We start from the raw sequence: 56764 nt of genomic DNA, 5'->3' as shown, positions 1-56764 counted from the left end.
CCCCACCCTTGCTTCATCGCCACTGCGGTACCAGCCTGAGCCGAACACGACCCCAAAGTCGCTCCGCACCTCAACCCTGTACTCCCGCTCATACCTAGCCTCTATGCTGAGGGGTGAGTTGACGGCCTTGGTTATGAGCCCGGAAGTCTCTCCGGTGGACCACCCGAGGAACCTGAGCCTCTCGTAGTCGCTGACCTGTATTGTCTCGTTCGCCCTTAACGTGGCCACAGAGCCCTCGCGGTACCAGCCCGACCCCGAAACACCCCTTGAAGCCTCAGGCGGGCTCGCTACAACGCTCACGTAGTGCTCTGTCACCCTCGTATAGGACGCGGTGATGCTCAAGGGGGTCTGGATCGTAATGTACCTGCTACGCTCGCTGGACCCGTCGCTCCACCCCGTGAAAGCGTAGTAAGTTCTGGTGGTTGACAAGGAGCTCTCAAGTGCCCTCTCCGGCACGGTTACGCTCAGCGTGTCTCCCTCCCTGACCCAAGTAGAGCAGGGCGTTCTGCACGACGCCCCTCCGACGGTGATTTCCACGCCTGAGGGGGAGGTATCGGTGCGCACGAGGAACTCCCTGTAGTAGCGGAACACAGCCTCTCCCCCCGCGCTGGCGGAGATAGTGTCCCGGTCGACGCGGTACCTTGTTTTCTCATCGACGTCTACGACGGGCTGCACGCCGACGCTAACATTCGCGCCGCTGACCCTGAACACCTGGCTGTTCCCCCCGCGGACGTAACCCACCGGCTTGCCGTCGATACTCAGCTGGACGCTGTACGACGAGGGCAGGCCCTCTACCCTCACCGTCACCTTGGGGACGGGCCAGAGGTACACGATGTACCAGGACGGCGCGGCGCTGTAGCTCGGGTTGAGCCAGTGGGCCTCCTGGCTCGTGTAGCGGGTTGGAGTGGGCTCCCACCCGTAGACCGGCTTGTCGGAGTAGACGTGCACCTCGTCGAAGTAGCCGCCGCCTGGCTTGAACACGTCCCTGAACTTCAGGACGCCGTCATCCTCGCTGTAGTAGCTCGACCAGGAGAAGTAGAAGCCCACCGCGACGTAGACCTGCCTCGAGGAGTCGCTGGCCCCGTAGCCGAGAAGCTGAGCCTGGCTGAGGGCGAACATGCCTGTGACCCTGTTTAGGAGGCCGCTGTACCAGTATGAGGGGTCTGGGTCGAAGCACTGGGCGCGAAAAGTAGCCCAGTCCAGGTCGACGGGGGTGAACCACGCTGTAACCTCCGCGTACCTGCTGTCGACGTGGAGTCTGATCTCGTTGCCCCGATAACGGGTAAAGGAGGGGCAGCTTGCCGGCTGGCCCATAGCTGTAACTAGGAGAAAGTGCATAACGAAGAGGAATATGACGAGGATGAGGCGCAAATTTTTTCGCCATGCCTCTGTTAAGGGTCGCAAAAATTGCTATTTAATCTTTCTGGGGCAGGCTGTCTTCGGAATTTGTTTGTGCGCCAGTTGCTTGGACGTGTAATTCCTTTAGGCTTGAGGTCAATACCGGCAGAACGGAGTTGATCTTTCTTACGCCTATCAGTTTCACACCTGCCGACCTTCACAGACTCTCTATCTTTTTTGAAGTAGATTTTAGGATTTAATGAATGAGCTTATATTTGGTAAATTGCCTCTGCTCTGGGGGAGTTCCGGTTTTTGAACTTACTATTTTTGGGGGCGGGGTAATGCTTAAATTTTTATATTGAACTGTAATAAACATGGCGAGGGAGAGCTTAGTTCTCCCTAATTCCCTGCTAGCTTACGAGGACGACGTCGTTGAACGCGCAACCTCTATAATCTCAAACAAGTTCAGAGCTGTTTTAATGGAGTACCGGGAGCTTAAGAGCAGGCTCAGGGACCTGGAGAGGAGGGGGAGAGAGGCGAAGAAGAGGATAAGAGAGATCGACGAGCTGTCTAATCGCTACGTGCAGGAGCTCGCCACGGCGGAGACTTACAGGCTTTTCTCAGGTTTGGTTGGGGCTTTGTTTTTACTGCTGACACTGCTATTCATGGCGAGCAGGGCCGCTGATGTTGGCGTTTTCATGTTCTTGGTTTCATTAATAGCCTTGGTGTATGCATTCTCTCAGCATTCTAGGGTGCTGAGCATCCAAAAAGAGTTAGTGAGGCTGAAGAATGAAAAGGACGCGTTAAGTAAGACTCTGGATAATATTTTCAGAGAGATCGGGGAGCTGGGGAAGAGGATAAGGAGTTTCAGCGTACCGGAGGTTAGGGTTGAGGCTTTCAAGGTTTATGTTCCGGTTGGCGTCTACAGGCTGGAAGACGCGGCTGGGTGTGTTATGGTCGCGCCGTGGTCTGAGGGTGAAAGGGTCAGGCTTTCGTACGTTGCTGATAGAAGCGCGCTGTCAGAGGGTTTTGAAAGGCTTCAGGCGGGTGAGGAAATATACGTAGAGGGGATCTTGCGGGAGAAGGACGCGGGCTACAAGGTGTATAGGGCCCTCTCGGAGATGAAGCTCTGGGAGAAGGTTCTCTCCACAAGGAGCCCCGAGGAGCTTCTCAGGGAGGCCGTGGAGGAGGCTACTACGAGGATGCTTTCGTCGATCGAGGAGGAGGAGGTCTTGCTGGGGCTGGAGGGAGCTGGGGAGGATGTGGCGAAGCTTGTGGATAAGGCTCTGGGGGGTGAGGTTAAGCTTCAACCGGGGCTTCCTGAGGGGAGATTTACTAGAGACGACTTGGATAGAGTTGTCGGGCAATTCGCCGAACTCGAGAGCATTGAAGCTACCGTGAAGACTTTAAGGGACATTTCGCGCTTTATCGAGGAGGCTAGGCAGCTCGAGGAGAGGAGCGACATTTACGCGAGCCTTGTGGAGGAGGCTGTCAAGGAGCTTATCGAGGTCACCGTGCCTATGAGCCCGACGCTGCTCATGTTCTGGCACAACGTGATCTTCTGCCCGAGGTGCGCTGAGACGTACATAGACAGGTACATGGCCGAGCTGGATTTCAGGAGGTGGGTTTTTGCTCGGGTTCTGGGTGGCGTTAACGAGGACCCTGACATTGTTAGCCCGTATCCGGTTGCCGCAGAGGAGGTGGGGAAGAGGTGGTCAGAGCTCGTCGAGAAGAGCTACAGGCTTCTCCCCCTACCTGGCGTCTCCAAGAAAGCCGAGCTCAAGGAAATGGAGGAGGGGTACCGGCAGGGTTTGAGGTACTTTTCGCTGGTGGCGACGGGAGCCGACGAGATGATCGAAGTCCGCAAGGAGTCTCTGTTCGAGGAGCCGACTATCAGGTGCGGTCGGTGCGGCTCGGTTATCCCGCCGGGGGAGGGTATCTACATGAAGAGGCTGCTCCTACCCGTGGTGAAGGGCTACATGGGTCTCCTTAACGAGTACGCAGATAAGATAGAGGACAGGGCCCTGGAGCTCGGCACGAAAGTGGTTGACTCCAGAAGGACGAAGGATGAGAGGAAGACGACTGCGGGTATTTACCAGCAGATGGTTCAGATGTACATTCAGAGGAAGCTCGACGCGGAGGCGGAGGTTAAGAGGCTTGAGAAGTACATTGAAGGTCTCAGAAACACCCTCGTGCCGCTGCTCGGAGCCGAGACTGTCGCAACCCTCACAGGTTTCGACACGAGCGCTATCACGAGGATCCTATCCTCAATAGAGGGGGAGAGGTGAGAAGCCCGTGTCCGAGTCCGAAAGGATAATGCAGGCTATCAACACCATGAGGGCGGAGATAAGGGAGCTGAGGGGCGAGGTCCTCACCTTGGAGAGAGCGCTCACCAGCTACCTTGAGAGGCTCGTAAGCATATCCTCTGCGATGAGCGCCACTTTGGGAAACATACACAGCAGGTTGGAGGAAAACAGGCGTGACGTGGCTATCAGGCTCATCTACTTGAAGGCTATGCTACTTTCGATGGAGTACTTGGAGTCTAGCACCAAGCTGAAGAGCATGGAGGAGTATCTCAAGTACGTGGAGGAGAGGCTTAAGGAGGCTGAGAGCGGCTTCAAAGAGCACTACCTGGAGATTATGAGGGCCTACCTTCAAACCGTGGACAACGTTTTCGACCAGTTCGTCAGTATTTCGCAGGATGAGTTCCGCCTCATGGATATGACTCTGAGCTTGATGGAGGACATCAGGAGCATGTACCAACTGCTAGAGCCAGAGTACGTGGACAAGGATATTGTGAGGCTTGCAGTCGAGACCGATATCTCGAGGAGGATTGAGTCGTTAGAAAAGATCAAAGCGGCGCTGTCGAAGGCAAAGGAAAAACTCTCCGAGGCGAGCACGACGTACGAGAGGGTTAGCGGCCAGCTTCTGAGATTCGCCTTTAAGCCGGTCTCCGTCAAGGAGAGGGAGACTGTGCTGTTTCTCCCCGTTACAAGGGTAAGGGTAACGTTCAAGGGTGAGCGGGAAGAGCCTGTTGTCGAAACCTTCGGGCCTAGGCTTGACGAGAACAAGCCGCTGAGCATCGAGGATAGGCTGGTGAGCTACGTTAGCGGCCGGCTCGAGGGCTTTCCGCTGAAGGTGGATACGGATAAAATCAAGTCGAAGCTGAGCGCGCTGATGTCGGAAGCTAAGGAGCCGGACGAGAAAGGCGTTATCGCTAAAATGGTGGAGGGGGTGAGGTAGATGCCTGGTTTGCTGAAGAGGAGGTTCCCAGAGGAAGAGAAGCTGAAGTACGACTCAACGAGGGATATTGTTCACATCCTTGGGGGATACAGGGGCGCTGAACCCATAGTTGCCGTCAGGAAGATCGTGGCCGACTCAGACATCGTTCAACTCAACGATATGATGGCCTTCGACTCGGTAGAAATAAAGGAGGACAGCATAGTCTCGGGGAACATTCTTTCGGGTGGCTACGTGAGCTTCTCGCTGGCCGACGGGAACACCTTCGTGAACGGCGACGTCGGTGCCATGGCCCGTAGCGAGCAGCCGGAGGGCGCTGGGGTGGTGAGGATAAGGGGTAGCGGCACGTGCGTCGTCTACGGCAACATCCTCGCCCGTGAAGTTCACATCGAGGCACCTTCGCTGATCCTCGGGAACGTAGTAGGTCTCACAAACGTAAGCGTGAACGCGCGCTCGATCATACTCGGTAAGCTCGTAGCGGGCTCCCGGGAGGTGAAGGGAGAGGCCGTGATCAAGGACTCTTCTGTCTTCCAGATCTACGTTCACGGCAACTTAACGCTTGAAGGGAACGTTACGGTCTTCATGCCCCTGATCGCCGCTCGCAACGGGGACATATCGGTCAAGTCGGAAGACGTCCGGGTCATGAGCCTGCCTTGCTACTTCTGCAACGATGCTGAAAACCCCTTTTTGTGCGAGCACTACCTGTCCGGTGCTTGCCCCAGAAGGCAGGCTAACTTAGGCTACGACTACTTGAGCAAAGAGTTCGACTTGCAGCGGGCAAGCGCCGACGGATCCTACTACAGCTATATGAGTTGGTACTGGAGAAGCTCCCCTCTAATGATCGTGCAGAACGTTCTATCCAGCAAGTTACTCTACAAGTCTGCTCACATGAAGTTCGACATTGACATGGCGAAAAAGACCGTGAATGGGCATCCTCTCAGCGAACTCCCCAGGAGGGTGATCGAGGAGCTTGTCTCAGCCGCCAAGGGTGGCGCCGCGGAGTCCATTGAGCAGACCCGCAGCATACTCTTCAGCACGATCGAGGAGTTCTTCCAAAAGAGAGGGATAGAGTACAGGAAGTGCCCCCACTGCGGGGCTCCAAACCCCAAGGCGGAAAAGCTCTGCCTGTACTGCGGTAAACGCTTAGAGTGAGACGATGGAGCCACTAAGGCTGACCGAGTACTCCGTAGCGGAGGCGTACAAGCTTCCCGGGAGGGTAGTCAAGCTCAGGGCGTTGAGCGACACCATCTTTGCGACTGTGCAGAGCGGCGGCAGGCTAATGGTTTTCTCGGCCAACGGGGCTTCCCCTAAGTTGCTCTACGAGGCTGAGGCAGGCTACAAGGCGTCTGGAACCTGTAAAGGAAGCTTTGCTCTCGTCTGCACGTCACGGGAAGGCGACAGGGTTGTGTTCCTGAACCAGGACGGCGTAGTTGCGGAGAGGAGGTTCAGCCAGAAAATAGGTCCCGTCGCGTTTAGCGGAGACCACCTCTTCGTTCTCGCGAGGGCTGGTCTCCTGAAGTCCAGCCTTCTCGCGTTGAACTGCCTCGGGGAGGTTGTGGCTGAAAAGCAGCTCAATGTAGTACCGCAGGAACTAGCTTCAAGCGGAAAACTCGTTTCTCTATCAACGGTTTCCGGGCACATAACTTTCCAGCTAGCGGGGTCCCAGCTGGAGGAGGTGTACCGTGACAGTGAGCCTATAGTAAACGAGCTCCGCCTTTTCCTGTTCGGCGCAGATCTCTTGTCGGTTAGGAGGAGAGAGGTCGCGTCGCTCAGTAGAGGGTGGAGGAGAGAGCTACCGTTCAGCGAGCCGCGAGTTGCCCAGCTGGGCGATGCGATTCTAGTTTGGGAGCCCAAGAGCCCTGATTTGCTGAGCTTAAGCGTGCGCGACGGCGCAGTGGTTTGGACCAGTTCTCTAGTGGACCCCGTAGTGAACGTGCTTACAGGTAATGGGCTCGTTTTTGCCTTCCTGCGGAGGCGGTTCGTCGTGCTTGACGGGCTTGGCCGCCCCCGGGACTTCGCTTACCTCCCAGTCCCCGAAGTCGAGGAGGCAGACTTTCTAGGAGAGAGCCTTGTTTTCTCGCTGGTAGACTGGGTGGGGGTAGCCAGGAAAACCGCCATTAATCCTGAGGTGAAGCTGATGCGCCTGCAGAGAATCGGGGGGAGGCCTTTCCTCGAAGCCAAGATCGTTGTGAATACGCCTTCAGGCAGGGAGAGCTTGGAAAGAGTCACTGTTCTCGCCTCGCGTGAGCGTGAAAGCGTAAGCGCGAGGACGGAGGAGAAGGGATTCCACACGCTTCTTATTCCGATCTCCCCGGGTGAAAACACCCTCCGCGTAACCGTGAAGCAGACGGTTGAATTGATGGGGCAAGAGTTCGCTCTCGAATCCTCTCAGGATCTCAGCGTGAGTGTTCCGGAGAGCTTGGGCGAGATTCCCGAACTCGTAGGAAGAATACTGAACCGTCGATTCGCTATTCACGAGCAACTAGGGCAGGGAGGCTTCGCGGCGACGTATAAAGCTCGCGACATACTATCTGACAGGCTTGTCGCCGTGAAGGTTTTTGATCCCATGTACGGCGACCCAGCCACCTTGGTCACAGAGGCGTACCACGCCGCGAAGACAGCTGAGAAGGTGAACAAAGGCGAGAAGGTCGTCGTGGAGGCGCTCGAGGCCGGGAAGTTCACAGTCTCGAGCGCTGTAACTGGGGAGAGCGAGCGTGAGGTCTTTGCGCTGGTTCAGGAGTACGTTGACGGCGGGAGCCTGAGAGGCTTCATCGAGGGCGGCTATCCCTTAAAGCGCCGCCTGGAGGTCGCTACAAGGGTCGCCCACAAGGTAGCTGTTCTGCACGAGCACGGGGTAGTGCACGGGGACCTGAAGCCAGAAAACGTACTCCTGTACTCGAGCATGGAGCCGGTCCTCGCCGACCTCTATACCGCTGTTATCCTCGATAGGTTTGAAACAGCGAGGAGGCTGCTGAAGTTCGCCTACACGCCCGTTTACGCTCCTCCAGAGCTTATGACACAGGGAGTTTACAGCCGAGAAGGCGACGTTTACTCCTTGGCGGTGACTGCCGTAGAGACCATTACCTCCTCACCTCCGAGCCCTCCCAATATCCCCGTGCCTCTGCTCCGCCAGAATCTCCCCGAGGAAACGGTTATTGCTCTCAAAGAGGCCTTAAACAAGGAGCCGAAAAAGAGGCCGAAAGCCTCGGAATTAGAGGAGGCGTTAGCTAAGGCGTTGAAGCATCATAGTAGCTAGCAAGAGCATCGCTAAGGGTCAAGATGAATTCAAAGAACCGCAGAGACTTAAATGAGTTTAAGTCTTCAATGACAGTAAAGAGGGGTGTGTGAATTAAAAAACGTTTTTACTTAACCCTTATCGTATTTTAACTAGGCATTGGACTGTGAAATACCTGTCGAAGGAGAGCCGTGGCTTGGTTTCTGGTCGATGGAGGCTATCTTCGCACTTAAACGAGGCGCATCAGCTCTGAGCTGTTCGAAAGCCACGTATGCAACCCTCACCTCACCCACACAAACCCCCAATAGCTGGGAACTGAGCCTAAGGTTTTTCGGCTATTTGCCTCTCGACATATACCAAGGCAACCCTTGGATACCACACCTCAGAACAAGCGAGGGGGAACTAGCGCTTCGCTGAGCCGCTACCCGCTAGCCTGCTAGCCCCGGCTCGAGTCCTTTAAAGCTCTAACTCCCAAGTAAGCTTTTTATCCAGAGCTCCTCGAGCGCGGCACAGACGTCAACGCAAGGGGCAAGTTTGGATTTACGCCGCTGCACTTCGCCGCCGCTCATGGCCATGTGGATGTGGCTAGGCTCCTCATCAAGAGTGGCGCAGACGTGAACGCTAGGGACAATGAGGGCAAAACTCCCTTGGACCTCGCTAGGGAGGGGGGTCATAGGGAGGTTGCTGGGCTCCTCGAGTCGGCGGCGAGGCAGGTGCAGCCGGCTGGGCAGCAAGCCGCGGTGCAGCAGGGCCTCATTGCGTCGGTCGAGGCCCCTCCGGCTGGCTGCTGGTGAGTGGGGCTCCCTGAAGGTGTCGCTCAGCGGCAGGGCGAGGCTTCTGCTGGAGGGCGAGGTGGAGTGGCTGGACCCGGGCGAGGCCGAGTGCGTAGCCGAGGTACCCGTTAAGCCGATGAGGGCTGGTAGGGTGCCCGTCGCCCTAGTGGCCAAGTGGGAGGGTGGGGAGGAGAGGAGAGTCATGTGGCTCGAGGTAGCCGAGCGGGCGTAGCGGGAGACGCTCAGCGCCTGCCCTAAATGCGGTGCGCCGGTAGAGCCCTGAGCGATGTACTGCTGGAGGTGAGGGGCCCGTGAAACACTGATAGAGCGGCTACGGAGTTTTGCGGTTGGAGTTAAGCGTTGCTGGAGGCCTCTGCGTGGATCGACCTCGGGCACGAGCACGCCTGGCTCCTGGAGGATTCGCTACCCTTGCCTTAAGCTGGCTTTCAGACGAGAAAAATCTCGGTTTTTCAGGGTGGGGGAGGTGGGGGTGGTGGCTTTACGAGCTGTGCTGCCAGGTCTCCGATGAGGGGGAACTTGTAGAGCTCTCCTTGTAGCGACTTGATGATTCCGACTATGAGGACTATGAGGCTGAGGAGGCTCCACAGGAACCAGAGGAAGGGCAGTGCTAGGGTGAGGATGAATATCGTGATTGATGCGAGGGTTGACTGGGCTGCGTGGAACCTGACGAAGTAGTTTTCGGGCTCGAGGATGAGGAAGATTATTCCGGTTATCGCGCCGAGGAGGTAGCTGAGGGCGGCTTCAGCCTTCTCGTCTAGCCCTAGCTTGGTCGGAGCCATGATGAATCTTCACACTCGCTCTATATATGCTTTTATCTGCTTTAGGGCTTTCAGTAAAGGTGAAAGAGTTTTAGTAGCTCCTCGCTCACGGCTTGTCGCGTGTAGACTCCTTTCACGGCCCCATCGAAGAGCAGCACGGTCTTGTCGGAGAGCTCCGCGACCTCCTGGGGGGAGTGGGAGACGATGACCGCTACGATGCTCCGCGATTTAACGTACTCCCTTATCAGCGCCCTCACCTTGGAGGCGTTTGAGGGGTCTAGGTGGCTCGTCGGCTCGTCGAGCAGGAGCAGGTCTGGCTCAAGCGCCAGCGCCCTCGCTATGGCGAGGAGCTGCCGCTGCCCCCCGGAGAGCCTCTGGGCGGGCTTGTCCTCGAGCTCAGTGAGGCCTAGGAGGTCTAGGTACTTCTTCGCCCTCTTCGAGGCCTCGGGGCCTGGGACGCCGCTTGCCCTCAGGGGTAGGTATACGTTTCCGTAGACGCTTGCGGTTAGGGCGACTGGCCTCTGGGGCATGTAGGCTATCCTGGCGGCGCGCTCCCTGACTTTGAGCGAGAGGTCTTCGCCGTCGAGGAGGATCCTCCCGGAGTCCGGCTTCTCGAGGAGGGCGAGTATGCGGAGGAGGGTGGTCTTTCCAGAGCCGTTGGGGCCTATGAGGCACGTCACCTGCCCCCTCTCGGCGATCAGGCTCACGCTCTTGAGCACGGGTCTTCCATCGTAGCTCTTCGACACCTCTTGTGCTTCAAGCGGCACTCTTCCCCACCCTGATCTTCAGGATGATCACGGCGGTGTTGACGGCGAGGTAGACGAGGGCGAGGACCGCGCCGAGAGCGATCGCGGTGTCGAACTCGCCGGCGTTCGTGTAGTAGACGATGGCCGTTGTGAGGACCCGTGTCTGGTACCTTATGTTTCCCCCGACGATGATAACAGCTCCCACCTCCGATATCGCCCGGCCCAGCGCAGCGAGGACCGCGCCCAGGAGGTTGACGCGGGACTCGTTCAGGAGGAGTAGCGCCTCGTACAGGGCGCTGGCCCTCAGCGAGCGCACGAGCTCCCTAAGGTCCCTGGGCAACGACTCGACCGCTGTGATGGTGAGGCCTGTGGTTATCGGGAGGGTCAGGAGGAACTGGGCGACGATCATGGCCTCGGGGGTGAAGAGGAGGCCTGTCCAGCCGAGGGGGCCTTGGCGGGAGAGGAGGAGGTAGAGGAGGAGGCCCAGGAGAACGGGGGGCGTGCCCATCAGCGTGTTTATCACGGTGACTGCGACGTGCTTGCCCCTAAACTCCCTACTGGCGATGAATGCTCCCAGAGGGAGCCCGAAGGCTGAGGATAGGGCTACGGCCGTCGCCGAGACACGTAAAGATAGAAGGGTTATCGAGACTACCTCGCTCAGCGTCGCGTCGATCACTACGAACCGCCCTCCTGGTATCGTAGGGGGGTGCACGGAAAAAAGCTTTGGGGGGGGTAGGCTCCGTGAGAGGGTTCACGGGTCCTTTTGCAACTGCTCCCTCCACCAGGCGATCTGCTCTTCCTCGTATGGGTCAACGATGCCGAGCTTGGAGACGTTGCCGAAGCATGTGTTAAACAGCTTAGCGCCGCCCTTAGTGTAGCTACCTATTAAGGCTTGCCCTCTGGGGGAGATAAGGAACTTCACGAACTTGTAAGCCGCGTCGTAGTGAACCCACGGGAAGCGGGTGCTGTTGACGAGGGTTGCCCTGTATATGTTTAGGAGAGCGGGGTCTCCTTGGAAGAGCACCGCGAGTGAGAGCTTGTCCTTGAATGCCAAGTAGGTGCTCCTGTCGCTGAGCGTGTAGGCGTTCCTCAGCTGGTCGGTGACCATGAGCGTCTGCGCCATGCCCTGCCCGGTCTCCTTGTACCAGGGGCGGCCGGTGGCGTTCACTCCCGCCTGTTCCCAGAGCCTCAGCTCCCTGAGGTTCGTCCCGGACTTGTCACCCCTCGACACGAAAACTGCCCTGCCCTGCTCCCCTGCCAGCGCTATCAGCCTGAAGGCCTCCGCGGCGCTCTTGGCGTCCTTGATCCCGGCTGGGTCGTCAGGGGGGCCTAGGATCACGAAGTCGTTGTAGGCGAAGGAGATACCGTGGACGCCGTAACCCTGCTTTATGAACTGCTCCTCGGACGGTCTGTCGTGCGTTATGACCATGTCGGCGTCCCCCCTCATCGCTATCTGCAGCGCTTGGCCGGTGCCGACTGCGACCCAGGTGACGTTGATGTCAGGGTAAGTGGACTCGAACCCCTTCTTCAGGACGTCGAGGAGACCTGTCGCGTCGACGCTCGTGGTGGTTGCGATCCGGAGCACTGTCTTCTGCTTTGCCTGAGGCTGGTTGGTGAAGTAGAAGTACGCGGCCCCGACTAAAGCGAGAGCCACCAGCAAGAAGGCGACTAGATTGAACCTCTTTGCTCCAGCATGCTTCATAATCTTACCGCTATGATTTTTATCATAGCGTATATATGCTTTTTCATTATAACCATTTTCGGTGAAAATATTTTATAGGTCGGTAGATTTGAGCCTTCGTGTCCAACACGCCTGAAACTGTCAGCGACACGCTGCTTTGCGAGGGCAGGAGGGTGAGGCTTTACCGACGCGAGGTCAGGGTCGGCGGTAGGACGTACGTGAGGGACGTGGTGGCGTTCGGCCAGGCGGTGGTGATCATACCGGTTAGGGGCGAGGATATGCTCGTGTTCGTCGAGCAGTGGCGGGCTCCCCTCCAGAGGTGGATCGTGGAGCTCCCCGCCGGGAGGCTGGAGGCCGGCGAGAGCCCTCTTGAGGCGGCTAAGAGGGAGCTGGAGGAGGAGACGGGCTACAGGGCTGGGGAGTGGAGGTACCTGGGCGGCTTCAGCGTGGCTCCGGGCTACAGCGACGAGGTGCTACACTTCTTCCTTGCAGGCAGGCTCGAGCACGCGGAGGCCCACCCGGAGCCCGGGGAGGTTCTCAGAGTGGTGGAGATGAGCCCCCAGGAGTACCTGAGGCGGGTGGGCGGCGGCTTCGGGGACCTCAAGACGGTTGCAGGCGTGCTCCTCTATCTTTCTGCTAGGGAGCGTGGGGGGCTGTGGGGCTGAAGAGAACCGGGCTGCTGTTCTACCTCGAGAAGCTGTACAGCGTCCTGGTGGGCGCGGGCTTCGTACTCGTTATTACGCGTAACCTCAGGCCGAGCGAGTTCGGGGCCTGGAGCGTGGTTTCGTCAGTGCTCTCCTACGCCAGCATGGCTACGGTAGTCAACTACTGGGTTACGAGGTTCAGGGCCAGGGGGGTGCTTGAGAGCCTCACAACAGGGCTCACCCTCTCGTCGGCGTTCTCGCTCCTCTCTATGGCCCTGCTGTGGGCTCTCTCGGGGGCGATCAGCAGCTCATTCGGCGTCCCCTACGAGGCCGTGCTGCTGTCTATCGCGTACCTCCCCTTCCTCTACCTCAACGGCGCGATGTACTCTGCGCTCTACGCCGTAAACCCCCCTCTGGCGGCTGTGTCGGAGTTCGTGTTCGAGACGGTGAAGCTCCTGGCAGCCCTCTTCTTCGCCACCACAGCCAGGGTAACGCTGATCACGGCGATGCTCTCCGTCCTAGCCGGGCACGCTGGCCAGACGGCTTTACTGGTCGCCTTCACAAGGAGAGACCTCGCGCGGAGGCCGAGCCTCGAGATCGCCAAGAGGATCCTGGCTTACTCGTGGGTGAACGCCCTGGGGCTGCCGGCATCGATCGTGGCGATGGCGGACGTGCCCCTGATCTCCCACTTCGCTTCTAACAGGGCTGTGGCCTACTACACCGTTGTCCTGACGTTCTCGAACCTCGTCAGCTACTCCTCTACTCTTGGCCGCGGGCTGTACCCCAGCCTTCTCCAGTCGCACGAGAACGCGGGGGAGAGGGTGGAGGAGGTCCTCAGGTTCACCCTGCTGCTGGGAGTCCCGACGGCTTTCGGGGCCATCGCGCTGGCGCCGAACCTCCTCTACCTGCTTAACCCGGACTACGCTGTCGCCGGCCCGGCTCTCGTGGCGGCGTCCCTGGCCTCGCTCGTTGGCGTCGTCAACGGCCTTTTGGCGGATGCGCTTCAAGGAATGGAGAGGCGCGACGTCGAGCTACTGGACCCGGCTGCGCTCCGCGGGACCTACATCTTCAGGACGGTCGTGGTTGGGCTTGTCAGGTCGGTTCTCGGCGTCTCGGGTGTCCTGGTGGCGCTTTTCCTCACGAGGGGGGAGGTTGAGGTTGCGGCTTGGGCTCGCGCGTCGTGGCTCGCCGCCGAGGCCGCGGCGTTCCTCATGCTCTACTCTCTCGCCAGGGGTAAGGTCAGCCTCCGCCGCGTCGCCGGCTCAGCGACAAGATACGCTGCCGCATCCGTCCCGATGTGCCTGACCGCCGTGTACATCAACCCGTGGAGGATCAGGGAGGCTTTCCTCGCCGTTCTAGCGGGGGGCGCTGTCTACTTCACCGTCCTCTACCTCATAGACGGCTGGTTCAGGAGACTCGCGAAGACCGCCCTCGGGGTCCTTGCTCGCCGCTAGCGCTCATGCCTCCCACGTGGGCTTGAGCTCCAACCTCACGGACGGGTCTACCTCCGCGAGTGCCTCCCGAACCAAGGCGGGAAGCTCCTCTGGGGTTTTGTCGGCGGAGTAAAGGGTGGCTGAGAGCCTTCTGGGCTCGACCAGCAGAACGCCCACGATCCTGCCCCGGTAGCCCAGGATGTACTCGTAAGCGTGCATGTGCGCGTAGAGCCCACGCCTCCTCAGCGCTTCTAGGAGCCTAAGCCTCGCACCAGGCAGCTCAAGGGGGGAGACCATGCTTCTAGGTAGGATCAGAGGTAGATCTGCTTTTCTGCAGGCAGTGCGGGGCACTACAGGTGGTGTCTAGGCTTGCTGTGCGGCCTGCTGCTGGGCTTTCTTCCGCTGCTCGGCCATCCTGCGCCAGTTGATTCCGATCCACAGCCTTGAGTACCATAGGAGCTTCCAGACCTCGATCCTGTCTCCGTGCTCCTCGACGAGCTTGTCCGCTATCCTGTAGAGCTCCTGGGCTTCCTCGAGGTTGAGGTCGTCCTTTTCGAGGAGCTGCTTTAGGCGGCTCCACTCCTCCTTCGTCAGAGGGTTCTCGGCGAGCTCGAGGACGCGCGCCAGCTCGGACTTCGCGAACCTCACGGCCTCGGCTCTGAGAACACCCTCGTAGCCGAAGATGTCTAGGAGCAGCTCGTTGACGCTCCTGATCCCCCTCCCCAGCCTGCTGACCCTCTCCTCTACCCTCCCAATGCGCTGCTCCAGCCTCTCCTCAAGCTGAGTGACGTGATGTTCTAGTGCCGCGAGCCTTTCTTTAAGGTCTCCCACCTCGCTCTCCAGGGCTGACAGCCTCTCCTCTACCCTCCCAACCCGTAGCTCAAGAGTAGATAGCCTCTCTTCCAGCTTGGCTACTCGGAGCTCTAGTGCCGCGAGCCTCTCTTCAAGGCCTTCTATCCTGCCTTCCAGGGCAGACAGCCTCCCATCAAGGTCTCCAATCTTCTTCTCCAGCTGGGCGATGCGGGATTCTAGTTTCCCAACCGAGAGCTCGACGCCGGCCACCCTACCCTCTAGCTGAGCGATGAGGGATTCGAGCCCGCCGAATTTGCGCTCTAAGCCAGCGACCCGGTTCTCAAGGCTGGCGAGCTTCCTCCCGAGCCAGTAGGTGGCCCCAGAGACGGTGCCCACTACGCTTGCGACGACGGCTATGGTTTCGGCGATAGACAGCCACTCGCTCATTAAGCCGCGACGCTAAATAGCTGTTTCACTTGTATAAAAATTATGCCTGTTGGAGCGAGCCATCGCGGCGGTCCATATGGATGGGGATGCCTTTTCATCTTTTACCATTTTCGAGGTGCTAACCCAGGAGTAAGTAAAAGCGAGAGATTCGGAGCCGAGCGGATCTGAGGAGAGAAGTAAAGCAGGTTCTTTTCCCCAGATCGCAACGCACTCCCGGTCCGAGGTCACTGCGGTTCTTAGCCCGCTACTTAGCCTTTAGGTACTCGTCGATGCTTTTTGCGGCCTGCTTGCCGCTTCGCATGGCTAAGCCTATGTTAGACGGCCCGTGGGCAACGTCTCCCGCGGCGAAGAGGCGCTCAACGCTCGTCGCGAAATTCTCCGCGACTTTGATGCTCCCGTCTTTGTTAAGCTCGACGCCTAAGCTCTTGACGCTTTCGGGGGGCGTCGGCTTCAGACCCACCGCGACAACCAACGCGTTGAAGTCCAGCTCGAACTCGCTTCCCGGGATGATCTCAGTCGGGGCCTTCCTGTCGGTTGTCGGCTTCACCCTCACTAGCCTCACTCTCTCAGCCCTCCAATCGCCGAGGATCTCTACTGGGACCACGTTCTCAACGAACTCGACGCCGAGGCTCTCGAGGTGCCTGAGCATGTGCTTCGCCGGGGCGACGCTCATGGGCCTCCTGTAGAGCATCACGATGTTCGCCCCGTACTCCTTGACGGCCACCTCCGCTATGTCAACAGCTGTCAGGCCTGTGCCGACGACCGCTACCTTGCCGGTGAGCGGGGGAGGCTCGACGGCCTGGTACCCGTTCTTAGCTATCATGTACTGTGTGATCCAGTCGAGGGCGTTGTAAACACCCTCCTTGTCCTCCCCCGGCACCTCCAGCCTCCTACCCTGCCACGTCCCAGTAGCCAGGAGCACCGCGTCGAAGTCCTCCAAGAGCTCGCGCAGCTGGACATCCCTGCCAACCTCGGTGTTCGTGTGGAAGCCCACCCCCAGGCCCGCGAGCTCGCGGACGCTTTCCCTGACTGAGGACTTCGGTATCCTGAACTCCGGTATGGCGAAGATCAGCATGCCCCCGGGCTCCGGGAGCTTGTCGAACACGTCGACACGATGACCTAGGCAGCAGAGGACGCCCGCCGCAGCCAGGCCTGCCGGCCCCGCACCGACTATGGCTACTCTCTTCCCAGTTCTCGGCCCCGTGGACTTGCAGGGTGCAAATTTTATAGACATCGTGTAAAGTTTATATTGATGAAAATTAATTTTTTGCGCTTTACACTTCGGTTAAAAGTAAAGAAGATCTTAAATAAAGTTTAGTCTGCGTCCTTGAGGCCCAAAAAGTTCATGAGAGCTACTCGATTACAGTTAGACTCTCTCTGCCCTTGAAGACAGATGTCTCGGCTAGTGGGAGCTTGGGGAGAACGTCCTTGACCACCAGCAGGTCATAGTCTTCGCTTAGCAGCGGCTTGAAGACCAGGCCGTGCTCTCTCGCGACCCAGTCCACAGTCAGGGTGACGTCGGCCTTGCCTGTCGCCACAGCGTTCGCCGCCTCCCGGTGTGTGGTGTACTCAACTCCGTAGCCCTTGAGCCTCCTCCTGAGGGTCGAGACGGGAACCCCCAGCTCGCGGGCCGCCTGCTCTAGAAGGTGCTCGAGGAGGATCCTGGTCCCGCTGCCCTTGATCCTGTTAGCGATCCTCAAGCCCCGCTCTACAACACCGGCGAGGCTATCGGGGGGACTCTCCACCCTGGGGTTGAACGCGAGCCCCATCACCCTCTTCCACCCCTTCACTAAAACCACCCTGCCCCTAAGCTGGGGGTCGTCGAGCAGGTGCTCGTTGTACCTCCCGGTAGCCGGGTTGAGGATGTGGACCCCCGCGACGTGGCTCAAACCCATTTTGAGCGCCTCCACGCCCAGCGTGGAGCCCACCTTCAGGTAGAGCCCATAGACCCCCTTCTCGGCGAGCTCCAAGATGAGCCGCTCCATTACAGCGCAGTCGCTCCCCGCTATGACCACATCAGGCCTCGCGAGGTCGAAGCCCCTTAGCATGCCGGTGAGCTTCGCGCGCACTAGCCTGGCCTCCGCGAGAATTGCCTCGCCTACCGGAGTCAGGTGCGCGCCACCGCCGCCTGGCCCCCCAGCACCCCTTTCGACAACTTTCGCACCGGTAGCCTCCTCGAGCCTGGCGATCGTGTTCCAAACCGTCCTGTAGTCGACGCCCAGTAGCTCCGCGGCCCTCTTTATGGAGCCAGCCCTCTCAACCGCCTCCAGCACTCGCAGCTCCTCGGCAGTGACGGTGCGGCCGTTGAGGTGGAATGTGGGGGTGAGCCCTGCGCGCAGGCCGTTGAGTAGGCTGAATATCCTGAGGATCTCGTCGCCAGGCACGTTAAAAGCCCCGCTGATCCTTTTAATGCTCGCTCCCTATTTAAAAGTACTCGAGCACGCTCTTAGCCCTCTTGGCCTCGGGGAACGCTGGCGCGCACTCTGCGCCGATCTCCCGGCAAGCCTTCTCGACGGCGTCGCGCACCCTTTCCCTCCACCTCGCCTCCGTAGCGAGGGCCTGCGGGAAGCGGTTCAGCAGTGGCCGCATGCTCTCAACCAGCTCGGGCCTGTGGTGGTAGTAGTCGTAGTACAGCTTTGAGCCCGTCTCGAAGGCGACCTCGACGACACCCGCAATCGAGGCCTCTGAGTCGTTGACCCCCCTTAGTATGGGTCCCAGGAACACCCATGTTTCCAGCCCTTCGGATGCCAGCTTACGCAGTGCTTCGACCCGCACTCCGGGGGGTGGAGCGTTGGGCTCGATCAGCCTAGCTAGGGCTGGGTCGAGCGTGGTTATCGTGAAGCCAACGTCGACCTGGCCTCTGCGGGGGGCTATGACGTCGAGGTCCCTCAGCACGAGCGGCGACTTGGTCTGTATGCTCACTCGGAAGCCGCTGCGGAGGAGGACTTCCAGGCCCCTGCGGGTCAGCTTCTCCCACGCCTCCACGGGCTGGTAGGGGTCGGTCACGGTGGACACTCCGACTAGGCCCCGCTTAACCCTCTTTACCTCGGCTTCGAGGACCTCGACGACGTTCTCCTTGATGTACACCACGCGCCCCCAGTTCCTCGCAACCTCCGGGTATCTCGTGAAAGCCCTAGCGTAGCAGTACAGGCATCCGTGGCTGCAGCCGGCGTAGGGGTTGAAGGCGTAGTCCAGGTCGGGGAGACCCGACTTGGACAGCGCGTGGCTCACCCTGACCCGCTCATACCTCACCTCCAAGGGATCCCACCTCGAGCCTAGTCTGCTTGGTGAAGTCCCTGAGGATCTTGGACTTGGAGAGCCAGACGCTCAGCGGTAGCCTAGTCGACGAGCCGAGCCTCGCGAGCACGTCCTTGAAGTCGTCGTACCTCTCGGGCTTCGAGGCGAAGAGCGCCCTGACGTTCTCGCGCACGAACCAGACGCCTATCGGGAGGAAGAAACCCTCGTATATCTCCCTGATGAGGAGCACGGTCGCCTGCCTACCCAGCCTCCTGAGGTACTCTGCGACAGCGAGCCTTGACGCGTAGTAGCAACCGCCCAGCGTCGCGTACTCGCTTCTCCCCTTGAAGCCCTCCCAGTCGCCCTCCACCTCCACGGTCGCTCCGGGGTTCCAGGTCGTGTGCGGGAACCACGCCTCAATCCACTCGAAGCTCCACGCGCCTGGAGCTAGGATCGCCACGAAGTTGTTGTCCGAGTACCTGCGCTGGAAGAAGAGGTAGCTGTCGATGGAGGGGTTGCGCTTCACTTCCTCGAGGATCCTCTTCGAGATGATGTCGTCGACAGCGGTTATCGACCACCTCGTCGGCACAAGCCTCCTGCCGGCGCTCCTGCCCAGCAGGCCGACCGAGAACACCCTCTGTATCATCGACACCGGTATCCCGCTTTCGTAGAGCCTCCACACGGCCTCGTCGGCCCTCACCCTGTCGCCGCCCAGTATCCTCTCGAGGGGCCTAGGGATGCTGGGGTTGTCCACCAGCCTGACCTTCTCGGCGACCCCGGAGGGGCCGAAGGGCGGGGCGTGGGGGTCGAGCTGAACCCCCCTTGGAGGCTTGCGGAACCTCAGCTCCACGTCGACGGGCCTCGAGGAGCTCGAGAGCAGGGCGACTTCCCCGAGGGCGTCGGGACGGCGGGCGTCAACGCGCAGGCTACCGAGAACCAGGCTCAGCCTGAACTTCAGGACGTCCTCGACCCCGTAGCTTAGCCACCTCTCTGGGAGGTCGTACACTGAGACATCCCCGTCGGCGGTGACGACAGCGGGGGCCACCCTAACGTTAGGGTAACCCACGCGGCCGACGAAGACTGAGGGGGGTGATGGGGCCTGTAGCTCCGCGGAGGACGGGGGCTTCACCTCCCCCATTTTTGACCAGATGGAGAGGAAGGGGCAGCGCGGGAGCCCGCAGAGTAGCTTCGCGCCCCGGCACTTCAAGCACAGCCCTGTGAGACGTGTGGACATTTACCTGTGATAGGGGACGCACCGACGAATATAACGTTTCCGCAGTGTTCGGTGAAAGTGGACGAAGGTTTTTAGGCAAGCTACGGTCTCTCTAGCTTGAGCCCTGTTGGGCACCTGCAGGCTTTGCGGGCGGAGCTCCCACCTTATCTCCGAGTCGCTTGGCGTGTGCCTGGAATGCCTGAGGGCTAACCCAGACGAGGCCCTCAGGATCGCCGAGGAGGCGCACATTAGGGCCCGGAGGCTCCTGGGCCTGCCGAGCCCCCCGAGCGGGGACGGCGGGGAGTGCGTGGCGTGCGGCAGGCGTTGCCGCATGGGGGATGGTGAGGTCGGCTTCTGCGGGCTCGTCAGGAACTCTCATGGAAGGCTTGTCCGCTCCTACCCACTGGAGGCGCCTGGCTTCGCTTACCTCGACCCCCACCCGACTAACTGCGTTGCCGCGTGGTTCTGCCCTGGAGCTACGGGCGCTGGCTACCCGAGGTACTCTGTGTCGCCTGGAGGTCCCGAGAGGGGATACTACAACCTCGCCGTGGCCTACGGTGCTTGCAACCTGAACTGCCTGTTCTGCCAGAACTGGGATTGCAGGCGCGCGGACCTGGGCTTAAGGCTCCCTCTCATGAAGCTCGTCGAGCGCGCAAGGGACCCTAGAGTGACATGCGTGTGCTTCTTCGGCGGAGACCCCGGACCCCTAGCGTACCACGCCCTGAAGGCCGCGGAGGAGGCTCTCAAAGCCCGAGAGGGCCAGGTCTTCAGGGTCTGCTGGGAAACCAACGGGCTGTGGAACAGGAAGCTCCTCCTGAGGGCAGCCGAGATTTCTTACGTTTCAGGGGGTGTGCTTAAGTTCGACCTGAAAGCCTGGACGCCCGCCGTGTACAGGGCTCTCACCTTCGCCGACCCGAAGCCCGTTTACGAGAACTTCGCCGAAGTCGCTGGCAGGTTCGATTTGAGGAGGGATCCTCCCTTCCTCTGCGCCAGCACGCTCCTCGTGCCTGGCTACGTGGACTCCTACGAGATGGAGATGATCGCCAGCTTTTTGGCGTCGATCGACAGGGACATCCCCTACGTGCTGCTCGCCTTCCACCCCGACTTCCTTATGTCAGACCTGCCTGTGACGAGCAAGAGGCAGGCACATGAGGCCCTCGAGGCCGCGAGGAGGGCTGGGCTGAGGAAAGTGTGGCTGGGCAACGCCTGGCTACTCCGAGATTGAAGCCCCCTTTGCGGCGATCCAGCTAGCTGGGCGGTGGTCGTACAAACTGGTTAGCGGGTTTGTGTATCGCGGACAACAATATTCGTCAAATCGCTGGGCTTGACTAGGCGAAGAGCCTCTGGATTGACCCCGGCCTAAGGGTGTTCTCTTTTTTGTAATGGCTACGCGCTACCTATGTCGGGATATCTGCAGATAGAGTTACCGCGAGAGGAGGATTATGAGCAATGACGACAGGAGAAGGGTTAGTAGTAGTGCTACGAGGGGCCTGGCTCTAGACCTCTCAACCCTGAGCGCCGGCAGTACAGCCCTCTCGACCTTAGGGGGCTTTGTGAGTTCCTGTTGGAGAATGCTTGTGACCGATGGCCTATCTGTTTGCTGGACGTTCGGGTAGATCCTCGTGACCACCTCAACTACATCCTGCCTTGTGCCGTGAAGGTCCCCCCGCGTCACCTGCCTAGGGTCGACGCCCAAGCCCCTGAGCCTGTCCGCGATGAAGCTGGCGACGAAAGTCCTGACGCCCTCCTCCTGCCCCGGGAAGAGGGCGTATCCCTCGTCAAGCATGACTCTAGCGAGCCAGGCCGTCCTTATGACGAGCTTCGACTCCTCGAACTCGAGAATGTGCTCGCCGTACTTCTTGAACCACTCCTCGAACTCCCTGAGCTCCGCTTGAACCCTGGTGCTCCCGAGCAACCCCTCAAACTCCCTCGACACGGTTTTCCCACTGTCGCTACGGCTTCAAAAAGGTTTCTAGCGGGTCACAGGGCGGAGTCAAGGAACAGCATCAGGTAGAAGCCCGCGAGGAAGCCGAGGGTGATCTTCAGGGGGGGCTCGTCCTCGCGGTATATCTCCGGGATGGCCTCCTTCAGCGTCACGTAGAGCATCGCGCCCCCTGAGAAGCTCAGCCCGAGCGGTAGCAGCCATGAAGTAAGCGAGAAGAGCGCTGCGCCCAAGACCGCGAGAAGCGCCTCGCTGACACCGCTCAGCACGCCGACGAAGGCTCCGCTACGCCTCCCCTTTATCGCGGCGATAGGTAGGGCCACCGCCAGGCCCTCAGGTACGTCTTGGAGGCCGATCGCAATCGCAGTAGCGACTCCAACTGGCAGCGAGTAGGCTATTGATGTGCCGACCGCGAGCCCCTCAGGGAGGTTGTGAATTATGACGGCGAGTGCTATGAGCCAAGCCTTCTTGAGCAGGCCTCTCGCGGACTCCGGGCCCTCGTATCCTCTCAGGACGTGCTCGTGGGGGATCAGCTTGTCGGCGAGGTGAATGGCAACGATCCCCAGCGCTGTGCCGACGGCCACGGCGGGGAAGCCCGCCAGCTGTATCGCCGGGAGGATCAGGCTCGTGAAGCTCGCTACGAGCATGACCCCGGATGCGAAGGCCAGAGCTAGGGTGAGGTCCAGGCTGCCCTCCCTGTACAGGTACACAGCCGCCGCACCCAGGCTCGTCGTAGCCGCTACGAACAGACCCGCGTACAGGCTGGCTAGAACGACGTTCCCTCCAGCCATACTCGCTAGGGCCGTGGAGAGCCAATCGAGCACGCTAGCTGAATGCTTGGATAAAGAAAAAGCTTTGCCTTACTTTTTGAAGGGGTCGATGTTGACCCTTCTCAGAATAAGTATCGATAGGACTGCGAATATGGAAGCTATTGGCCCCCAGATGACGAGCCCCAGAGTGTAGTCGTAGCCGTTGAAGGGAGGAAGGGAAGCCAGGTAGCCTACCAGTAGGTATGTGAGGGACTGGGAGATGTTTATCGGAATACCCTCGAAGCCGGTGAACAGGCCCGCCCTGCTCAGACCCGTCCTCAGCTCGTCCCAGTGTGCTAGGTCGGCGACGACAGCGTAGGGGAAGAGCTCGTAGGCTGAGATGCCTATGGCGCCCAGAGCTATAGCGAGGAGGCCGACAGCTATCTTGAGCGCTCGGTCTTGGAGGAAAGCGGGTAGCGGGGCGAGCAGCAGGCCCACGGTGAGTATAACGGCGGCTTTGATAAGGGCAGGGCCCTTCCCAGTCTTCCTGGCCTGCTTCCCCCAGAGCGGGAAGGCTCCCATTACGAAGACCACCATCACAACCCCGAAAACAACGGAGGCGAGGTTTTCCCCAAGCCCGACGACCGTGCTGACGTACTTCACCACGAGGGCCGTGATCATGGTCTCCGCCGCTGACATGAGCATCCTCACTCCCTCCCACAGCATGAATTCCCTGTACTGGAGGAGATCCAGTATGTCACGGGTGATCTTGGGGGTTAGAACAGCCTTGCTTTCAACGGGTATTAGGAGCACGCTGGGCATGTACAGGAGCACTTCCATCACCGCGAAAGCCGCCATGACTGGAAGCAGGAGTCCCCCGCGGTAGAGCGTGGGAACCAGGAAGCTGAAAACAACCCCCACCACGTTGCCCAGGATGTTGGACACGTTCTGCAGGGTGGTGATGGTGATCCTTTCCTCCGGCTCCGTGATCTCGGGCATCCAAGCCTGGTAGGGGGTCAGGAGGTAGCCGTAGAAGAAGTTGAAAGCGGCGTTCCAGAAAGCGCCCCAGTAGAAGAGCGCCGACTTGTCCTCAATGGAGATGAACAGGAAGGGGAGGAAGTACATGACAGCTGAGATGGCTAGTAGCGGAGACCCCGTGATTATGTAGGGCTTCCTCTTCCCAAACCTGCTCCTGGTAGCGTCGCTTAGGTAACCCATTATGACGGAGTTTATCAGAATGGCGAGCTTGCCTATTGCACTCACGACGCCGCTCAGCTGAGGGTCCAGCTTGTAGACGTCCCAGTACACGTAGAAGCCGGCGAAGCTGAACGCGCTCAGGAGGGTCGTTGAGCCTAGGCGCGCGATCCCGTATGAAAGCTTCTGTAGCTTTGTTAGCACGTTAATAAAGCTGTTGCTAGAGTATTTATATGTTTACGTAGATGGGGTTTGAAAGCGCCGAAAGAATATTCTCCATGTGGTACGGGTCGTCGGCATCGGCCACTTCCCTCAAAATCTCGGCTCTAACGTAAGGAGACTTCGCATTAACCCTGACCTTCTTCACTAGAAAGTCGGACGTTATGGCCTCACGGTACACTACTTCTCCTCCGGCAACGATCCTGAGAAGCTGGGCCTTAGCGCCCTCCACCTGGATCACTACGTCGAGCTCCCCGCTACTAGCAACATCGCCTGTCCAGAGCTCGTGCTTCCCGTCGGACGCCTTAAGGATCAACTTGGGCCCCTGAGGGGACTCTGAGACGAATACCCGCTGGCTCCTGATGCCCTGGAGCAAGCCGTCCTCGCTGAGCTCCTCAACGTACACCCAGGTGGTTGGGGTGCCCGGCGCCAGCAGGCTTTTCTTCCCCTTTATCTCGTGAGCGTCGCTACCCCCTACTAGCCCTAACCTGTGGCCTTTGGCCAACAGCTCGTCCCACCGCTTCAGCGATATGTAGTTGTTGAACTCCCAGACTGAGTGGAAGACCTCCACCGCATCCGCAAATGACATATCCCCGAGCTCCCAGTCGGGACCGAGAGGCTTCGGGTGGTTCACGGAGAGAAGTGCTCCCTGACCCCTAAGGTACTTCACCACTTTCGCGAGCTCGGAGGCTGACCCTACTCGGAACTCGGGTGTCTCGCTTACCCCGTAAACGTTCATGTGGCCTTTGTAGGAGGTCATCTCAACCCCTCTCAGGAAGAAGATCCCATTTAGGAAACCGCTCCTCCATCCCATCTCGGCTATGTGCGACACTGTGTTGTGGTCAGTGACGGACACGAAGTCCAGCCCAAGTACGCGTGCCACCGAGGCTATCTCCTCCAAAGTTGAGTCCCCATCGCTGTGGACCGAGTGCAGGTGCAGGTCTCCTTTAACCCAGCCCCGCTTCGCCGCAGGAGCTCCGAGAGATAGCTGCCTGCCCTGCCCCTCCGCGCACTCGCGGTAAACCTTAACCTTCACGGTGTAGCTCAGCCCCGCGCGCGGAACCTTGTAAAACCCCAGTATAACGCTCCACTCACCCGACCTTATGTCTCCGGCCGTGTAGCTCGGTGTAGCGTAGACCCGAGAGACGGTGAACTTCTTCTTATTTGAGCCGCTCCAGCCTCTCAGAAACTTCATGCCCTCTACCAGCTCCCTGCTTCCCGGCTCAAGGAGCCCTATGTCGACGACCGCTTCTTCGGGGCTTTTCCCAGCGAACTCATACTCTACCTCAATCGTGCACACGCCATCTGGGATAGTGAAGGGTAGGTAGGCGAAGCTCCCAGCCATGGACGGGGACGCCTCGCCGTTGAATTCATACTCGAGAATAGGCTTCACGCTGTTGAGCATACCGATTAAGAGGATGCTATACGCGTATATTATGATTTATCATCCTCGTTGTTGAGAAGAGCTTATCATGATTTGATTCTCGCCATGAAGCGTGGTTGTGCTGGTAACCCTTAGGGTCTCTGGGGTAGGCTGTGCCAGCTGTGTAGCTCCGGTGAAAGAGCACTTCCTAAGAGCACCCGGAGCACTGGCCGTTCACGTGCTCGGAAGCAGGGTGTATGTTGTGCTGGAGGACGGCGTGACTTTGGCGGATTTCCTCAGCAAGAGCGGTGCCGCAGAGTACTACGTAGTTCATGTAGAGCGGACTGAAAGCCTAGGGAGCCCGGAGGAGGCGCTTGAAAGGATAAGGAATGCAGACCGGGTTAGCCTGCGCTTAGCGCGCTGAGCCTAACGGAAGTGCTGAGGCTACGCAACTCTCTCTAAGCGTCGATGCCTCAACAAGTTTTTTAAACGATGCCTCGAGTCCACCCTGTGCGGAGACTCCTGTTACTGCTAATCGTCTCGCTTGCCTCCTACACTGTTCTCACAACCCTGCAAGCCCACCTCCTCGGCGGGGTGGAGCAGAGAGCGGGCTATGCTGACACCGCTGGAAACCGATTGTACTGCCTGCAGTGGCTACCACCGGCCAGCAGACCACGCGGAGGAGCAGTCCTCTTCCACGGGCTCGGCGGCTCAGGCTTTTGGCTAGCACAGCCTATGTGAACGCTTATAACCCCATCCTCGCCCGTAGCTGTGATGGTCGAGGTCAGCGGGGAGGTGTGGGAGAGTGTGGCGAGGTGGCTCGAGCTGACAGGCCTCGCGAAGACGCTGTGGCGTCTGCGCGAGCCGAAGCCCCTCAGCAGGGCCTTCGCCACGAGGAACACGAGGTACATCGCCTCGGTCCTTGAGAGGTTGTGTACAGCGGGCCTCGTGAGGGAGGCGGTCGTCGGCGACGTGAGGTACGTTTACCTCGCCGAGCGCGCCTGCGGCCTCCTCTTACTGCTCGGCTACAGCATCGAGGAAGCGGCTTGCGGCGATGCTGCCTTGAGGCTTATTCGGCGCGGAGCCTCAGCTGCCTCCTATAAAGCATGACGGTGGCGATGTGGCTGCATATTTTTGCCTTCCTCACGTAGCCGTATGCTGGAGAGGCAGTCGCAGCGGTACCTGCCCTCGCTCACCCAGACGTTGTACCACGGGTAGGTGTCGCCCAGCTCAGGCAGGCCCTTCACCAGCCAGTGCTCATTGCCCACTCTCTCGACTTTGCCCGCTAGGAGCCTGTACACGGCGCGGTAGAACCACTCCGCTGGCTTGTTGGGGAAAGACGCCTGCAGCTCGCTTAGCGCGTCGAGCAGATCACCATGCTCCTCAACCTACCTATCATCGCAGCGGCCGTAGAGGGCGCACCTCACCAGCGCCCAAGCAAGCCTGCTCTCCTCACTCCTAGCCCTCCTCAACCGAGAGCACTCACAGCGCCTTCTCCGTGAACGAGACCGTAACCCCAGCTGGGTGCGGGCTCCTCCTCAGGAAGCCGTAGTCCAGAAGCCTCAGGTAGTCACCAAGCTCCAGCTCCGCGGCATGGAGCCACTTTCCCAGAGGATGTAGTGAGTGGTTTCACTTTCAGCCTACACTTCGAAAGGGAGATAAACCCCCTCAACGCCACACATGACGGTAGGGCAGTTGGCCGCCGCTGCCGCTGGGGCGTGGCGGCCGCCGGCTGCTCCTCCCCGGAAGCCCCCGAGAGGGGCAGGCCCGAAGAGGGCGATGCCTCGCCCCCGTGGGGCCACCCCGAGGCCGACCGAAGGATGACGAAGATTTAAGGGGGGCCAGTGGGGGCAGAAAAGGAGGAGCGTGTACAGGCTTGACCTGCTAGCTAAAACCGCGGTGCTAGCCATACCTTCCGCACTAGCGTTCAAGGCGCTCTTCAGGAGCAGGCTACCCGCTACCTCCCTTGCCGGCTCGATACTGAAGATCATCTCCTTCCGCATAGCAGGGTTCGCGTCCGCCTGGGCGGTAGCCAGGCTCGTGCTCGGCGGTCAGGGTCTAGCCAGCTACCTTCTCGTCGTCACCTACGTTAGCCTACTGTTACTCCTCCCCCTCGACGCTATGGCACAGGTTTGGGCTAGAGAGGGTGGAAGCTGGGTCGATAACGCAACCTGGCTTGCCGCAACTGAGAGCTTCCTGCTGGCGTCCGTCACCCCCCTTGTCTAAAAATAGCTGGCGCGAAATCATGCGTAAGAGGCTGTGAAAAGTCCTCTCTTCCGAGAAAACTCATGGAACCTGCTGCGGCCTAAAACACGTGTTGAAGGGAGGTTTAAATATGGGGGTCATCACCCTTGCGCTTCCAGAGCAGGTAAGAGGTAGCTGTGCTCTTCACCTGAACTCCCAATCCTCCTGACCGCTCTCTTTATGTGGAAAAGCCTTTCACCCAGCCGATAGATAATCACCTTTTTAATCAGGCGACGTGTATTAACTGTAGAGGCATGACGGAGTCTCAGGCTGAGCTGAAGAGCAGGATCCTGAAGCTGCTAAGGGAGGATGAGGAGTTCAGGTACGCGGTTGCAGGCCTCCTCGGGCTCGAGGAGCTGCTAGCCAGGCTCGACAAGCACGAGAAGGTGCTCGAGGAGCTACTTGGGGAAATCAAGAGCCTGCGTGAGGAGCAAGGAAAGCTAAGGGAGGATTTCAACAGAATGCGGGAAGACTTTCTCAAAATGCTTGAACGCATTGTCAAGTTAGAGGAGGAAGAGAATAGCCTTCAGAGAGAAGTCAAGAGGCTTGAGGCATCCCTAGAGAGGCTCCGAGGCGACATGCTCTACGGCTTCAGCCAGCTAAGCAAGTTCGCGGGCTTAACTTTCGAGACGTTTGTCAGGGACCTCCTTACCAGGAGCCTCAGGGAGTCAGGTGTCCTGCCCCCCGACAAGGAGCTGAGGTCTGAGGTCGTAGGCGGCGAGGAGGTCGACATCTTCTGCGACGCTCCGTTGATCGTGGGCGAGGTGACCGCGCACGCGGAGTCAGAGGAAGAGCTCTACAAGCTACTAAGAAAGGCCGAGGCCGCTGAGAGAGCCCTCGGGAGGCCGTCGTTCAAGAAGATCCTTGTCGTGCTCACCGCCCCTAGGCGCGTAGCGGAGAAGCTCAGGGAGCTCAGCGTAGAGCATGACGTCGAGCTGATTCTTGGAAAGGTCATGGAGTAGGGCGCACCTCCTCGGAGACCTCAGCCAGCGTAAAGATGCACCTGTTAAGCGATAGCGCGTTAAAACCTCGATACAACTTAGTTGCCCTTTAGTCTCAGAAGCAAATATATTCCGAGACTCATGAGATATTTTCTAGACATGGTTGCGTCTGAGATTAAAGTGAGGGTCTCAAAAAAGTTCACAATATACCTTCCGAGGACGGTAGCGAAGGCTGCCGGTGTGAGGGAGGGTGAAGTACTCAGAGTGAGGGTCGATGGCTCCAGAATTATCCTAGAACCCATTCTAGACCCTTTTGACTTCGCGCTAAAGGGGCCGAAATTTGCCAAAGTAACTTTCGAGGAGTTCGAGAAAGAATCTGAGGAGCTGCAGAATGAGATCTTCGGCTAGGCTAAGGATACTCTTGGATTCCACGTACCTCTTACCAATACTTGGTGTGGAAGTCGAGGGTACAGAAGATGCCCTGGCTACCCTAAGGAAACTCAGAAGGGAAAATAGAGCCACTTTCTACTACACTCCTCTTAACATCCTGGAATGCTTGGGGAAGATTACTATGCTGGAATATGACCATAGCACTGTAGCTACGGGGTTATCCCTAATCGAGGAGGAGTTTGAACAAGTTAGCCCCAGCACTCTAGGCTACTTTAAAGCCCTTGCGCTTAGGAAAAGGGCTTTAAAGACTTAATAGACCTCCTACTGTTCGTAACAGCGGCAAGCGAGAACCTCCTGTTCCTCACGAGAGACAGCGACCTTATCCGCTTCCTCAGAAAGAGCGGAGAAAACTTGGCTGCCATCCTCTACGAGGAAGATTTCCTGAAGATGTTCCGGTAGCCCCCTCACAAGCTTTAAAACGTTTAACCTTATACCAGCTTCGTGGCCATTGAGATCAAGAACCTCACGTTTACTTATGCGGGGAAAGAGGAGCCCGCTCTCAGGGACATAACGCTGACCATCGAGGAGGGTGAAACCGTACTTCTTCTGGGCAGGAGCGGCTGCGGCAAATCCACGCTACTGAAGGCGATTAACGGTTTGATCCCCAACAGGTATGAGGGCGTGTACGAGGGAGAGGTCAGGGTTAAAGGGGTCACCGTGAAGGGGGCTAGCCTTGCGCTCCTCTCGCGTCTAGTGGGAACCGTTATGCAGGAGGTGAGTAAGCAGCTCGTGCTACCGAACGTCGAGGACGATGTTGCCTTTGGGCCGTGCAACCTCTGCTATCCTAGGGACGAGATCAGGGAGAGGGTTAAGCGGGCCCTCGAGAGCGTCGACGCCTACCACCTCAGAGACCGGGACGTCAACGAGCTCAGCGGCGGGGAGAAGCAGAGGGTCGCCATCGCCGGGATACTTGCGATGGATCCGCCCATCGTTCTCATGGATGAGCCCCTCGCGAACCTGGATAGTGAGGGTGTCAGGCTCGTCCAGGAGCAGATCAAGGACTTCAAGAGAAGGGGGAAGACCCTCATAATCGCCGAGCACCGAGCAGAGGAGGTGCTTGAGGTGGGAGTAGACAGGGTTCTCTTCATGGATAACGGGAGAGTGGTTAAAGAGATAAGGAGCGAGAGCGAGCTTGAGAGCCTTGTGGGGCTTGTGAAGGTCCCGGCAAGGATCCTAGCTAGGAGCTGCCCGGGGCCTGTTCTACCCGACGCGCCACGATCGCCCCCAGCCGGGAAGGTCGCGATAAAGTTTGAGAACGTTAGCTTCGACTACGACGGCCGGTCGGTCTTACGGGATATAAACCTGGAAATACGTGAGGGTGAGAGAGTGGCGCTTCTCGGGAACAACGGCGCGGGGAAGAGCACGCTCGCCAAGCTTATCCTTGGTATTCTGAAGCCGAAGAAGGGGAGGGTTCTGGTCTACGGTATGGATACTCGTGAGAAGGAGGTCTACGAGCTGGCAAGCTACGTTGGGCTGGTGTTCCAAGACCCGCTTACCATGCTTTTCGCCAGAACTGTTGAGGAGGAGCTCTCCTACGGGCCTAGGAACCTCGGCGTGTTGCCAGGCGAGATAGCACGCCGCGTAGCCGAGGCCGCCTCCATGTGCAGGATCGAGCATCTCTTGGGCTACTCTCCCTTCGCGTCGAGCTACGGCGAGAAAAAGAGGATTGCTGTCGCCTCGATTCTAACTATGAGGCCGAGGGTGCTTATACTGGATGAGCCCACAGCTGGCCAGGACTACGCGAGTTACGCATCCTTTATGGACTTCGTTTCCGGGCTCGTCGGCGCGGTAGGGACGCTAATCCTTATAACCCATGACACTGACCTAGCGATCGAGTACACTGATAGGACTGTGATCCTGTCCGGCGGGAGGATAGTTGCCGACGGGCCGACGCGCGAGGTCCTAGCAAGGGAAGAAAACCTGAAGGCTGGGAAGATCAGGGAGACGAGCCTGATACGGGTAAGCCGGGAGCTCACCGGCGGTAAGGCGGTGCTCAGCTTCAAGGAGCTCCTGCGCGTCTGCGGTTTCTCCCCCACCGCCACGAGTAATAATTAAAGCCCGTCATCTTCGGTAACGCCTACCCTCCTCTGGTAGCAAACCCTTTTCCTATGAGAATGCATGCTCTCCGCTAAACGATAGGAGTTGAGGAGCATCCTTCTTCACATTATGCTGAACGAAAGCCTTCGAGATGTGTGAACGAAATGTCGGTAACGCTGTGGAGAGCAGAGGGTGGAAAAGGCAGATGAGAAAATGAAAGCTCCACTTACTCGATGGTAGGTACGTTGCCTCCGTGCGCGTACTGTGAAAAAATTTATTATGAAATCGTCGTGTTAGAGTTTTGAACGAGCATGAGCAAGAAAGGGGTCTTCTCAACATCAAGCCTGGTTGCGATGGCTGTTGGAACAGCGCTGTACGCGGCATTCAACGTGTTCTTCAACATCCTCCAGCTACCTGGAACGCAGCTCGTCTCCTTGAGGCCCAGCGTCGCTATACCCATGTTTTTCGGGTACGTGTTTGGCCCCGTTGTGGGCTTCGTCAGCGGGTTCCTTGGAAACATCATAAGCGACGCGATAAGCTGGGGTGGGTTCTGGTGGAACTGGGACGTAGGCAACGGTCTACTGGGTCTTATCCCCGGTCTAGCCTACTACTTCATACCTAGAGACAGCATATTCAAGAGAAGGGGCTATATCGCCTGCGCGGTGCTGGCTGTCGTCGCGGCCGTCGTCGGCATGGGATTCGCGGCCTACACTGACTACATCTTCGGCTATGGCATCTCCACGATAGAGGAGGCGACGTACGCCCTCTTCCTCCCTGCAGCTATTACTGATGCTGTGAACGGAGCTATCCTGACTCCGATACTCGTTGCCGCTTACGCAGCAGCCGTGAAAGGTAGGGCAAGGAGGCTCTAATGTCTACGAGGTTCATAAGGTACATCGAGGGAGAGAGCGTAATCCACAGGCTTGACCCCAGGTCTAAGCTGACATTCGTCTTCTTTATGGTTCTCTGCCTAACCCTTGCCTACAAGCTATTGCTGGTCATCCCACTCTTTGCCATTTCTGTTATTTACTACGCGATGGCAAAGCTACCTTGGAACAAAACGAAGAACACCTGGAAGTTCATCCTGATCATCGTTCTAGTGCTTTCCCTGTTGAACTACTTCACCGTCGCCTTAGTCTACGGTCAAGGTTCTCTCCTCGAAAAGCTCACCTCTCCTCGAGCCATCGCATCCGCGATTACACCCGTTCTAAAGCTACTCTCCTTAGCGCTTGTAACCGCCACACTCGTGTTCACGACGCCACCGAACCTCTACGCACCCGCCTTGGGGCAGATGGGCTTCCCCTACAAGGCAGCATACGTTATACAGCTCGCCTTGAGGTACGTTCCCGAATTCACGGCCGAGCTTGGCAGGACGCTTGAGGCTCAGATGGCCAGAGGCTTCAGGCCCCGAGGAGGAAAGAACCCTCTAGCGAGACTGCTGGCGATAGTCCCCTTAGTTGTGCCCGTGACAATCTCTGCCTCGCTTTCTATCTACGACATCGCGGACGCTATGGAGCTCAGGGGTTTCGGTGAGGAGAGGTGCCACACGTGGTACAGGGAGCTTAGGCTTAGCCGGGGAGACAAGCTTCTCCTGGCGGTCTCGTACTCGCTGGGCCTACTCTACGTTGCACTCTTTTTGTCCAAGCTCGCATAAGATACTTTTTTAGCGTGCCTTATCTCTGTTTTGAGCAGATCCTGCTAACGGCCTCGTCCAGCTCGGCTAGGAAGCCCTCCAGCCTGGCCACCGGAACCCTCGCGCCCGCCGCCTCCCTGTGGCCGCCTCCGTGCCCCTCGTACCTCGGGGCTAATTCACGGAGGAGGGCGTTGAGGTCAACGCAGCCAGTAGCGGAGCGCAGGCTCATCACGGCCCAGTCGCGCTTCACCTCGATTGCTAATCCGACGGGTCTTCCCGATTGGACGTGTGAGAAGGTTGCCATAGCGCCTAGAGGGGCACCGGGGTTCACAACGTAGGCGATGCTTTTAAGAACCACGAGCTTCGACGGCAGAGCTCTCCTGGCTTCCTCGAGGTTCCGGGCTTCCCGAATAGCAGAGGCGACGAGGAAGTCGATGCTCGAGGGTAGCCTGTTCCCCGCCAGCTCCGCTACGAGCTCCCGCTTCCGGTCGTGGTCGCGCCGCAGGCCCTCCAGCCCGAGCGTGAGTACCCCGGCTTCGAGGTAGAGGGCTCGGATGTCCCAGAACCCGAGGTACGTGTTGAACCACTCGGTCCGCACGGCGTAGTCGCCGATAGCCCCGTAGAGGGCCACACGGCTCAGCTCGTGGGGCGGGTTCAGGTTCCTAAAGGCGAGCTCCGCTGTTGAAGGCCCCTGCTCGTGGAAAACCTTTACTCCCAGCTTTTCGAGGAGCTCGAGGCCACCCTCCGGCGTAGGATGGTGGTCGATGTAGATTGCCTCCCTGAAGGCTGAAAGCTTCTCTGCGACAGCCCTCCACGTTCTCTCGTCGAGGGAGATGTCCAGAACTACCACTCTCTCCGCTTGGCCGGCGAACTCCTCGAGGTCGCCGAGCAGGCCTACAGGGTGCGAGAATACCACGCGGCCGCCGAATACCGAGTAAGCGATGGCGGCCGACGTAACGCCGTCGCAGTCGCCGTGCGCGAATATAACTGTCTCCACGGGAGATCCTCTACGCGGGCTTAGCGAAGCCCCACTTCTCTAGGGCCCGGGCTAGCTCCCTGTGGCTCCTGGCGTACTCGTCGAGGCTGATTCCCTGGAGCGCCGCGTCGATCGCCTGCCTAGCCGCTGCTGCCCCTGCGCGTGGGCCGTCGGGGTGGCCGACAACGCCTCCACCCACCTGTATGACGATGTCTGTGCCCATCTTCGAGATGACCTCTGGGAGCGTCCCGGGGTGGAGCCCGCCGCTCGAAACGGGGAACGCGGGCTTGATGCCGCTGAAGGGCTGAGGGAGGTGGAAGACGTCCTCGCCGTCGGGCACGTAGGTTTCCTCGCGCAGCACCCTAGCGTTCCTGATCACGTCCACCGCCCTGGCCTCCAGCTTCCCCACCTCCGGCGTCCCCACGTGTAGCTGGTCGACGCCCACTAGCCTGTAAAGCTTCGCCAGGGTGAACATCGAGACGCCGTGGTACGGGTTCCTCGTGAAGGCGGCGTGCATAGCGCGGTGAGCGTGGATCGCGAGGCCGTGCTCCTCCGCCAGGTCCCTCACGTAGCCGAGGGAGGCCCAGCCGGCCACCACGACGTCGACCATCACGTAGGGGTTCCCGTAGTCCGCGACGAGCTTGAGGCGGCGCTCCATCTCCCTGACGTCGGCGGTGATGTTCGCGAACCAGGCCTTCCTCTCACCCGTCTCCCGCTCCGCCCTGTCGATCGCCCTCATCACGGCTCTAGCTCTCTCCTCGAACCTGCAGTAGCTCGGGCTGGCTAGGTTCTCGTCGTCCTTCACGTAGTCCATGCCCCCCACGAGGAGCTCGTAGGCGAGCCTCTCCACCTCCTCGGGCGTGTAGCCGACCTTGGGCTTCGGCACGGTGCCTACGATCGGCCTCCCCCTGATGCCGAGGGTCTCTCGAACGCCATGTATGCCCTTCGAGGGGCCTTTGAAAGCCCTCAGGAACCTCGGGGGGAGGTAGATGTCCTCGACCCTAAGCCCCTTGACCCTCTTCATGCCGAACACGTTGCCCGCTACTGATGCCAGGAAGGCGGGCATGTTGCCCTCCTCGAAGAGCTCCGCGGGGTAGGCGACGCGGACGAGGTAAGAGCCGTCGCCGAGGTCGCGGAACTCGTAGGCCTTGCCCATCAGCCTGTCAACCCTGCGCTGGTCGTACCACTGGTAGAGGGTGGTCCATGTCCCGACGCTGCTCTCTGCCGCGACCGCGCCGGCCGCGTCCTCGACGGTGAAGCCCTCAGCGGGCGTAACCCTGAAGGTGACGACCACCTCCTCATCCGGGTCCGGGGTGTAGCCGCGCTTGACAAAAGCCGGGTAGGGCTCAAACTCCTCAGGCATGAGGCTCGATATCGAGAAGAGGAGAAGTGTTATAAAAACCTAGAGTTTTCCCGCCCCGTATCTCATTGCTTCGCCGATGTATTTCTGCGTGAAGACGTATATGGCTATTATCGGGATGGCGAAGATTATCGTCCGGGCGGCGAAGTCGCTCCAGAATATCGTCTGGCTCGTGGCGGTCTCGTAGACGTAGGCGGCCAGCGTTTCGATCCTCAGGAAGTTCGCTATGATGAACTCCCCCCAGGCGCCCATGAAGGCGAAGAGAGCTATCACGATCATCGTGGGCTTGGAGGCCGGGAGGACCACGTCGAAGATTATCTGCCTCCAGCTGGCGCCGTCAATGAACGCGGACTCATCGATCTCGCGCGGCAGGGCGTCGAGGTAGTTTTTCACCATCCACGTCTGGAAGGGGACCGCGCCCGCGGTGTAGATGGCTGCCAGCACGACTGGGTTTCCGATGACGGGGACGCCGATCTGGTTCAGCTTGAGGAGCATCACGTAGAGGGCTATGACCGCCGCTACCCCGAAGCCCCCGCCCACCTGGTTCAGGACAAGGTAGGCTACAAGGAGCGCGTCCCTGCCGGGGAACTTGAAGCGCGAGAAAGCGTAGGCGGCTGGGGTGATCACCACTAGGGCGAAGACGATGTTTGTGACCGCGACGAGCAGGCTCAGGACTGTCGCGTTGATGAAACGGGGGTCGCTGACGGCCTTCAGGTAGTGCTCGAGCGAGATGCCAGTTGCGAGTATCTGGGCTGGGTCGGTCACGAGGCTCTGTCCTCGAACGAGGCTGGTCAGCACCGCGAAGAGGACGGGGTACAGCAGAATGAAAACTATGAGGGCTGAGAGCGTCGTCAGCGCTACCGCGCCTACGAGCCTCAACCAGTACCTCGCCATCACGTACCACCCGTTGAGGTCCGCTTGTATATCAGGTAGTACCACGCGAGGGCGTATAGCAGCAGTATCAGCACAACGACCAGGTACGCGGCGGTGGAGAGCCCGTACTGCTGGTCCAGGTAGGCCCTGTTGTAGCCGAAGAGCACCATCATCTCGTTGACCCCTCCGGTTGTCCTTGAGAACCAGAGGAACTGGATCTCCTTCGTCGGCCCTCCGTTGTTGATGAGCAGAGGGACCATGAACGCCTGCAGCGAGGCGCCCGCCGTCAGAATGCTCGCGAACAGCACTGGTCGGGAGGTCAGGGGGAGCATTATTTCCCTGAAGCGCTGCCAGACCGAGGCGCCGTCTACCATCGCAGACTCTATTAGCTCCTTGGGAATGGAGGAGATAGCCGCCATAGTGACGGTCATTATGAACGGGTAGGCGAGCCACATCTCAACTATGTTATACACCAGGAAGGCGTCCCACTCCCTGTTGTATATGCTGAAATCAACGCCAATCGAAGCAAGGTAGTTTGCCACGGGCCCTATCCCGGGGGCGAACATCATCCTCCAGGTGGTTACGGAGAGCAGGACTGGGAGGGCCCAGGGTACGAGCAGGGCAGCGCGCATCACCTTCCGGCCGTAGATCATGGGGCTTGAGAAAAGGAAGGCTAGGGAGACTCCCACGGCTACCTTCAGGGGAACGCTGGTCAGCACGAATAGCAGGGTCTTGAAGATGGAGTAGGGGAAGCGCGAGTCCGTGAAGAGGGTCTGGAAGTTCTGCAGGCCCACGAAGTGCATCGAAATCCTGTCTATCTCCTGGTCAATGCCGGCAGTCGCGGAGCCTACTAACAGGTCGTAGTTTCCCTCGACCTCCCTGAGGCGGTCCCTGCTCTGCTGCAGCAGGCCTAGCGCCTGATCTACCTTTGGGAGAACAGCTTCGCGCAGCTGGCTCAGGTCGTTCTCAGTCAAGGCGAGCTTGAAGCCGACGATCCTGTCCACGTCCCCCCATATGCCGCTGTCAATGATCGAGACGGCCCTGTACAGGGTGTCGCCCAGGCCCCGGTAGTAGTAGAGGAAAGTGGTGTTGCTGTTGATGATGCTTGAGGCGTAAGTCAGGTCTTCATCGACTCTGCTCCTGATGGAGGTGAGCCTGCTGATCGAGAAGTTCTGGGGCGTGGATGACGCGATGAGGGTTTTCAGCTCGAGCAGCGAGGCGATGGCGTCGCTCAGGTAGTCGTCGGCCCTGCGCACCTGACTCAGAACATTCTCCTTATTCGCGGAAAGGTAGCTGGTTATCACTGCCCTCTGAGCCTGAAGCTCCTTAATCCTGGGCTCTGAGGCAATGTTTACGTTGTTGGCGTCGGTGAAAGCTATGTACACGGAGTACGCAATCGGCCATAGTGAGAAGAAGAGGTACATGGCCAGGCTGAGGAAAATGAGAAGAAAGGCTACTCGAGCCGGGTAGAGCTCCGATCCGCTTTTCTTGGGCATGAGAAAAAGCACCCGTTTACCAAATTAGCAGAGGTTTAGCCTCCTATCTTGGCAACGATCTTCGACTGGGCGTCGTCGAGTAGCTGCTTGACTACGCTGAGCGTCGCCTGCTCTCCCTGCTCGTTGTACTTGGTCACGATCGCGTTCAGAGCATCCGATACAGGTCCCCAGACGTAGTTCATGTTCGCCGACTTGGGCATCGGAACGCTGTTTGCCACGGCCTGGGCGAAGCCGAGTATCGTCGGGTACTTGTCGGCGTTAGCCTGCAGGTATTGGAGGATTGAGAGCTTGACGGGTATGTAGCCCGCGTCCGCGAGCGTCTTCAGGGCGTCATCGTTCAACGTGAACCACATCGTGAAGAGTATTGAGGCGTAGAGCCTGTTCTTGTCGCCCTCGACGACCTTAGTCACCCACATCTGCTTTACCCCGGAGAAGGGCTTGGGCGTCTTCCCGTCGATAGGTGGTATCGGGTAGACGACCACGTTCTTTATGTTCTGCTTTATTGTGGGTATGTTCCAGGGACCGGTCACCATGCACGGGGTCCTTCCGTCAGTGAGTATCTTGAGCTGAGCCTCCATGCCGACATCCGAGGTGTACATGTACTTCATTACGTGCTGGATGTAGAAGGTTATCCCGTCGACCGTTCCCTGGCTGTTAACGCCAACCGCGTTCCTGTCCTCGTCGTAGTAGAAGCCGCCGAAGGCGGTGACAAACGGGTAGACGTGGTACGGGTCGATCTGGTACGCTATGCCGTACGTATTCTTGGAGGGGTTGTACCACTGCTGCATGATCTTCTCGAAGTCGCTCCAGGTCTGCGGCGCCGAGGGCACGAGGTCCTTGTTGCACACGAGTGCTATAGCCTCAGCCGCCCATGGTAGACCGTAGAGGTGCAGCTTGTACACGCCGCTCGTGTAGGCTGAGGCCATGTACTGGGCCTTCAAGTCTGTGAGCGTCTCGGGGGGCAGGTACTGGTCCAGCGCCACTATAGCGCCGCTGTCGGCGAGGTCGCCCGTCCAGTCGTGCGCCCAGGTGAAAACGTGAGCCGTGTTCTCGACATCGCCTGTGAGTACGCCGGCTTTCACCTGCTCCTTGAGGTTCTGGACGTTCGTGTACTTAACGGTGATGCCGGGGTACTCCTGCTGGAACTTCGCGATAACGTTCTTCATCACGTCTACCTCCCACTGGCTCATCCCAGTCCAGAAGTTGATAGTCACCTGGATCTGCCCTGACTTGGCCTTCTGCACGAAGTCGTAGAAGTAGCTGGGCACGCGTATGGTGCTGGTGCCGATGGTAATTGTCTTCAAGGCAGGGGCTTGGGGCTGGCTGGGCTGAGTCGCGTTCGATGGAGGCGTCTGGGGCGGCTGAGCTGGGGCGGACGGTTGCGTCGGTTGAGTCGGCTGAGTGGGTTGGCTAGGCGGAGGGGTGGTTGTGGATTGGTAGTAGAAGTAGACTATCCCTAGCGCCACTACGATGAGAACAACCGCGATGATGATATTTCGGCTTGTGCTTTTGCTCAAAACTCCCACCTCTTGCAAGACTTAGTCTCCTTGCTACTGTTTAAATCTTTCTCCATAATGTTTTTTAATTCGCTTAGGAAGCCAGTTTTATTCTCCCCCTTAATTACCAACCTTATTAAGGCATGCGAGGCTAGTGGGAAAGGAGCCGTTCATGTACAGGGTACTTGGGAGGGAGAAGATAGCTGGGACTCGATTCGGAAAATACCTAGTTGAGTTCTCGCTGAAGTGGCCCGAGGGGGTGGAGTACCTGTACCTCGTAGCGCCCTTCACATCCTACTTCCCCGGAAGGGTCGAGCTGAGGCGCGAGGGCGAGAGGGGAAGGGTTGTTGTCTCGCTTTGGGAGGGCTCGTACCCCTACAGGTTCAGCTCTACGTGCGGATTCACTGTTCTAGACGTGGAGAACCCTTCTAGGGTGAGAGTGAGGCTTTGGCCTGACAGCGGCGTTGAGGAGGATTTTTCCCTAGCTGAGATCGGAGTCACAGACTACGCGACGGCCACCAGTGAGGGGAGGTTTGTGCCGGAGCTTCTCGTCCACGACGAAAGGGACCCCTCCTTCGTTAGCAGGTACCTGGGCTTCACCATCCTTCGCTTTAAGGCTCCGACGCGTCTCCTAGATCGGGTTTTCGTCGAAGCAAGCGATGGAAAGAGGGTCGAGATGCGGAGGTACGTGAGCACCGAGCTCGTAGACTACTTCCAAGGAGTCGTCAGTGGCGGCGTGAAGGGTTACAGGTTCCTCTTAGAGGCCGGTGGCGAGCGTCTCTACTACGGACGGGAGGGCCTAGGAGACGAGAGCTACATCGAGCCCGGGGAGATCGTGGGGATCGACGAGCCATACTGGTACGTCGGTAGTACTTACTACCTGATCTTCCCAGACAGCTTCACCCGCAGTAAGGTGAGCATCTCGGGCAACACCAGGCCCCGTGCCCGTCTAGGTGGGTCTCTGCGCGACGTGGCCGAGAGCCTCGACTACATAGCATCGCTGGGGGTCGAGGCGGTCTACCTGACTCCCATATACAGGTCGGTGAGCTACCACAGGTACGACGTCATTGATCACACCGAGGTTGACGAGGATCTGGGTGGCTGGGAGGGCTGGAGCAGGCTCGTCGAGGAGGCCGAAAGGAGGAATATAAGGATCGTAGTGGACATTGTGGCCCACCACGTTTCCTCGTGTAGCCCAGAATTCCTCAGAGCCCTGTCCGAGGGCGGCGAGCACAAAGATTGGTTCAGGTTCTTCAGCGGTTTTGACGAGCGGGAGGCGGAGCTTTTGAGGGCGTTCATCGCAGGCGGTTGCAGGGAGTTTCCCGCTGGGCTCCGGGGTAGGAGGCCCTTCTACGAGACCTTCATCTGCAACTGGGGGATGCCAAAGCTCAACTACTCGAATCAGCGGGTGGTTGAGAGGCTTTGCCAAGTGGCATCGTTTTGGCTCACCCGCGGGGCTAGCGGCTTGAGGATAGACGTTGGGCACGCGTTGCCTGACGCCGCCCTGAAGCAGCTATACTCGACTGTGAAGGGGCTGAAAAGGGATGCGCCCGTGATACTGGAGGTGAGCAAGGGGGTTGTCTACTACCCCTACGGCGTCACCGCTGACTCGGCGATGAACTACGACTTGAGGGAGGCTCTGCTAGACTTTATCGTGTACAGAAAAATCGACTCGGAAACCTTCGTTAGAAGGCTCAAGGAGCTCTACGCTCGCACGCCCGTCTTCGCGGCGAACTCCATGTACAACCTGCTTGGTAGCCACGACACGCCCCGCATCACGACCCTAGCTGAGCGGTGCGGGAGCGAGTGCCTCAGGCTACTCTACGTGGTCCTCTTCGCGCTCCCAGGCTCCCCCTCCATATACTACGGGGACGAGGTTGGAATGCACGGGGGAGACGACCCCGATAACAGGCTCCCCATGTTGTGGGATGAGGAGAATTGGGACAGGGACCTGCAGTGCCTCATAAGGCGCCTTGCCTTACTGAGGAGATCGCTGGCGCCCCTCAGGCTTGGGTTCTTCGACGTGCAAGTGATGAATAAGGGCGCTGTGGCCATCATGAGGGAGTGGAGAAGTGAGGAGGCTATGGTTGTGTTCAACGCGAGCGAGAAGGAAATCGACGAGCCCATCGACGGCTACGCGACTGTCCTAGCGAGCGATAGCGCAGGAGAAAAAGTCCTAAAACCTTATTCCTGGAGGATACTCTACAAGGTAAAGAAACCTTAAAAAACTATTTACTTTCTTCTAAGGAGCATTGCTACCGCTAGGCCTATCAGCACTCCAGCTATCAGGCCCACTATTAGTGACCTTGTGAGCTCCTCAGGCTTCACCCCCACCTGAGTGGCCGGCGGGCATGGCGGGCACGCGGGGCACTGCGGCTGCTGTGGCTCAGGGCATATGCACTGCTGGGTGGGCTGCGTTGCAGTAGCCTGTGAGACGCCGTGGACCTTTGCGAGGGTGCCGTTCTTTTCTGCAACATAGCCTGAAAGCTGCGCGTACTGGTCTTGAGCGGTGGGTGCGAGCAGGTCCATCACGCGGGGCACGACGTTGAAGAGAACGGCTTTAGCGTGCTTGGAGCCAACGCCCACGACCCAGACGTCGGGGTCTAGGCCGAAGGCCCTAATCTTCATCGTGCCGTAGCCGTCGTAGCTCGTCACAGCCACAACGTACTTCCACTTATCCGCGTTGCCGGCATCGGGGAGAATGTCCTTCGAGACCTCAGCTATTATGGCGTTTCTCGCGGGATCGGCGTAGACTTTGAACTTGCCGTCCTGTACTGCGACGGTGCCGTCTGAGAGGTAGATCGCCGCCTTCTCGCCGTTCGGAGCAGGGTCGGAGCCCCAACCCGGGGCCAAGAGTAGCGCGATGTGCCACGCCGAGTCTTCAGTAATGTTTACGTTTAAGCCGAAGGTGTCCGTCCTCCCCGGTACGCTGAGAGTCGTGCGTATGTATATCTGCGGGTACTGCAGGCAGAAGCCGTTGGGGCCGCTCCACGGGTTACCGCCGAGATCCTTGAAGTACACTTCGAACGTGAGGCTGCTTCCCGAGTCCACCACCCTGAACTTCGTTAAGTCGAATACTCCTGGTATGAAGACGTCAGCCTTGGGGTACTTGTAGCCTCCAGCCCCGTCATCGTCGCCCTCAGGGTCGCTCATCTCGAACAGGACTTTCCCGGCAGCTGCAGCCGCCGCGCGAGGCACGATCATCTGATAAACCGAGCCGACTCGGGTGGCGGACTCCACGACTGTTGAGCCTGAGTAGGAGGCGGCTGTAACGTAGAATAGCTCTCCCTGGCTAAGACCCAGCGCGCTCCAGGGCACGAACGCCTCCACTGCGTCCCCGACTGACGCCTTGAGGTAGAAGAGCGGTGTCCACCCTCCGCGGCCGTCAGCGGCGCTGACAACCACGCTGAGGTTCGCTGGGTACACCAGCACTTCGTAGAATAGCCCCATGCCCATGTCGAGCTTCGAGTACCGTGGGAACGAGTTGAAGCCCGGGTGGAATGGGCTCACGCTCCTCGCGCTGCAGGTGGTGTATACGGCTACGGCGGTCTTCGCGTCGTTAAGCGAGCTCTTGGAGACCGGGATGGCGGTGATGTACATGCCCTGACTCGTCAGGAGGACGAGGACGCTCTTGAACAGCCTGTCACCTAGGGACATGTTGAGAGCGCCCGCCCACTCCCCGGCGCTTAGCTTCCCGTCGAGCTCCGGTGGGGTTGCAGGGGGTTTGGGATAATCCCTGTTGAGCGTGCCGACTGGTGTAGCGTCGGGGTTGAACTGGGTCAGCAGGTAGTCCGGCGGCTTCAGCCCCGCGTCCTCGTAGGCTCTTCTGAGGTAACCCTTGTAGAGCGGGTTCGCTGGGAAGCCTCCTCCCATGTCGCCACCGTACCAGAATGTCCAGTCGCTGGCCTCCGCCCTCAGGAGGTCTTCGGCCGCTTTCCGGTTGACGGTCAGCGCTTCCCGGAGGCTGTTGACTCCCAGTGCTTTCAGCACGTCTTGCCTCGTCTTGACGAGCATCATCCAGGCAGCGTTCTCCTGCCTTTGACCTATCCAGACCGCTAGCTCGCCCCCAGACCAGGAGCCCTCAGGTATCTGGGCGGTAACGTCCCTTCTGGGCAGCTGCGTGTAGGCGTCTTCGGTGAGGCTTAACGGGGTGTCTGAGATGTCCCTGCCCACTAGGTCAAGGTACTTGTAGCTCTTGGCGGGCAACTCACGGGCGGTGCCTGCGAACTTCGCGAGGTACTCGCGCGGGGTTATCGTGGTGAGTAGACCCTTAGACTGGTACTCGCTCAGCAGCGAGTAGAGGCTGTCGAGGAAAGTGTCGCCGAACTCTGGGTAGCTTTCCCACGGGTTCTCCCCGTCGAGAGCTATGACGACGACGTTTGTCCCATCACTGCTCTTCGCGAGCGACAGCAAGCGGTTTACGAGGTCTTGAGCCGCCTGCTTCGAGTCACCTCTGCTGTACTGGAAGCCTATCAGGTTGCTCAGCTCGCTGTTCCTGAAGAACACGTAGAGCTTGGTGCCGTTGAGCGTCGCGAACCAGGCCTTCATACCCACCGAGGGGTCGGATGGGTTGAGGCCCGCCTTCACCAAAAGCGTGTCGTCCGTGACGGCCCAGGTGTAGCCCTCGCTTGCAAAGGCCGAGAGAACGTAGCCGTTCACAGCCTGCTCAGCGGGCCATATTCCCACAGGCCTGTAGTTGAACACCTTCTGGAAGAGCTGCGTGCTCAGGGATACGTGGACTTTAACATCGTCAAGCAGGCCTAGGTCCGCGAGGATTGGTGCCAGCGGGTGGCTGTAGGGCACGGGTATCAGCTCTGCTTGCCCCTTCTCTGCTAGGGAAGCGTACATTGGTAGAACCTTCCGCAGCAAGTCCCTGTGGACGCTCAGCACGGCTTGAAGCTGCTGCCTGGTGAAGCCCTTGGCGCCGTTGAGCGCCTGGACCCTGAGCTGGTAGACGTCGGGGTACTGCTCCCGCAAAACCATGGGGTCGATCCAGAACAGGTTGAAGAGCACGGCGAGGTCAAGGTAGTCCTGGTCGGAGAACTCGCCAACCACCCTCCTCTTATACTCCTCCTCCGGTAGCGCTATGTACGCGCTCAGCGCCTTCTGGGCCCTGTCCCTCAGCTCCGCGAACCTCGGGACCACGTTCACAACCCGGTCCCAGTTCACGTCGAAGAAGCCTCCCGGCATGGAGAGCATCGAGAACTTCTCCTCAGTGGTCAGGGGCTGACCCTCGGCGATCTTCTCGGATATGATGAGCCTGTAGTCTTTGACGCCGCTGTTGTAGTCGAGGATCTGCTGCACTAGCGAGCCCGAGAAGGTGAACGTTGCCTTCACGTCGGGGTGCTTCGACAAAATGTAAGCCATCTTGTAGTAGTTCCCAACCGTGTGCATCCTAGTCCAGGGTAGAAGGAAAGACGTCCCATTCACGTCGTAGTACCAGGGCTGGTGGTAGTGCCAGATCAGCACAACGTAGAGGGTGCCTGAGGGCTGCTGGCCTAAAGCAGGGTACATCAGCACCTCAGCGAGGAGGATTAAGGTCAAGGCGAGAGTCACAACTTTGCTATTCTTCATCAAAACCACCTGTAAGAAAAAAATACTTTTAAGAAGTTTTGACTTGAGTCCCCCCGGTTGCCTCCTTGGGTTTCCTCTTGCCAAGGAAGTAGCCCGCGCCTACGCCGACAAGCAGAAGCACCACCGCTAGAGCCGCCGCGACTCCAGTATTAATGGTAGAAGCCTTGAGGGACTCCAGCTCGCTTGAGAGCTGCGAGTTCTGGTCCTGAAGGGACTTCACCTGGCTCTGAAGGCTGCTGAGCTGGCTTTGCAGGCTCGAAACTTGGCTCTGGAGGTTGCTGACCTGCGACTTGAGGCTGTCCCTCTCCTGCGTCACGGAGGAAAGCTGGGCCTTGAGCTGCGCGACCACCTGGGAAGCTATGGGCGGAATAGTGGCGGGCATCTTTGCGTCGATGTCCATGCTGCTGAGCCACGCGTACTGCTGGTCAGCTGTAATACCGTTAGGGTACTCCGGCGCGTACACTGCGATGTCGAGCACACGAGGCTCGATGCCGAACTTTATGGCGTTGGCTATCAGGGTCTTCTGGGCATCAGTTGCCGTTGCAGTGGCCCAGATGTTCCAGTCGCCCTTGCTGAGGCCAACTCCTCTGATCTTCAGTGGGCCGAAGCCGTCGTGGCTCGCTACGGCCACCACGATCCTCCAGTTCTTGATGTTGCCGACGTCACCGTACTCGAAGAGACCCCTGTCCACGGTGGCTACGATGGCGTTGCCATCTACACTTACCTTAAATTTATCGTCCTGGACGACCTCGTCGAAGGGCCTGTAGAGGACCGCGCACTGCCCAGTGGGCAGGGGCTGAGGGGGTGTTTCCCAGCAGGGGCCGATGATGAGGGCGTAGTGCCACGCCCAGGTCGGGTCGAAATTCAGGTTCAGTCCCACCGCGCTTAGCCTGGCGGGCACGTTCGGCGTTGCATCCGTGTGTATGTAGATGTGGACCTGCTGGAGGCAGAAGCCGTTTTTACCGGCCCACGGGTTACCGCCGAGGTCCTTGAAGTATACCTTAAAGGTTACCGCGGTGTCGGTTGTGTAGACTTCGAACTTCACGATATCAAAAACCCCTGGCTTGAAGACGTCAGCCGTGGGGTAGCCGTAGAAGCCTGGGCCCTTGTCGTCTCCCTCAGGGTCTGGAACCTGGATGGTAGGGTTCTCGGCTTTAGCCACCTGTGTTATCGCTAGCGAGAACACCAGCACTGCCAGGATTAACGCTCCAAACAGTCTGCCTTTACTCAACTGCTTTCACCTTCTGGCGTGTAAACTTGTCACACCGTTAATTAAAAGGATTTCTGTATCTGTTTATTTAATACTTCGTGGGATTATATTGATACTATAGTCCTCTACTGCCGATTTTCCGGCGATACGCGTAAATACCGCTGTGCGGTGTCGGCCATATGGCAGAGGAGCTGCAGAGGAGGGTTATCGAGGTTTACAGCAGGGTTTTGCCGAGCGTTGTAGGCGTCTCTACCCTAAGGGTCATCGACTTCCTCTTCACACAAGCGCCTATAACGGGCTTCGGCTCCGGAGTTGCTGTTGACAGGGGCATCATAGCCACTAACTCGCACGTCGTCGAGGGCTTCGAGAGGATCACCGTCACGACGCCCGACGGCGAAAGCAACCCCGCTGAGGTCGTTTCGGAGGACCCGCAGTGGGACATCGCGTTCCTCAGGGTGGATGGGGCTGATCTGCAGCCGGCTAGGCTAGGGGACAGCGACAGGGTTCAGATCGGCCAGTTCGTACTCGCTATCGGTAACCCGTTCGGCCAGCTGCTAGGCGGGCCGTCGCTCACATTCGGCATCGTGAGCGGCGTGGGCAGGACTCTCCGAGTCGAGGGGAAGGTTTACGAGAACATGATCCAGACCGACGCGGCCGTGAACCCGGGTAACAGCGGGGGGCCTCTGGTGAACCTGGACGCCGAGGTCATCGGGATAACGACGGCCATGATACCCTTCGCCCAGGGGATAGGCTTCGCCATCCCAGTGAACGAGGTCCGTTGGGCTCTGGATCAGGTGCGCCGCTTCGGCAGGATAGTTAGGCCTTGGATAGGCGTCTACGGCTTGGACGTGACTCCTATGGTCGCGCTCCAGCTGGGCTTGAGGGAGCCCGGCGGGGTCCTCGTTGTGAGGATAGCCGCCGGGGGGCCTGCGCACCGCGCGGGCATCAGGCCCGGGGACATTCTACTATCCGCCGACGGGAGGCGGCTGAAAGGCGTCTCCGACCTCATCGCCACCCTGAGGGAGCGAGGCGTGGGAGAAAGCATTGAGCTTGAGGTTTACAGGAGGGGCGTCGTTAGGAAGTACGTTGTCCGGATTGAGGAGGCTCCTTAACCCCTGTAGTGTCGGGCCATCTCCTGGTTCTCGGGGAGCGAGAGGACTGCCTCCCAGGCCTCTTCAGCCTGCTTCTCGGACTTTGTTCTGGGGTCTAGCATGAGCCAGTCGATGAGGATCTGCCTGCCCCCCTCCAGGAAGGCGGTCAGAGCCATCTCCATCCGCATCATGCGGGGCCAGAGAACCGCCTTGAGTATCTTCCCGGGGAGCTTTAAGCCTAGAGTCCTCCTGACCCCCTTCCCGGAGACCTCCGCTGGGACCTCCACAGCCACGTTGTCGGGGAGCCCGTCGATGGAGCCCATGTTGGGTATGTTCACCTGGTACACCGCTGGCTGGTCGTTCGCGATGGAGCTTATGATAGGTATCAGCGACTCATCCGTCCTTGCCGGCGGGAAGAAGCTGGACACCGAGAGCCTCGGGTCCGAGGCGACTCTCTCCAGCAGGCCCGTGTACCACTCGTGCCTCGCCAGGTACAGCATCCAGCCTACCTCGCTGTCGGGCCCTCCTGTTGGCCCGTACCAGCGCTGCTTCGTCCTGAGGTCCCAGTGGTACATCCAGGTCCCGCCCCTGACGGTGTCCCCGACGGGGAAGAGGCCGTAGCGCTTGTACATGTCGACCGCGGCGGGGCTCAGCTGTATGTCGAAGGGGTCTCTCTGGGTGAGCCTCCACCTCTCCCAGTAGTCGCTGGCTCTGCGCTCCACCCACTCGTCGATCAGCGGGTAGAGGTCCCTGCCCTGGTACGTTAGCTTGGTCAGCCATATCACGTGGTTGAAGCCTATCGCTTCGAACTCGACTTTTTCGGGGTCGTAGCCGAGGGCGCGGGCGATTTCCTTGTAGCCTAGGTGGCCGTGGCACAGACCTATGACCTTAACCCTAGTCTCCCTGGAGATCAGCGTGGTGAGCTCGAACACTGGGTTCGCCAGCTGAAGCAGCCATGCCTCGGGCGCTAGCTCCTCTACGTCCCTCGCCACCTCCAGCGCGAGCTTGAACTGGTAGTACCCCCAGATTGTGTGGTAGTCGCTGACCATGTTCCACTCGGTGCTGTTAACGCCCCTGTAGTAGCCGTGCCTCTCAGACACCTCCCTCATCTTCTCGTAGTAGCTGTGGCCGCCGAACATCGCAGTGTTGACGACGAAGTCGGCGTCCCTGATCGCCTCGCGCCTGTCGGTGGTAGCGATGAACTTGATGTCGGCACCCAGCTCCGAGGCATACCTCTTAGCGAAGCCCTCCACGAGCCTCAGCCTTCCCTGGTCGATGTCCATGAGCACGACCTCGCTCCCGAAGAGCGTGGGCGTGTGAAGCAGGTCGTGTATAATCTTAGAGCTCCAGGCGATGCTCCCAGCGCCTATGACCGCGATCTTAACCCTCGACACAAGCCCCTGAAGCGGGCGGGCTAAAATAACCGTTTCTTAACACTCCGAGAAACTACTTTTCAAGACGATCCGCTAGGGACCTGAGCTTAGCGAGGAGCTCCCTGTACCTCCTCGCCCCATCATCCGTGAGCTCGACGACCGTCCTTGGACCCCAGTCCGTGAAAGCCTTGTACACCCTCACGTAGCCCTTCTCCCTCAGCCTCCGAAGGTGGGTGTCGGCGTCTCCTATGCTCAGGCCAGCTATCTTAGCAATCTCCGAGACGGTGAGCGGGCCCAGGGAGTACAGTAAGGTGACTATGGCAAACCTCTTAGCATTCATCAGCTCCTCGTCGAGCTCGGGGAGACCGCTACTCGCCAGACTCCAGGCACCCCTTCGCCAGCCACAGACCATAGAGCGCGGAGACGAAGTACGAGAGGAGGACGATGCCCAGCCCTAGTATGGGAGTGAAGAGGAACGCTAGGGAGTCGGCACTGCCCTGGGCTTGCTGGAGTGCGATGCACAGGGGGGCGGGTGATCCCAGCAGGATGAGCAGCGCCGACAGCAGGAAGAGCTTCGAGTGCCTTGCCCCTCGTGCGAAGGCGTACAAGATCAGGTGGTAGATCCCTAGGGCGGGGACCCAGAGAACCGCGTAAACATACGGCGTCGGATACGGCAGGGCGTAGAGTACTACAAACGGAGCAAGAGCAAGAAGGCTCCTGAGGCCCCCCAGAGCCCAGGCCCGCCTGACGGCGCCAGGGGAGACTCTGGAGAGCAGCCACGCGGCTAAGGCGGCTAGCGCGAAGTTCGCCACCACGGCGGCAAGCCAGGCGTGCAACGATGCCCCTAGCTCGAAAATCACGAACAGCGAAAAGGTTACCAACCAGTACCCGCCGAGCATCAAGCCGATCGAGAAGAAGAGGTTCGCAGCGAAAACCAGCTCAAGGTAGCCCCTCAGCTTCTCCGCGAGAGCCGCGAGCTCCACCATTTCACGGGTCATTGTTTCTCAGACTCTAGGGGCTTTTGGGCCGTAATAAATGGGTGTGCTACTCGTAAATCAAGAGCCCTTCGCGACGCGAGGGGCTGTCGATCAGCCACGGTGGGCGCGTGCCTCTCAGCTGAGAGGTCCACCGAGCCGCTACGCGGGTTTGGGGTCCGAGGCGCTCTCGCGGCATGGGGTTTCAGGTAGCTTCTGGAGCAGTTCTCTGAGCATCTCCAACGCCAAGCAGTAAGTCTGCCTGCCCTTGTCCGTTAGCGTGTAGTACTTCCTCCTCTCGTCGTAGTATGAGCGCACCAGGCCCTCCGACTCCATTTTGCCGAGTACAACGTATGGCAGAACCCTGCCTGGGTTGAACCCGTACTTCGCGTTTATCTTCCGGGAGATGTCGTAGGCGTAGGAGTCCCCCTCAGACAGTATCGCGGATATGTACAGCCAGAGGATCTCGACCTGCGTTTTCCGCTTGAGACGTGTTAACGCCCTCGTCTCCACAGAATTCCTTCGCTTCAGAGTTTAATAAACCTTAAATATCTAATAATCATTAGACTCTAACGATGATTAGAACACTGGTAATAGGCTTCGGTCAGGTAGCGGCTAACTTCGCTGTGGGGCTCGAGAGGGTGAAGAGCGGGGAGGCTGAGCCTTACGGTGTGCCGCTCGCTGACCAAGACTTCGGCGTCCGCATCGATGAAGTGGAGATTGTTGGCGCAGTCGACGTGGATAAAAGGAAGGTCGGGAGGGATCTCGCCAGCGTTGCTGAGGAGTTTTACGGGCTGAGGAGCCCCTCAGGCGCTCTGCGCGACGTTTACGTCCACAGGGGACTAGGCGGTGAGTGGGTGAGGGACCTGTTCCCGGTGGAGAATGAGGACTGGAGCCTTTCGCTAAGCAGAGTCGAGGAGCTTATCCAGGAGCTTAAACCGGATGTAATCCTGGACGTGACCACGACTCAGAGCGCACACGCTTACGAGGACATAGAGGAGTTCGAGGGGGCTGTGGCCAGAGGGGATGCCGCGCCGGGGCAAGTTTACGCCTACCTCGCGCTTAAGGCTTCACGCAGGATCGGCCCGCTAGCTTACGTTAACTTGAACCCCACGCCCGTCGCTCACTCCCCCGCTATCCTGAAGCTCGCGGAGCAGACCGGTTGCATTGTCTTAGGGGATGACGGCGCCACGGGTGCCACGCCGCTTACAGCTGACCTGCTGGAGCACCTCAGAGAGCGAAACAGGAGAGTCTACAGCATAGCGCAGTTCAACATAGGCGGCAACACGGACTTCCTGTCCCTAACGGAGGAGAAGAGAAACCGCGCCAAGGAGGAGACGAAGAGCAGCGTCGTACGGGACATCCTCGGCTACGACGCGCCGCACTACATAAAGCCCACGGGGTACCTTGAGCCTTTGGGCGACAAGAAGTTTGTTGCAATGCACATCTGGTGGGAGAGCTTCAACGGGGCTGTGGACGAGCTCATAGTTAACATGAGGATCAACGACAGCCCCGCGCTTGCGGGCCTCATAGTCGACCTGGCGCGTATAGGATGGCTTCTAAAGAAGAAGGGCCTCAGGGGCACCGTATACGAGGTCAACGCGTTCTACATGAAGAGGCCTGCGCCGCCGGGCTCCAGGAACATCTCAAGGTTTCACGCGTACGAGCTCCTAACGCGGTTCATAAAATCTCTCTGAGTTGCTTGGCAAAGGGTCCGAGCCGCTGCGTCGCCACGTGCGGGCCGCGTGCAGAGGTTAAGCGACCGCTTCGACCTTTATCCAGCCGTGACCGTAGGACGCCCTCTTGCCCACGTGCGAGAGCTGCGCGAAGCCGAGGATCTTCCTCTGAGCACGCGTCAGGTCGGCCGCGTAGATCGCCCGGCCGGAGATGTACTCCTCCTTTTCGCCCTTGTAGACCAGCCATACGCGGCGGACTTCTAGCGCCAGTGTTTTCGCGCTCTCCGCCTTCTCCAAGATCTCGGAGGGGGAGTACCTGCGGCCCAGAGCCTCTTCGGGCTTCTTGAGCATGTACTGCGCCGCTATGGTGGTGTACCTCCTCATCGCAGCGGCGATCAGGTCCCGTAAGGTGGGGCGCGTAACCAGCGCGCCGTTCCTGAGTATCCTCGTGGGCGTAAGGAACGTGACCGAGTAGACCCTCGCGCTCGGCAGGATTACGTCCTGCTCCCGTATCCATGTGTCCGAGGAGTAAAGCCTTCCGCTTTCGTAGATGAGGCTTTTGGAGTGCGTGAAGGGGTTCTCAACCCAGGCTCTAACGAGCCTGAGGGGGCTTCTCTTCTCCCGCCTACCAAGCCCACTTTTCGCCATCTGGGACACCGCCAGCAGGAGGTGCTTCTCGAACCTCACGGCATCGCCGAAGAGCACCGCGCTGAACGTTAAGGCTGAGCCTTCGCGAACCCCGGAGATGTAGTCTAGGGGTGGTTTGAGAACCAGGGGCTTTGAGACGCCCTCGAGCTTTCTGAGGACAACGCCCTTGCTGGGGGTTCGGATGAGGTAGCCGTAGGGGCAGTCATGGAGCAGCTCGCAGCCGGAGCACCTGGGCTCCCCCTTCAGGCAGAACTCTGCCAGGCGCGCGGCGAGTGCGCCCCTTATGATGTTGCCCTTCCACCTCGGCAGCTCCGCGTCCTTCTCGAACAGCAGCTCGAACGTATACATCCTTGCGATAGCGCTACCCACTCGGGGCATTTCAACTAGACTGTGATGAACGCGATAATATACTCATTGGGTGAGGAAAGATTTAATTAATGCATTAATGATTAATTGGTTAATGATTAACGAAACTGTATTCTTCGACCGGGAGTTGGAGCTGAGGGCGCTCGAGGAGGAGTACCGCAGGAGCGGCTTCTCCTTCGTCGTTCTCTTCGGTAGGAGGCGCGTAGGGAAGACTTTCCTCCTCAGGCAGTTCCTGAGAGGCAAGCCCAACTCACTATACCTCTACGTGTCCGAGATGCCGTCTTCAGAGCTGAGGGAGAGCATCGCGTGGGAAATCAGGGAAAGGCTGGGGGTTCGTGTGCCGAGGAACCCGAGCTGGAGGGATATCTTCTCGGGGGTGTTCAGGGCGGCGAGGGACCGGAGGATCATCCTAGCGGTGGACGAGTTTCAGAGGCTTGTGGATGTTGACAGGTCGGCTCTGACTGATCTCCAGAGAGTCATAGACGAGGAGGCTGCCGGCACGAAGCTAATGCTCGTAGTAAGCGGGTCAGCGGTCGGCATGATCGAGCGCTTCTTCAGGAGCGGGCAGCCGCTCTACGGCCGGGCAACCAGCTTCCTGAAGCTCAAGCCGTTTGACTTCCGCACGTCGTGTAGGTTTCTCCGCGCGAGGGCTGGGGCGACGCCTGAGGAGGCGCTGATGCTCTACGCTGTCTTCGGCGGGACGCCGTACTACCTCTCGCTCGTTGAGAGCCCAAGCTGGAGCTCTGAGGCCAGGAGGCTTGTCCTAGATAACCGGTCTCCTCTCTACTACGAGCCTGAGTTCCTCCTCAGGACAGAGCTCAGAGGTAGCCTGGTCTACTTCGAGGTCCTGAGGCTCCTAGCGTCGGGGAAATCCTCTTTCAGCGAGCTCGCGGGGAGCCTCAAGACGGCTAGGACATCAGTCAACTACTACCTGAGAGTGCTGATCGAGGACTTGGACATGGTTGAGCGCGAGGAGCCTGTCTTCGGAGGGAGACCGGCGTACAAGGTCAAGGACAACTTTTACAGGTTCTGGTTCCGCTACGTCCACCCCAACAGAAGCCTGCTTGAGCTGGGAATGGTGGATGAGGTGCTGGAGGAGGTTGAGAGGGACTTCAGATCCTACCTGGGCTTGGTCTTTCAGGACGTTGTGAGAGAGAGCCTCCACACGCTCAGCTTGCCGTTCAAGCCGTGGAAGATAGGTAGCTGGTCGGGCCCCGAGGGGGAGGTAGACGCTGTTGCTAGGGACAGGGAGGGTGGAAGAGTAGTGATCGTAGAGGCAAAGTGCAGGGAGCTCAGCCTGCGCGAGGCGGAGGAGGTCTTGGCCCAGCTCAAGCTGAAGGCGAGGCGGCTACCTGGAGCCGAGAAGTGGTACGGCATAGCGGCGCTGAGGGTGGAGGATAGGGAGGAGCTCCAGAGAGAGGGGTTCCTGGTCTTCGAGCTACGAGACCTCTGCTAGCCTCTCTTCCGGCAGTGTGCGCGCACGTACCTGTAGACGTCGCTTATCCTAGGCCTCTCCCTGTAGGCGACGACGTAGTGCGGCAGGCTCTTCCACGCGGACACGGCTAGCTTCTCGTCCACGAGGACGAGGATCGGGGACTTTAGTTGCGAGAGCTTCTCGAACTTCCTCTTCAGGTAGTCGGGCGTCCAGAAGCCTGCGATCTCGATGTAGAGCTCCCCGACCCTGAAGTCCGGCACGTATATCCTGCCGTCGACGACGAGGGGCTCGGGCTCCCGCTCCACCTCGCACAGCTGGGAGAGCTGCCTGTAGAACTCCCGCTCCACCTGGCTGTCGAAGAGCTCCTCATGGGGCTTCGCTGGGACGAGCCTGGGCGCCGAGCTGCGCTGCTCCTTAAAGGTGTACGCTTTGCCGTGGAGCCGGATCGTGGCCTCGATGGCCCAGTCGTCGAAGCCGAAGATGTAGGGCACGAACTTCGCGAGCCTGGTCCCGTACCGCTCGGTCTGCTTCAGGACGGATACCGGGCCGTCGATAACCAGCTTGATGCCGCCGTCTCCCGCCTCCTCCGCCACGTACATCAGGCCAAGCGACTTCAGGGCTCTCAGCGCGGGCTTCACGGAGGCCCCGCTTGACTTGAAGTAGACCCTCAGCTCTGTGCACTTGAACAGCAGGGTCTGAATCAGGGAGGTGTTGTACATCGCCACAAGCTCCTCGGCCGTAAGCCTCGGCAGCTCCGCGATCTCGAGCTCGTCCTCGAAGGCCTTGGTGAACAGCCTCTCGGCCCCCTCGGGGGTGAGGCCGAACCGCGCGGCGACGCGCTCAAACACCATAGCCCTGTCAACTGGGTCCACAACCGGGAACTGCCTAGACGCCTCCCTGAAAACCTCGAGCCTCAGCCTCGCCACGAGGTCTCTGTCCACCTCCTCAAGCTCCAGCGTCCGCTCCAGGATGTGGGCGAGCCCCCTGGCCAGCTTGGGGTCGAAGGGGGCCTCCGCGAGCCTCTCCCTAGCCTCCCTGAGCCTCAGCCCAGGCTTGTACAGGTCGATAACGTACTCCGCCGGCCCCGGGTCGTTGAGGTAAACCGGCCTGACGAAGCCTCCTCTCCTGGAAACCCTGAGCAGCTCTGCGGGCAGCACTACAGCCCCCTCCGCCTCCTCCTCGAGGCGGCGACCTCCCGCGTGCTAGCGGTCACGACCTCGTAGATCTTGGCTTTCTCCGGCTTGAGCCTGAGAGCTCGGCCAACCCGCTGGACGAACTGCCTCCTCGAAGAGGTGCCCCCGAGTATCACCACGACGTTCACGTCCGGCACGTCGATCCCCTCGTCGAGGACCTTGCCTGTTACGATAGCCTTGAACACCCCCGACCTGAAGCCCTCGAGCACCCTCCTCCTCTCGTCGCCGCTAGTATCGTGGGTTATCAGGGGGATCAGGTACCTCTCTGAGACGGCCCTGGCCAGCGAGGTGTACTCGGTGAAGATGAGGATCCTGCCGTCGCGGTGCTTGGAGAGGATCTCCCCCACCACCTGGACCTTACTCTCCGAGTTGAAGAGAATACTCCTCATCTTCACCCACGCCTCCAGTGCCCTCCTCGCCCTGGGGTCGCGCCCGCTCAGCACCACGAGCTTCCGGAATTCTGCGGGGCTCCTGAACCTGAGCCCCTTCCCCCTCACGTAGTCAAGGTAGACTTTCTCGAGCCGCCGGTACTCTGCTTCCTCCTCCTCGCTTAGCCTCACCTTCACGAGCTCGACCTCGAACTCCGCTAGGTACCTGCCGGAGGCCTCGGAGACGCTCATCTCGTACACCACTGGGCCCACCAGCTCGTCCAGGAGGAGGTGGAGGTTGTCGGCTCGCTCCGGGGTCGCGGTGAGCCCGAGCCTATAGGGAGCAGGCGAGAGCTCCGCTATCTGCCTGTAGGACTCCGATGGGAGGTGGTGGACCTCATCGAAGACGAGTAGCGGGTACTTCGGCCCCAGCTGCTCGACGGAGATGTAGGCCGAGTCGTAGGTGGTGACGAGGACGCAGTTCTCCTCCTTCTCCTGGCCGTACCAGGCGCCCACAGCCCCGGGGAAGTACCTGCTGAGCCTCCTCCGCCACTGCTCCACCAGCTCCACCGTGGGGACCACCACCATGGCCGGCTCCGAGACCTCAGCTATAGCGGCGATCGCGACGAAGGTTTTCCCCGCGCCGGTGGGCATGACCACGACGCCCCGCTTAGCGTGGAGCCACGCCTCCAGGGCCTGACGCTGGTAGTGCCTCAGCTCGGGCTTCACCTTCGCCTTCACTTCCCTGCAGGCGGGCCGCAGCACGCGGTCCTCGAAGACAACCCCCTTCTCCTCGAGCACCCTCCTGACGGCGGAGTAGTGGATCGCGAGGGCCCTGTACTTCCCCACCCTCTGGTCGAGCCTGAAGAACTTCAGGGCTTCCGGGGGCGGCGTCTCGTCGAGGAGTATAGTGCCTCTGTCCCAGATGAGCTCCACGCATAGAGGAGAGAACTAAGGGGTAATAAAGCTTGAGGGAGTTTATAGGCTAAGGTTTACAGGCTTGCATCAGTCTCTGCAGGTTTTGGTACTTGTCGGCCCAGATGCTCGTCCAGTCGTCCTGGAGTAGCCCACCGGTGTCGCCGCTGTTGGGGTTCCAGCTCCAGTAGAAGAAGTCGCATATCCGGTTCTGAATGAGCCAGTCCACGAACTTGTCCTGCCACGCCTTGTCCCTTGGGTCTCCCCCGTGCCCGTACCTTCCGCCGAACTCCCCTATGACGAGTGGGAGGCTGAGGTTCAGCTTAACGTAGCCGAAGTTCTGCATCCAAATGGCAGGCATGTTCTCCGGGAAGGCTGGGTCGTCGAAGTACGGTTGCTTGGCGACGTCGGGGCCGTAGACGTGGGCCGTGTACACGACCTTCTCTGGGGGTAACCGGACGGGACACTCCCTGACGGCTCGCAGGTTCTCGCCCCAGAAAAGCGAGTATGGATACAGGGCCTTCGAGTCGATCTCGGGCTTCGACTTGTAGGTTCCCTCGACGAATATGAGCCAGTGGGGTGCTACCTCGAGGATCTTCGACCCCACCTTCTCCACGGCGAGGCGCCAGTCCGTCGCCGGGTCGCCGGTGCACCAGGTTGCCCCCCAGGGCTCGTTCCTGATGTCTGCCCCGATGACGTTGGGGTACTTGGAGAACCTCCTCGCGACGCTCAGCCACGTTTCGATGAATTTCTCCTCGGTGACCTGGTCAGAGTACCAGAGGGGCTCGATGTTGTCGCAGCCTAGCCTGTGGTAGTCTAGGAGAACGTAGATTCCGAGCTCGTTCGCCTTGGCCACGATCTTCTCCATGATCTCGACGGACGTGAGCCCTCTGAGGTCCGGGTTCAGGTTGTAGTTTATGCTCGTCGGGAAAGTGCGGTTTTCAACAGCGTAGGTGCAGAATGGGAGGCGTACGGCGTTGAAGCCGAGGCTCTTTATCTGCCTGAGCATGTCCTCCCAGTTTCGAGCCCACAATCCGTGAACCACGTAGCTCCTAGTCTCGAAGCCGAACCAGTTGACCCCGAATAACCGCAACCTCCTAGACGCGCCGGTGGTCACGTTCACCTCGTATATCTCGCCTTCCCGAACCACGTAGTTTACGCTCACCGAGGCGGCTGAAGCAGCCCCGGCGGAGGGGGACACGCTCCCGGTGGCGTTTGACGGGCCGGGTGGTTGTCCTGGCGGCCCGGCTTCTTTACCCTCTCCACCTGCCCCAGGGGTTGTTGTCGCGTTCTGGTAGTTGATTTGCTTTGTGCTTTCCCGAGGGGCCTTCTCGCGGCCGACATGAAAGACGAGGAAATAGACAGCAGTTGTAAAGGCCAGCGCGATTGCAAACAACAAGATAGCTTTTT

55 protein-coding genes (2 of these 55 cut by a window edge) are annotated in these 56764 nt (G+C 59.3%); 24 read left to right on the top strand and 31 right to left on the bottom strand.

The genetic code is table 11. The annotated features are described in order from the left end of the window. Positions 1-1371 carry the 5' portion of a hypothetical protein gene (locus tag MOV14_RS09780; RefSeq protein ID WP_318537146.1) on the bottom strand. It extends 558 nt beyond the left edge of the window, so only the first 1371 of its 1929 coding nucleotides appear in the window; it begins with the start codon at positions 1369-1371; its stop codon lies off the left edge, out of view. Positions 1372-1712: 341 nt separating this feature from the next. Here MOV14_RS09780 and MOV14_RS09775 point away from each other — a divergent pair, with 341 nt between their 5' ends. From MOV14_RS09775 to MOV14_RS09750, 6 genes are all read left to right on the top strand, one after another. Continuing rightward, positions 1713-3626, top strand: a complete 1914-nt coding sequence (locus MOV14_RS09775; protein WP_318537145.1) for a hypothetical protein — start codon at positions 1713-1715, stop codon at positions 3624-3626. Between the two features lie 7 nt (positions 3627-3633). Further along, positions 3634-4581 carry a cullin gene (locus MOV14_RS09770; RefSeq protein ID WP_318537144.1) on the top strand — a complete coding sequence of 316 codons (948 nt, stop codon included), beginning with the start codon at positions 3634-3636 and terminating at the stop codon, positions 4579-4581. Continuing rightward, positions 4582-5730, top strand: a complete 1149-nt coding sequence (locus MOV14_RS09765; RefSeq protein WP_318537143.1) for a zinc ribbon domain-containing protein — start codon at positions 4582-4584, stop codon at positions 5728-5730. Positions 5731-5734: 4 nt separating this feature from the next. Then, positions 5735-7834, top strand: a complete 2100-nt coding sequence (locus MOV14_RS09760; protein WP_318537142.1) for a protein kinase domain-containing protein — start codon at positions 5735-5737, stop codon at positions 7832-7834. A 527-nt stretch (positions 7835-8361) separates the two neighbouring features. Continuing rightward, positions 8362-8607, top strand: coding sequence for an ankyrin repeat domain-containing protein (locus tag MOV14_RS09755; RefSeq protein WP_318538161.1), 246 nt, complete (start codon positions 8362-8364; stop codon positions 8605-8607). Continuing rightward, entirely contained in the window at positions 8570-8818 is a 249-nt protein-coding gene (locus MOV14_RS09750; protein WP_318537141.1) for a hypothetical protein, read from the top strand. Before MOV14_RS09755 ends, MOV14_RS09750 begins: the two co-directional genes overlap by 38 nt. 238 nt (positions 8819-9056) lie before the next feature. On the opposite strand, the gene MOV14_RS09745 is transcribed toward MOV14_RS09750, so the two are convergent. From MOV14_RS09745 to MOV14_RS09730, 4 genes are all read right to left on the bottom strand, one after another. Further along, positions 9057-9386, bottom strand: coding sequence for a DUF4870 domain-containing protein (locus MOV14_RS09745; protein WP_318537140.1), 330 nt, complete (start codon positions 9384-9386; stop codon positions 9057-9059). Between the two features lie 50 nt (positions 9387-9436). After that, positions 9437-10132, bottom strand: coding sequence for an ABC transporter ATP-binding protein (locus MOV14_RS09740; RefSeq protein ID WP_318537139.1), 696 nt, complete (start codon positions 10130-10132; stop codon positions 9437-9439). Next, positions 10122-10787, bottom strand: a complete 666-nt coding sequence (locus tag MOV14_RS09735; RefSeq protein ID WP_318537138.1) for an ABC transporter permease — start codon at positions 10785-10787, stop codon at positions 10122-10124. Before MOV14_RS09735 ends, MOV14_RS09740 begins: the two co-directional genes overlap by 11 nt. Before the next feature lie 75 nt (positions 10788-10862). Beyond that, on the bottom strand, positions 10863-11813 hold the full coding sequence (locus tag MOV14_RS09730) for a substrate-binding domain-containing protein (protein ID WP_318537137.1): 951 nt from the start codon (positions 11811-11813) through the stop codon (positions 10863-10865). A gap of 98 nt (positions 11814-11911) precedes the next feature. Between MOV14_RS09730 and MOV14_RS09725 the strand changes: the two genes are divergently transcribed. Continuing rightward, on the top strand, positions 11912-12457 hold the full coding sequence (locus MOV14_RS09725; RefSeq protein ID WP_318537136.1) for an NUDIX hydrolase: 546 nt from the start codon (positions 11912-11914) through the stop codon (positions 12455-12457). After that, positions 12448-13890, top strand: coding sequence for a hypothetical protein (locus tag MOV14_RS09720; RefSeq protein ID WP_318537135.1), 1443 nt, complete (start codon positions 12448-12450; stop codon positions 13888-13890). The genes MOV14_RS09725 and MOV14_RS09720 overlap by 10 nt, the downstream gene beginning before the upstream one ends. 3 nt (positions 13891-13893) lie before the next feature. Here the strand turns inward: MOV14_RS09720 and MOV14_RS09715 are convergent, their stop codons facing one another. The 6 genes from MOV14_RS09715 to MOV14_RS09690 form a co-directional block, all read right to left on the bottom strand. Continuing rightward, the gene (locus MOV14_RS09715) at positions 13894-14166 is read right to left on the bottom strand and encodes a hypothetical protein (RefSeq protein ID WP_318537134.1); all 273 of its coding nucleotides are present in this window, start codon (positions 14164-14166) and stop codon (positions 13894-13896) included. Positions 14167-14232: 66 nt separating this feature from the next. Then, positions 14233-15108: a hypothetical protein gene (locus MOV14_RS09710; RefSeq protein WP_318537133.1), complete on the bottom strand. Its 876-nt coding sequence runs from the start codon at positions 15106-15108 to the stop codon at positions 14233-14235. Positions 15109-15352: 244 nt separating this feature from the next. Further along, positions 15353-16342, bottom strand: coding sequence for an FAD-dependent oxidoreductase (locus MOV14_RS09705; RefSeq protein ID WP_318537132.1), 990 nt, complete (start codon positions 16340-16342; stop codon positions 15353-15355). Positions 16343-16460: 118 nt separating this feature from the next. Further along, on the bottom strand, positions 16461-17492 hold the full coding sequence (locus MOV14_RS09700; RefSeq protein WP_318537131.1) for a substrate-binding domain-containing protein: 1032 nt from the start codon (positions 17490-17492) through the stop codon (positions 16461-16463). A 40-nt stretch (positions 17493-17532) separates the two neighbouring features. Continuing rightward, on the bottom strand, positions 17533-18360 hold the full coding sequence (locus tag MOV14_RS09695) for an SPL family radical SAM protein (protein ID WP_318538160.1): 828 nt from the start codon (positions 18358-18360) through the stop codon (positions 17533-17535). After that, positions 18350-19579, bottom strand: coding sequence for an Nre family DNA repair protein (locus MOV14_RS09690; protein WP_318537130.1), 1230 nt, complete (start codon positions 19577-19579; stop codon positions 18350-18352). Before MOV14_RS09690 ends, MOV14_RS09695 begins: the two co-directional genes overlap by 11 nt. 163 nt (positions 19580-19742) lie before the next feature. On the opposite strand from MOV14_RS09690, the gene MOV14_RS09685 reads away from it, so the two are divergent. Further along, positions 19743-20783 carry a radical SAM protein gene (locus tag MOV14_RS09685; protein ID WP_318537129.1) on the top strand — a complete coding sequence of 347 codons (1041 nt, stop codon included), beginning with the start codon at positions 19743-19745 and terminating at the stop codon, positions 20781-20783. A 198-nt stretch (positions 20784-20981) separates the two neighbouring features. On the opposite strand, the gene MOV14_RS09680 is transcribed toward MOV14_RS09685, so the two are convergent. The 4 genes from MOV14_RS09680 to MOV14_RS09665 form a co-directional block, all read right to left on the bottom strand. Beyond that, on the bottom strand, positions 20982-21494 hold the full coding sequence (locus tag MOV14_RS09680; protein ID WP_318537128.1) for a hypothetical protein: 513 nt from the start codon (positions 21492-21494) through the stop codon (positions 20982-20984). A gap of 44 nt (positions 21495-21538) precedes the next feature. Then, the gene (locus MOV14_RS09675; protein WP_442786712.1) at positions 21539-22291 is read right to left on the bottom strand and encodes a ZIP family metal transporter; all 753 of its coding nucleotides are present in this window, start codon (positions 22289-22291) and stop codon (positions 21539-21541) included. Between the two features lie 69 nt (positions 22292-22360). Then, the gene (locus MOV14_RS09670) at positions 22361-23647 is read right to left on the bottom strand and encodes an MFS transporter (protein WP_318537126.1); all 1287 of its coding nucleotides are present in this window, start codon (positions 23645-23647) and stop codon (positions 22361-22363) included. A gap of 25 nt (positions 23648-23672) precedes the next feature. Further along, positions 23673-25067, bottom strand: coding sequence for a CehA/McbA family metallohydrolase (locus MOV14_RS09665; RefSeq protein WP_318537125.1), 1395 nt, complete (start codon positions 25065-25067; stop codon positions 23673-23675). A gap of 91 nt (positions 25068-25158) precedes the next feature. On the opposite strand from MOV14_RS09665, the gene MOV14_RS09660 reads away from it, so the two are divergent. The 3 genes from MOV14_RS09660 (at position 25159) to MOV14_RS09650 (ending at position 26135) form a co-directional block, all read left to right on the top strand. Beyond that, positions 25159-25449 (top strand): hypothetical protein, encoded by a 291-nt coding sequence (locus MOV14_RS09660; protein WP_318537124.1) that lies wholly within the window; start codon positions 25159-25161, stop codon positions 25447-25449. A gap of 68 nt (positions 25450-25517) precedes the next feature. Beyond that, positions 25518-25766: a hypothetical protein gene (locus MOV14_RS09655; protein WP_318537123.1), complete on the top strand. Its 249-nt coding sequence runs from the start codon at positions 25518-25520 to the stop codon at positions 25764-25766. Positions 25767-25799: 33 nt separating this feature from the next. Further along, positions 25800-26135 (top strand): hypothetical protein, encoded by a 336-nt coding sequence (locus MOV14_RS09650; protein ID WP_318537122.1) that lies wholly within the window; start codon positions 25800-25802, stop codon positions 26133-26135. Here MOV14_RS09650 and MOV14_RS09645 read toward each other — a convergent pair. Further along, entirely contained in the window at positions 26123-26326 is a 204-nt protein-coding gene (locus MOV14_RS09645; protein ID WP_318537121.1) for a hypothetical protein, read from the bottom strand. The two genes, MOV14_RS09650 and MOV14_RS09645, sit on opposite strands and share 13 nt — an antisense overlap. A gap of 318 nt (positions 26327-26644) precedes the next feature. Between MOV14_RS09645 and MOV14_RS09640 the strand changes: the two genes are divergently transcribed. The 8 genes from MOV14_RS09640 (at position 26645) to MOV14_RS09605 (ending at position 32351) form a co-directional block, all read left to right on the top strand. After that, positions 26645-26860, top strand: a complete 216-nt coding sequence (locus MOV14_RS09640; RefSeq protein WP_318537120.1) for a hypothetical protein — start codon at positions 26645-26647, stop codon at positions 26858-26860. Positions 26861-26891: 31 nt separating this feature from the next. Beyond that, positions 26892-27251 (top strand): hypothetical protein, encoded by a 360-nt coding sequence (locus MOV14_RS09635; protein ID WP_318537119.1) that lies wholly within the window; start codon positions 26892-26894, stop codon positions 27249-27251. A 272-nt stretch (positions 27252-27523) separates the two neighbouring features. Next, positions 27524-28231 carry a hypothetical protein gene (locus tag MOV14_RS09630; RefSeq protein ID WP_318537118.1) on the top strand — a complete coding sequence of 236 codons (708 nt, stop codon included), beginning with the start codon at positions 27524-27526 and terminating at the stop codon, positions 28229-28231. Between the two features lie 159 nt (positions 28232-28390). Beyond that, positions 28391-28618, top strand: a complete 228-nt coding sequence (locus MOV14_RS09625) for an AbrB/MazE/SpoVT family DNA-binding domain-containing protein (RefSeq protein ID WP_318537117.1) — start codon at positions 28391-28393, stop codon at positions 28616-28618. Then, positions 28602-28913 carry a hypothetical protein gene (locus MOV14_RS09620; RefSeq protein ID WP_318537116.1) on the top strand — a complete coding sequence of 104 codons (312 nt, stop codon included), beginning with the start codon at positions 28602-28604 and terminating at the stop codon, positions 28911-28913. The genes MOV14_RS09625 and MOV14_RS09620 overlap by 17 nt, the downstream gene beginning before the upstream one ends. Positions 28914-29101: 188 nt before the next feature. Continuing rightward, entirely contained in the window at positions 29102-30715 is a 1614-nt protein-coding gene (locus MOV14_RS09615; RefSeq protein ID WP_318537115.1) for an ABC transporter ATP-binding protein, read from the top strand. A gap of 293 nt (positions 30716-31008) precedes the next feature. Next, the gene (locus MOV14_RS09610; protein WP_318537114.1) at positions 31009-31569 is read left to right on the top strand and encodes an ECF transporter S component; all 561 of its coding nucleotides are present in this window, start codon (positions 31009-31011) and stop codon (positions 31567-31569) included. Further along, a complete protein-coding gene (locus MOV14_RS09605) occupies positions 31569-32351 on the top strand; it encodes an energy-coupling factor transporter transmembrane component T family protein (RefSeq protein WP_318537113.1) in 783 nt (260 codons plus the stop codon). Before MOV14_RS09610 ends, MOV14_RS09605 begins: the two co-directional genes overlap by 1 nt. A gap of 19 nt (positions 32352-32370) precedes the next feature. Here MOV14_RS09605 and MOV14_RS09600 read toward each other — a convergent pair whose 3' ends face one another. Genes MOV14_RS09600 through MOV14_RS09580 form a run of 5 tightly spaced genes read right to left on the bottom strand, consistent with a single transcriptional unit; the run spans position 32371 to position 38552 of the window. Beyond that, positions 32371-33327 (bottom strand): DHHA1 domain-containing protein, encoded by a 957-nt coding sequence (locus MOV14_RS09600; RefSeq protein ID WP_318537112.1) that lies wholly within the window; start codon positions 33325-33327, stop codon positions 32371-32373. Positions 33328-33337: 10 nt separating this feature from the next. Continuing rightward, positions 33338-34669: a type III ribulose-bisphosphate carboxylase gene (rbcL, locus tag MOV14_RS09595; RefSeq protein WP_318537111.1), complete on the bottom strand. Its 1332-nt coding sequence runs from the start codon at positions 34667-34669 to the stop codon at positions 33338-33340. A 39-nt stretch (positions 34670-34708) separates the two neighbouring features. Beyond that, positions 34709-35560, bottom strand: a complete 852-nt coding sequence (locus MOV14_RS09590) for an ABC transporter permease subunit (RefSeq protein ID WP_318537110.1) — start codon at positions 35558-35560, stop codon at positions 34709-34711. Continuing rightward, positions 35560-37035 (bottom strand): carbohydrate ABC transporter permease, encoded by a 1476-nt coding sequence (locus MOV14_RS09585; RefSeq protein WP_318537109.1) that lies wholly within the window; start codon positions 37033-37035, stop codon positions 35560-35562. Before MOV14_RS09585 ends, MOV14_RS09590 begins: the two co-directional genes overlap by 1 nt. Before the next feature lie 35 nt (positions 37036-37070). After that, complete coding sequence (locus MOV14_RS09580) at positions 37071-38552, bottom strand: extracellular solute-binding protein (protein WP_318537108.1); 1482 nt, start codon at positions 38550-38552, stop codon at positions 37071-37073. A gap of 133 nt (positions 38553-38685) precedes the next feature. Between MOV14_RS09580 and MOV14_RS09575 the strand changes: the two genes are divergently transcribed. Next, positions 38686-40755, top strand: a complete 2070-nt coding sequence (locus MOV14_RS09575; RefSeq protein ID WP_318537107.1) for an alpha-amylase family glycosyl hydrolase — start codon at positions 38686-38688, stop codon at positions 40753-40755. Between the two features lie 8 nt (positions 40756-40763). Here the strand turns inward: MOV14_RS09575 and MOV14_RS09570 are convergent, their stop codons facing one another. Next, positions 40764-44105: a glucodextranase DOMON-like domain-containing protein gene (locus MOV14_RS09570; protein ID WP_318537106.1), complete on the bottom strand. Its 3342-nt coding sequence runs from the start codon at positions 44103-44105 to the stop codon at positions 40764-40766. A 28-nt stretch (positions 44106-44133) separates the two neighbouring features. After that, positions 44134-45336, bottom strand: coding sequence for a glucodextranase DOMON-like domain-containing protein (locus MOV14_RS09565; RefSeq protein ID WP_318537105.1), 1203 nt, complete (start codon positions 45334-45336; stop codon positions 44134-44136). A 158-nt stretch (positions 45337-45494) separates the two neighbouring features. On the opposite strand from MOV14_RS09565, the gene MOV14_RS09560 reads away from it, so the two are divergent. Beyond that, the gene (locus MOV14_RS09560; RefSeq protein ID WP_318537104.1) at positions 45495-46427 is read left to right on the top strand and encodes a S1C family serine protease; all 933 of its coding nucleotides are present in this window, start codon (positions 45495-45497) and stop codon (positions 46425-46427) included. On the opposite strand, the gene MOV14_RS09555 is transcribed toward MOV14_RS09560, so the two are convergent. From MOV14_RS09555 to MOV14_RS09540, 4 genes are all read right to left on the bottom strand, one after another. Further along, entirely contained in the window at positions 46424-47800 is a 1377-nt protein-coding gene (locus MOV14_RS09555) for an alpha-glucosidase/alpha-galactosidase (RefSeq protein WP_318537103.1), read from the bottom strand. The two genes, MOV14_RS09560 and MOV14_RS09555, sit on opposite strands and share 4 nt — an antisense overlap. A 52-nt stretch (positions 47801-47852) precedes the next feature. Next, entirely contained in the window at positions 47853-48119 is a 267-nt protein-coding gene (locus tag MOV14_RS09550) for a transcriptional regulator (RefSeq protein ID WP_318537102.1), read from the bottom strand. Between the two features lie 28 nt (positions 48120-48147). After that, complete coding sequence (locus MOV14_RS09545) at positions 48148-48777, bottom strand: hypothetical protein (RefSeq protein ID WP_318537101.1); 630 nt, start codon at positions 48775-48777, stop codon at positions 48148-48150. Between the two features lie 138 nt (positions 48778-48915). Next, positions 48916-49266 (bottom strand): PadR family transcriptional regulator, encoded by a 351-nt coding sequence (locus MOV14_RS09540; protein WP_318537100.1) that lies wholly within the window; start codon positions 49264-49266, stop codon positions 48916-48918. A 62-nt stretch (positions 49267-49328) separates the two neighbouring features. Between MOV14_RS09540 and MOV14_RS09535 the strand changes: the two genes are divergently transcribed. Next, positions 49329-50450: an inositol-3-phosphate synthase gene (locus MOV14_RS09535; RefSeq protein WP_318537099.1), complete on the top strand. Its 1122-nt coding sequence runs from the start codon at positions 49329-49331 to the stop codon at positions 50448-50450. Between the two features lie 57 nt (positions 50451-50507). Here MOV14_RS09535 and cas6 read toward each other — a convergent pair whose 3' ends face one another. Then, positions 50508-51455 carry a CRISPR system precrRNA processing endoribonuclease RAMP protein Cas6 gene (gene cas6 / locus MOV14_RS09530; RefSeq protein WP_318537098.1) on the bottom strand — a complete coding sequence of 316 codons (948 nt, stop codon included), beginning with the start codon at positions 51453-51455 and terminating at the stop codon, positions 50508-50510. Between the two features lie 82 nt (positions 51456-51537). Between cas6 and MOV14_RS09525 the strand changes: the two genes are divergently transcribed. Further along, a complete protein-coding gene (locus MOV14_RS09525; protein WP_318537097.1) occupies positions 51538-52899 on the top strand; it encodes an ATP-binding protein in 1362 nt (453 codons plus the stop codon). Here the strand turns inward: MOV14_RS09525 and MOV14_RS09520 are convergent. The 3 genes in view from MOV14_RS09520 to MOV14_RS09510 are tightly spaced (at most 49 nt apart) and all read right to left on the bottom strand, a layout consistent with a single transcriptional unit that may run on beyond the window. Further along, positions 52896-54035 (bottom strand): DUF790 family protein, encoded by a 1140-nt coding sequence (locus MOV14_RS09520; protein WP_318537096.1) that lies wholly within the window; start codon positions 54033-54035, stop codon positions 52896-52898. The genes MOV14_RS09525 and MOV14_RS09520 overlap by 4 nt on opposite strands. Next, positions 54035-55375 carry a DEAD/DEAH box helicase gene (locus tag MOV14_RS09515; RefSeq protein ID WP_318537095.1) on the bottom strand — a complete coding sequence of 447 codons (1341 nt, stop codon included), beginning with the start codon at positions 55373-55375 and terminating at the stop codon, positions 54035-54037. Before MOV14_RS09515 ends, MOV14_RS09520 begins: the two co-directional genes overlap by 1 nt. Positions 55376-55424: 49 nt before the next feature. Next, positions 55425-56764, bottom strand: the 3' portion of a protein-coding gene (locus MOV14_RS09510; protein ID WP_318537094.1) for a glycoside hydrolase family 5 protein. Its footprint extends 10 nt past the window's final position; the window shows 1340 of its 1350 coding nt (coding positions 11-1350); its start codon lies off the right edge, out of view — the gene reads right to left on this strand; the stop codon is at positions 55425-55427.

The sequence above is a fragment of the Infirmifilum sp. NZ genome (assembly GCF_022693705.1).
Classification (GTDB): Archaea; Thermoproteota; Thermoprotei; order Thermofilales; family Thermofilaceae; genus Thermofilum.
This window is presented reverse-complemented; position numbering and strand designations above follow the sequence as displayed.

Bases quoted from the DNA above. Each gene is read 5' to 3' on its own strand.
- MOV14_RS09775 (WP_318537145.1), top strand. From the start codon at position 1,713: ATGGCGAGGGAGAGCTTAGTTCTCCCTAATTCCCTGCTAGCTTACGAG.
- MOV14_RS09765 (WP_318537143.1), top strand. From the start codon at position 4,582: ATGCCTGGTTTGCTGAAGAGGAGGTTCCCAGAGGAAGAGAAGCTGAAG.
- MOV14_RS09760 (WP_318537142.1), top strand. From the start codon at position 5,735: ATGGAGCCACTAAGGCTGACCGAGTACTCCGTAGCGGAGGCGTACAAG.
- MOV14_RS09745 (WP_318537140.1), bottom strand. From the start codon at position 9,386: ATGGCTCCGACCAAGCTAGGGCTAGACGAGAAGGCTGAAGCCGCCCTC.
- MOV14_RS09730 (WP_318537137.1), bottom strand. From the start codon at position 11,813: ATGAAGCATGCTGGAGCAAAGAGGTTCAATCTAGTCGCCTTCTTGCTG.
- MOV14_RS09715 (WP_318537134.1), bottom strand. From the start codon at position 14,166: ATGGTCTCCCCCCTTGAGCTGCCTGGTGCGAGGCTTAGGCTCCTAGAA.
- MOV14_RS09710 (WP_318537133.1), bottom strand. From the start codon at position 15,108: ATGAGCGAGTGGCTGTCTATCGCCGAAACCATAGCCGTCGTCGCAAGC.
- MOV14_RS09705 (WP_318537132.1), bottom strand. From the start codon at position 16,342: ATGTCTATAAAATTTGCACCCTGCAAGTCCACGGGGCCGAGAACTGGG.
- MOV14_RS09690 (WP_318537130.1), bottom strand. From the start codon at position 19,579: ATGTCCACACGTCTCACAGGGCTGTGCTTGAAGTGCCGGGGCGCGAAG.
- MOV14_RS09675 (WP_442786712.1), bottom strand. From the start codon at position 22,291: ATGGCTGGAGGGAACGTCGTTCTAGCCAGCCTGTACGCGGGTCTGTTC.
- MOV14_RS09665 (WP_318537125.1), bottom strand. From the start codon at position 25,067: ATGCTCAACAGCGTGAAGCCTATTCTCGAGTATGAATTCAACGGCGAG.
- MOV14_RS09655 (WP_318537123.1), top strand. From the start codon at position 25,518: ATGCCTCGAGTCCACCCTGTGCGGAGACTCCTGTTACTGCTAATCGTC.
- MOV14_RS09650 (WP_318537122.1), top strand. From the start codon at position 25,800: ATGGTCGAGGTCAGCGGGGAGGTGTGGGAGAGTGTGGCGAGGTGGCTC.
- MOV14_RS09630 (WP_318537118.1), top strand. From the start codon at position 27,524: ATGACGGAGTCTCAGGCTGAGCTGAAGAGCAGGATCCTGAAGCTGCTA.
- MOV14_RS09620 (WP_318537116.1), top strand. From the start codon at position 28,602: ATGAGATCTTCGGCTAGGCTAAGGATACTCTTGGATTCCACGTACCTC.
- MOV14_RS09610 (WP_318537114.1), top strand. From the start codon at position 31,009: ATGAGCAAGAAAGGGGTCTTCTCAACATCAAGCCTGGTTGCGATGGCT.
- MOV14_RS09605 (WP_318537113.1), top strand. From the start codon at position 31,569: ATGTCTACGAGGTTCATAAGGTACATCGAGGGAGAGAGCGTAATCCAC.
- rbcL (WP_318537111.1), bottom strand. From the start codon at position 34,669: ATGCCTGAGGAGTTTGAGCCCTACCCGGCTTTTGTCAAGCGCGGCTAC.
- MOV14_RS09590 (WP_318537110.1), bottom strand. From the start codon at position 35,560: ATGGCGAGGTACTGGTTGAGGCTCGTAGGCGCGGTAGCGCTGACGACG.
- MOV14_RS09585 (WP_318537109.1), bottom strand. From the start codon at position 37,035: ATGCCCAAGAAAAGCGGATCGGAGCTCTACCCGGCTCGAGTAGCCTTT.
- MOV14_RS09570 (WP_318537106.1), bottom strand. From the start codon at position 44,105: ATGAAGAATAGCAAAGTTGTGACTCTCGCCTTGACCTTAATCCTCCTC.
- MOV14_RS09560 (WP_318537104.1), top strand. From the start codon at position 45,495: ATGGCAGAGGAGCTGCAGAGGAGGGTTATCGAGGTTTACAGCAGGGTT.
- MOV14_RS09550 (WP_318537102.1), bottom strand. From the start codon at position 48,119: ATGAATGCTAAGAGGTTTGCCATAGTCACCTTACTGTACTCCCTGGGC.
- MOV14_RS09545 (WP_318537101.1), bottom strand. From the start codon at position 48,777: ATGACCCGTGAAATGGTGGAGCTCGCGGCTCTCGCGGAGAAGCTGAGG.
- MOV14_RS09535 (WP_318537099.1), top strand. From the start codon at position 49,329: ATGATTAGAACACTGGTAATAGGCTTCGGTCAGGTAGCGGCTAACTTC.
- cas6 (WP_318537098.1), bottom strand. From the start codon at position 51,455: ATGCCCCGAGTGGGTAGCGCTATCGCAAGGATGTATACGTTCGAGCTG.
- MOV14_RS09525 (WP_318537097.1), top strand. From the start codon at position 51,538: ATGATTAACGAAACTGTATTCTTCGACCGGGAGTTGGAGCTGAGGGCG.